The 57,671-nt window shown below is 72.3% G+C and carries 41 protein-coding genes and 4 pseudogenes (1 of these 45 only partly in view); 25 read left to right on the top strand and 20 right to left on the bottom strand.

Annotated features, from left to right (window positions below; translation table 11 throughout):
- A protein-coding gene (locus AB0G84_RS00485; RefSeq protein WP_361313372.1) for a deoxyribose-phosphate aldolase crosses the window boundary here: on the bottom strand, window positions 1-172 show its beginning. It extends 716 nt beyond the left edge of the window; 172 of the gene's 888 nt are visible here — the first part of the coding sequence; it begins with the start codon at window positions 170-172; its stop codon lies beyond the left edge, outside the window.
- A 108-nt stretch (window positions 173-280) separates the two neighbouring features.
- Window positions 281-1,273, bottom strand: coding sequence for a 5-dehydro-2-deoxygluconokinase (gene iolC / locus AB0G84_RS00480; protein ID WP_361313369.1), 993 nt, complete (start codon window positions 1,271-1,273; stop codon window positions 281-283).
- Window positions 1,274-1,686: 413 nt separating this feature from the next.
- Between iolC and AB0G84_RS00475 the strand changes: the two genes are divergently transcribed.
- From AB0G84_RS00475 to AB0G84_RS00460, 4 genes are all read left to right on the top strand, one after another.
- Window positions 1,687-2,607 (top strand): sugar phosphate isomerase/epimerase, encoded by a 921-nt coding sequence (locus AB0G84_RS00475; RefSeq protein ID WP_361313367.1) that lies wholly within the window; start codon window positions 1,687-1,689, stop codon window positions 2,605-2,607.
- A gap of 118 nt (window positions 2,608-2,725) precedes the next feature.
- Window positions 2,726-3,766: a Gfo/Idh/MocA family oxidoreductase gene (locus tag AB0G84_RS00470; protein WP_361313364.1), complete on the top strand. Its 1,041-nt coding sequence runs from the start codon at window positions 2,726-2,728 to the stop codon at window positions 3,764-3,766.
- A 319-nt stretch (window positions 3,767-4,085) separates the two neighbouring features.
- On the top strand, window positions 4,086-4,280 hold the full coding sequence (locus AB0G84_RS00465; protein ID WP_361313362.1) for a MerR family transcriptional regulator: 195 nt from the start codon (window positions 4,086-4,088) through the stop codon (window positions 4,278-4,280).
- A gap of 158 nt (window positions 4,281-4,438) precedes the next feature.
- On the top strand, window positions 4,439-5,368 hold the full coding sequence (locus AB0G84_RS00460; protein ID WP_361313360.1) for a 2-dehydropantoate 2-reductase: 930 nt from the start codon (window positions 4,439-4,441) through the stop codon (window positions 5,366-5,368).
- A gap of 49 nt (window positions 5,369-5,417) precedes the next feature.
- Here the strand turns inward: AB0G84_RS00460 and AB0G84_RS00455 are convergent, their stop codons facing one another.
- On the bottom strand, window positions 5,418-6,503 hold the full coding sequence (locus tag AB0G84_RS00455) for a LacI family DNA-binding transcriptional regulator (RefSeq protein WP_361313358.1): 1,086 nt from the start codon (window positions 6,501-6,503) through the stop codon (window positions 5,418-5,420).
- Between the two features lie 516 nt (window positions 6,504-7,019).
- On the opposite strand from AB0G84_RS00455, the gene AB0G84_RS00450 reads away from it, so the two are divergent.
- The 3 genes and pseudogenes from AB0G84_RS00450 to AB0G84_RS00440 all read left to right on the top strand — a co-directional run.
- On the top strand, window positions 7,020-8,051 hold the full coding sequence (locus AB0G84_RS00450; protein ID WP_361313355.1) for a Gfo/Idh/MocA family oxidoreductase: 1,032 nt from the start codon (window positions 7,020-7,022) through the stop codon (window positions 8,049-8,051).
- Window positions 8,048-8,425 (top strand): annotated as a pseudogene (locus AB0G84_RS00445) (sulfite exporter TauE/SafE family protein); the annotation flags it as partial. The gene AB0G84_RS00450 and the pseudogene AB0G84_RS00445, both read left to right, overlap by 4 nt.
- Before the next feature lie 621 nt (window positions 8,426-9,046).
- Window positions 9,047-9,382: pseudogene (locus AB0G84_RS00440) on the top strand (TSUP family transporter); the annotation flags it as partial.
- A gap of 21 nt (window positions 9,383-9,403) precedes the next feature.
- Here the strand turns inward: AB0G84_RS00440 and AB0G84_RS00435 are convergent.
- Window positions 9,404-10,096, bottom strand: coding sequence for a DedA family protein (locus AB0G84_RS00435; protein ID WP_361313352.1), 693 nt, complete (start codon window positions 10,094-10,096; stop codon window positions 9,404-9,406).
- Between the two features lie 352 nt (window positions 10,097-10,448).
- Between AB0G84_RS00435 and AB0G84_RS00430 the strand changes: the two genes are divergently transcribed.
- Window positions 10,449-10,736 carry a heavy-metal-associated domain-containing protein gene (locus AB0G84_RS00430; RefSeq protein ID WP_361313350.1) on the top strand — a complete coding sequence of 96 codons (288 nt, stop codon included), beginning with the start codon at window positions 10,449-10,451 and terminating at the stop codon, window positions 10,734-10,736.
- 757 nt (window positions 10,737-11,493) lie between these two features.
- Here the strand turns inward: AB0G84_RS00430 and AB0G84_RS00425 are convergent.
- From AB0G84_RS00425 to AB0G84_RS00405, 5 genes are all read right to left on the bottom strand, one after another.
- Window positions 11,494-12,783: a citrate synthase gene (locus AB0G84_RS00425; RefSeq protein WP_361313348.1), complete on the bottom strand. Its 1,290-nt coding sequence runs from the start codon at window positions 12,781-12,783 to the stop codon at window positions 11,494-11,496.
- 177 nt (window positions 12,784-12,960) lie between these two features.
- Window positions 12,961-15,300 (bottom strand): AAA family ATPase, encoded by a 2,340-nt coding sequence (locus tag AB0G84_RS00420; RefSeq protein ID WP_361313346.1) that lies wholly within the window; start codon window positions 15,298-15,300, stop codon window positions 12,961-12,963.
- Between the two features lie 293 nt (window positions 15,301-15,593).
- Window positions 15,594-16,505, bottom strand: a complete 912-nt coding sequence (locus AB0G84_RS00415; protein ID WP_361313343.1) for a sugar phosphate isomerase/epimerase family protein — start codon at window positions 16,503-16,505, stop codon at window positions 15,594-15,596.
- Window positions 16,502-17,644: a dihydrodipicolinate synthase family protein gene (locus AB0G84_RS00410; protein ID WP_361313340.1), complete on the bottom strand. Its 1,143-nt coding sequence runs from the start codon at window positions 17,642-17,644 to the stop codon at window positions 16,502-16,504. The genes AB0G84_RS00415 and AB0G84_RS00410 overlap by 4 nt, the downstream gene beginning before the upstream one ends.
- On the bottom strand, window positions 17,641-18,792 hold the full coding sequence (locus tag AB0G84_RS00405) for a Gfo/Idh/MocA family oxidoreductase (RefSeq protein WP_361313337.1): 1,152 nt from the start codon (window positions 18,790-18,792) through the stop codon (window positions 17,641-17,643). The genes AB0G84_RS00410 and AB0G84_RS00405 overlap by 4 nt, the downstream gene beginning before the upstream one ends.
- Window positions 18,793-19,163: 371 nt before the next feature.
- On the opposite strand from AB0G84_RS00405, the gene AB0G84_RS00400 reads away from it, so the two are divergent.
- The 3 genes from AB0G84_RS00400 (at window position 19,164) to AB0G84_RS00390 (ending at window position 24,106) form a co-directional block, all read left to right on the top strand.
- Window positions 19,164-20,330 (top strand): helix-turn-helix domain-containing GNAT family N-acetyltransferase, encoded by a 1,167-nt coding sequence (locus AB0G84_RS00400; RefSeq protein ID WP_361313334.1) that lies wholly within the window; start codon window positions 19,164-19,166, stop codon window positions 20,328-20,330.
- Window positions 20,331-20,705: 375 nt separating this feature from the next.
- Entirely contained in the window at window positions 20,706-21,584 is an 879-nt protein-coding gene (locus AB0G84_RS00395) for a sugar phosphate isomerase/epimerase (RefSeq protein ID WP_361315019.1), read from the top strand.
- 683 nt (window positions 21,585-22,267) lie between these two features.
- Window positions 22,268-24,106 carry a glycoside hydrolase family 3 protein gene (locus AB0G84_RS00390; protein WP_361313331.1) on the top strand — a complete coding sequence of 613 codons (1,839 nt, stop codon included), beginning with the start codon at window positions 22,268-22,270 and terminating at the stop codon, window positions 24,104-24,106.
- A gap of 164 nt (window positions 24,107-24,270) precedes the next feature.
- Here the strand turns inward: AB0G84_RS00390 and AB0G84_RS00385 are convergent, their stop codons facing one another.
- The 3 genes from AB0G84_RS00385 to AB0G84_RS00375 form a co-directional block, all read right to left on the bottom strand.
- On the bottom strand, window positions 24,271-25,692 hold the full coding sequence (locus tag AB0G84_RS00385; protein WP_361313329.1) for a S28 family serine protease: 1,422 nt from the start codon (window positions 25,690-25,692) through the stop codon (window positions 24,271-24,273).
- Window positions 25,693-25,842: 150 nt separating this feature from the next.
- Window positions 25,843-29,826, bottom strand: coding sequence for an ABC transporter ATP-binding protein (locus tag AB0G84_RS00380; protein ID WP_361313327.1), 3,984 nt, complete (start codon window positions 29,824-29,826; stop codon window positions 25,843-25,845).
- 249 nt (window positions 29,827-30,075) lie between these two features.
- Window positions 30,076-32,769: a discoidin domain-containing protein gene (locus tag AB0G84_RS00375; RefSeq protein ID WP_361315016.1), complete on the bottom strand. Its 2,694-nt coding sequence runs from the start codon at window positions 32,767-32,769 to the stop codon at window positions 30,076-30,078.
- Between the two features lie 314 nt (window positions 32,770-33,083).
- On the opposite strand from AB0G84_RS00375, the gene AB0G84_RS00370 reads away from it, so the two are divergent.
- Genes AB0G84_RS00370 through AB0G84_RS00360 form a run of 3 tightly spaced genes read left to right on the top strand, consistent with a single transcriptional unit; the run spans window position 33,084 to window position 36,617 of the window.
- Window positions 33,084-33,863, top strand: coding sequence for an ATP-binding cassette domain-containing protein (locus AB0G84_RS00370; protein WP_361313324.1), 780 nt, complete (start codon window positions 33,084-33,086; stop codon window positions 33,861-33,863).
- On the top strand, window positions 33,835-35,955 hold the full coding sequence (locus AB0G84_RS00365; RefSeq protein ID WP_361313322.1) for a YhgE/Pip domain-containing protein: 2,121 nt from the start codon (window positions 33,835-33,837) through the stop codon (window positions 35,953-35,955). The genes AB0G84_RS00370 and AB0G84_RS00365 overlap by 29 nt, the downstream gene beginning before the upstream one ends.
- Window positions 35,952-36,617, top strand: coding sequence for a TetR/AcrR family transcriptional regulator (locus AB0G84_RS00360; protein ID WP_361313320.1), 666 nt, complete (start codon window positions 35,952-35,954; stop codon window positions 36,615-36,617). Before AB0G84_RS00365 ends, AB0G84_RS00360 begins: the two co-directional genes overlap by 4 nt.
- Before the next feature lie 60 nt (window positions 36,618-36,677).
- Here AB0G84_RS00360 and AB0G84_RS00355 read toward each other — a convergent pair.
- Window positions 36,678-36,926, bottom strand: a pseudogene (locus AB0G84_RS00355) (thiamine pyrophosphate-dependent enzyme); the annotation flags it as partial.
- Window positions 36,927-37,101: 175 nt separating this feature from the next.
- On the bottom strand, window positions 37,102-38,088 hold the full coding sequence (gene speB, locus AB0G84_RS00350; RefSeq protein ID WP_361313318.1) for an agmatinase: 987 nt from the start codon (window positions 38,086-38,088) through the stop codon (window positions 37,102-37,104).
- 325 nt (window positions 38,089-38,413) lie between these two features.
- Here speB and AB0G84_RS00345 point away from each other — a divergent pair, with 325 nt between their 5' ends.
- Window positions 38,414-39,211: a phosphatase gene (locus tag AB0G84_RS00345; protein WP_361313316.1), complete on the top strand. Its 798-nt coding sequence runs from the start codon at window positions 38,414-38,416 to the stop codon at window positions 39,209-39,211.
- A gap of 531 nt (window positions 39,212-39,742) precedes the next feature.
- On the opposite strand, the pseudogene AB0G84_RS00340 reads toward AB0G84_RS00345, so the two are convergent.
- Window positions 39,743-39,931, bottom strand: a pseudogene (locus AB0G84_RS00340) (helix-turn-helix transcriptional regulator); the annotation flags it as partial.
- Between the two features lie 108 nt (window positions 39,932-40,039).
- Here AB0G84_RS00340 and AB0G84_RS00335 point away from each other — a divergent pair.
- Window positions 40,040-40,588, top strand: coding sequence for a flavoprotein (locus tag AB0G84_RS00335; protein ID WP_361313313.1), 549 nt, complete (start codon window positions 40,040-40,042; stop codon window positions 40,586-40,588).
- A 114-nt stretch (window positions 40,589-40,702) separates the two neighbouring features.
- Here AB0G84_RS00335 and AB0G84_RS00330 read toward each other — a convergent pair whose 3' ends face one another.
- From AB0G84_RS00330 to AB0G84_RS00320, 3 genes are all read right to left on the bottom strand, one after another.
- The gene (locus AB0G84_RS00330; protein ID WP_361313310.1) at window positions 40,703-41,665 is read right to left on the bottom strand and encodes an acyl-CoA thioesterase II; all 963 of its coding nucleotides are present in this window, start codon (window positions 41,663-41,665) and stop codon (window positions 40,703-40,705) included.
- 10 nt (window positions 41,666-41,675) lie between these two features.
- Window positions 41,676-42,833 carry an acyl-CoA dehydrogenase family protein gene (locus AB0G84_RS00325; protein ID WP_361313307.1) on the bottom strand — a complete coding sequence of 386 codons (1,158 nt, stop codon included), beginning with the start codon at window positions 42,831-42,833 and terminating at the stop codon, window positions 41,676-41,678.
- A 275-nt stretch (window positions 42,834-43,108) separates the two neighbouring features.
- Entirely contained in the window at window positions 43,109-43,750 is a 642-nt protein-coding gene (locus AB0G84_RS00320; protein WP_361313304.1) for a TetR/AcrR family transcriptional regulator, read from the bottom strand.
- A gap of 134 nt (window positions 43,751-43,884) precedes the next feature.
- On the opposite strand from AB0G84_RS00320, the gene AB0G84_RS00315 reads away from it, so the two are divergent.
- Genes AB0G84_RS00315 through AB0G84_RS00300 form a run of 4 tightly spaced genes read left to right on the top strand, consistent with a single transcriptional unit; the run spans window position 43,885 to window position 49,656 of the window.
- Window positions 43,885-45,528 carry a carboxyl transferase domain-containing protein gene (locus AB0G84_RS00315; RefSeq protein WP_361313301.1) on the top strand — a complete coding sequence of 548 codons (1,644 nt, stop codon included), beginning with the start codon at window positions 43,885-43,887 and terminating at the stop codon, window positions 45,526-45,528.
- A 17-nt stretch (window positions 45,529-45,545) separates the two neighbouring features.
- Window positions 45,546-47,555, top strand: a complete 2,010-nt coding sequence (locus AB0G84_RS00310; RefSeq protein ID WP_361313298.1) for a biotin carboxylase N-terminal domain-containing protein — start codon at window positions 45,546-45,548, stop codon at window positions 47,553-47,555.
- Complete coding sequence (locus tag AB0G84_RS00305) at window positions 47,552-48,496, top strand: hydroxymethylglutaryl-CoA lyase (RefSeq protein ID WP_361313295.1); 945 nt, start codon at window positions 47,552-47,554, stop codon at window positions 48,494-48,496. Before AB0G84_RS00310 ends, AB0G84_RS00305 begins: the two co-directional genes overlap by 4 nt.
- Before the next feature lie 5 nt (window positions 48,497-48,501).
- Window positions 48,502-49,656, top strand: a complete 1,155-nt coding sequence (locus AB0G84_RS00300; RefSeq protein ID WP_361313292.1) for an acyl-CoA dehydrogenase family protein — start codon at window positions 48,502-48,504, stop codon at window positions 49,654-49,656.
- 73 nt (window positions 49,657-49,729) lie between these two features.
- Here AB0G84_RS00300 and AB0G84_RS00295 read toward each other — a convergent pair whose 3' ends face one another.
- Window positions 49,730-51,328, bottom strand: coding sequence for a beta-N-acetylhexosaminidase (locus AB0G84_RS00295; RefSeq protein WP_361313290.1), 1,599 nt, complete (start codon window positions 51,326-51,328; stop codon window positions 49,730-49,732).
- 186 nt (window positions 51,329-51,514) lie between these two features.
- Between AB0G84_RS00295 and AB0G84_RS00290 the strand changes: the two genes are divergently transcribed.
- Window positions 51,515-51,805 carry a hypothetical protein gene (locus AB0G84_RS00290; protein ID WP_361313287.1) on the top strand — a complete coding sequence of 97 codons (291 nt, stop codon included), beginning with the start codon at window positions 51,515-51,517 and terminating at the stop codon, window positions 51,803-51,805.
- A gap of 83 nt (window positions 51,806-51,888) precedes the next feature.
- Window positions 51,889-53,709 (top strand): glutamine--fructose-6-phosphate transaminase (isomerizing), encoded by a 1,821-nt coding sequence (gene glmS, locus AB0G84_RS00285; protein WP_361313285.1) that lies wholly within the window; start codon window positions 51,889-51,891, stop codon window positions 53,707-53,709.
- 493 nt (window positions 53,710-54,202) lie between these two features.
- On the opposite strand, the gene AB0G84_RS00280 is transcribed toward glmS, so the two are convergent.
- Window positions 54,203-54,724 carry a universal stress protein gene (locus AB0G84_RS00280; protein WP_361313282.1) on the bottom strand — a complete coding sequence of 174 codons (522 nt, stop codon included), beginning with the start codon at window positions 54,722-54,724 and terminating at the stop codon, window positions 54,203-54,205.
- Window positions 54,725-55,089: 365 nt separating this feature from the next.
- On the opposite strand from AB0G84_RS00280, the gene AB0G84_RS00275 reads away from it, so the two are divergent.
- The 3 genes from AB0G84_RS00275 (at window position 55,090) to orn (ending at window position 57,642) form a co-directional block, all read left to right on the top strand.
- Window positions 55,090-55,395: a hypothetical protein gene (locus AB0G84_RS00275; protein ID WP_361313279.1), complete on the top strand. Its 306-nt coding sequence runs from the start codon at window positions 55,090-55,092 to the stop codon at window positions 55,393-55,395.
- Between the two features lie 349 nt (window positions 55,396-55,744).
- On the top strand, window positions 55,745-57,010 hold the full coding sequence (locus tag AB0G84_RS00270) for a helix-turn-helix domain-containing protein (RefSeq protein ID WP_361313276.1): 1,266 nt from the start codon (window positions 55,745-55,747) through the stop codon (window positions 57,008-57,010).
- Between the two features lie 5 nt (window positions 57,011-57,015).
- On the top strand, window positions 57,016-57,642 hold the full coding sequence (orn, locus tag AB0G84_RS00265) for an oligoribonuclease (protein WP_361313274.1): 627 nt from the start codon (window positions 57,016-57,018) through the stop codon (window positions 57,640-57,642).
- Window positions 57,643-57,671 lie beyond the last annotated feature (29 nt).

Genomic DNA, 57,671 nt, shown 5'->3' with positions numbered 1-57,671 from the left:
GCCGCCGGTCACCGACGGCGAGCGCACCGCGCGCCGGGTGGTCGGCGGCGACGATCATCAGCCGTCCGCTGTCGCCTATGAGCGGGCGTCGGGTACGCCGCGCGGCGGCCTCGGCGACGGCTCCGGGGTGCCGGGCCCGCAGCGTCGCGAGGTCACTGATCCGAGGAGTCACGGCTCAACTCACCTTCTTGAGTGCACAGGTGGGGGCGGGAACGGGGCCGTCCAGGGGCCCGCGGGAGCCGTCGGCTCCGCCGGGGAGAACCCTCAGGTGTGTCATCCGCTACCGCCCCGCCAGGAACGCCTCGACCTCGTCGGCCGTGGGCATCGCCGAGGAGCAGGCGAGACGGGAGGCGACGAGGGCGCCGGCGGCGTTGGCGTACCGCATCATCGGCTCCAGGTCCCAGCCGGCGAGCAGCCCCTGGCACAGCGCCCCGCCGAACGCATCGCCGGCCCCCAGCCCGTTGACCACCTCGACCGGCGTGGGCGGCACCTCCGCGATGCGCCCGTCCCGGTGCACGGCCAGCACCCCCTTGGGCCCCTGCTTGATGACGGCCAGCTCCACGCCCCGCTCCAGCAGCGCCTGCGCACAGGCCTTGGGGTCCCGCAGCCCGGTCGCCACCTCGGCCTCGTCCAGGTTGCCGACGGCCACCGTGGCGTGGCGCAGGGCGGCCTCGTAGTACGGGCGGGCGGTGGCCATCGCCGCGGCGCCGGTCGCCCCGCCGTCCTTGGAGGCGCCGCCCTCCCCGCCCCAGAACATCGGCCGCCAGTCGAGGTCGAAGACGGTGGCCCCGGCCTTCGCCCGGGCCTCCAGGGCGGCGAGGGTGGCGCTGCGGCTCGGCTCCGCACACAGCCCGGTACCGGTGATCCAGAAGATCCGGGCTGCCGCGATCGCCTCCCGGTCCAGCTCCTCGGGGTGGATGACCAGGTCGGGAGCCTTCGGGCGACGGTAGAAGTAGAGCGGGAAGTCGTCCGGCGGGAAGATCTCGCAGAAGGTGACCGGCGTCGGGAGCCCCTCGACCGGGGTCACCCAGCGGTCGTCCACCCCGAAGTCCCGCAGCGCCTGGTGGAGGTAGTCACCGAACGGATCGCGCCCGGTGCGGCTGATCACCGCGCTACGGCGCCCCAGCCGGGCGGCGGCGACCGCGACATTGGCCGCCGAGCCCCCCAGGAACTTCCCGAAGGTCTCCACCTGCGCCAACGACACTCCGGTCTGCAGCGGGTAGATGTCCACCCCGAGGCGGCCCATCGTGATCAGGTCGTACGGCTCGGTCATAGACGCCCCTTCGGGTCGGCCAGGCACAGCGGCTTCGACGGGTCGACAGCCTCAGCGGATGCGGCGGGTGCGGCGGACACGGCGGTTCCGGCGGACACAGCGGGTTCGACGGCCCCGGCTCCGAGGAAAGGTCTAGCGGTGAGCATCAGACCCTGTCAATAGTTTGTCCTTACATTCTGACGTCAAGCGCAAGGAAGTGGCCACCGACCACGGACATCCGTCATAAATCGTCCCTTGTCCACCACCCGTCACCTACCCACAAGCCCCCACTGACCCCACCCCGCCCCTCAAAGTCCTTAAGTCCTTATGTCAGGACGAAGTCTTGACACTCCCCGGGACGACCGAGAGGCTGTGCCCCACAACCCACCCCGCGTCTCCCGGTCACCGCCGACCGGCGAGAGGAGAGCCGCAGCATGTCCGTTCCCCATGCCGCCCCGCCCGTCCTGGACCGCATCCGGGTCGGTTCCGCCCCCGACTCATGGGGAGTGTGGTTCCCCAACGACGAGCAGCAGGTCCCCTGGCAGCGCTTCCTCGACGAGGTCGGCCGCGCCGGCTACGAGTGGATCGAACTCGGCCCGTACGGCTACCTCCCCACCGACCCGGCCGTCCTGCGCGACGAGGTCGCCCGCCGCAACCTGAAGGTCTCGGCCGGCACGATCTTCACCTCGATGCACCACGGCCCGTCCGTCTGGGACAAGACCTGGGCGCACGTCTCCGAGGTCGCCACCCTCACCCAGGCGATGGGCGCCCGGCACCTCGTCGTCATCCCGTCCTTCTGGCGGGACGACAAGACCGCCGAGGAGCTCGAACCGCGCGAACTGACCGTCGAGCAGTGGAAGCACCTGACCACCGGCATGGAGCGGCTGGGCAAGCGGGTGCAGGACGAGTTCGGGCTGCAGATCGTCGTGCACCCGCACGCCGACACCCACATCGACACCGAGGAGCACGTCGAGCGGCTCCTCGACGTCACCGACCCCGGCCTGGTCAACCTCTGCCTGGACACCGGCCATTACGCCTACTGCGGCGGCGACAGCGTCAAGCTGATCCGCACCTACGGCGAGCGGATCGGCTACCTCCACCTCAAGCAGGTCGACCCGGAGATCCTCCGCGACGTCATCGCCAAGGGCACCCCCTTCGGCCCGGCCGTCCAGCAGGGCGTGATGTGCGAACCGCCGCTCGGTGTACCCGCGCTACCGCCCGTCCTGGAGGCCGCCCAGGAGCTGGACGTCGATCTCTTCGCCATCGTCGAGCAGGACATGTACCCCTGCCCGCCCGACCAGCCCTACCCCATCGCCGAGCGCACCCGGCGCTTCCTGCGCTCCTGCGGGGCCTGATCCACCCGGCACGGGCCCCGGTGCGCCGGCCCCGAGGCCGGGCGCGGGTTCGCACTCGGCAGTACGCCACTCAGCAGCACCTACGTCACTCAGCAGCACACGAAAACGTGAGGACGACATGACTCCTTCCCACGGGACGCTCGGGACGGCCGGGACGCTCGGTGTGGCGGTCATCGGGACCGGCCGGATGGGCGCGGACCACGTGCGCCGGATCAACGAGGTGATCAGCGGCGCCCGGGTCGCGGCGGTGGCCGACATCGACGCGGCCCGGGTCAAGCACCTGGCCGACGGCATCGAGGGGTGCACCCCCTACACGGACCCGGCCGCCGCCATGGACGACCCCGCGGTGGACGCCGTACTGATCGCCTCTCCGGGCCCCGCGCACGAGGCGGCCCTGCTGGGCGCCTTCGCGCGCGACCTGCCCGTGCTGTGCGAGAAGCCGCTCACCCCGGACGCCGCTTCCGCGCTGCGCGTCCTGGAGGCCGAGCAGGCGCTGGGCCACCGCCGCGTCCAGGTGGGTTTCATGCGCCGCTACGACGCGGACTACCGCACCCTCAAGTCCTACCTGGACCGGGGCGCCTACGGCCGTCCACTGATGCTGCACAACCGGCACCGCAACGCCGACACCCCGCCCGGCTTCACCAACGCGATGATGATCAACGACTCGGTGGTGCACGAGATCGACACCACGCGCTGGCTGCTGGACGAGGAGATCACGGCCGTGCGGGTGCTGCGCCCGGCGCCCACGGGGAACGCGCCCGAGGGCCTCAGCGACCCGCAGCTGGTGCTCTTCGAGACCACCGGCGGTCAGATCGTCGACACCGAGATCTTCGTCAACTGCGGCTTCGGCTACCAGGTCGGCTGCGAGGCGGTCTGCGAGGGCGGCACCGCCCGGATCGGCGACGACCACGGGGTGTTCGTCAACAGCGGTGGCCGGTGGGGCGGTTCGATCGTCCCCGGCTTCGTGGAGCGCTTCGAGGAGGCCTACGACCGGCAGGTGCAGCTCTGGGTGAACGCCACCCGGCGCGGCGAGGTCGAGGGCCCCAGCTGCTGGGACGGTTACGCGGCGGCCGCGGTCTGCGAGGCCGGGGTACGGGCCCAGGCCACCGGCGAGCGGGTCCCGGTGGAGCTGATCGAGCGGCCGGCGCTGTACCGGTAGCGGAAGCGGTCGGTGCGGTGCGGTCCCGGTAGCGGACGCGGCCGGTGCGGCGCGGTCCCGGTTCCGTCCGCTACCCCGTACCGCCGGTGCGCATCCCCGCCCGCTCCTGCCGCCCCGTTCCACCCCTGTCACAGCCGTCCGTCCCGCGTCACAGCTGTCACCGTTACGCGGGTCTTCCGTCACAGCCGATCAACAGCCCCTCCCCGGCGGTCACTCCGTGTCGTTGTCCAGGCACAGGGTGAGTGATCACAGGCCGTACGCGGCACCCGTCCGGCTCCCCCGGACCGACCCTGCGTACGGCGCTCAGGAGGTGGCAGAGATGACCGACCGCAGGCTCTGGTCGTACAAGGAGATCGCCGCGCACATCCAGGTGCAGCCGGACACCGTGCGTTCGTACCGCAAGCACGGGCTGCTTCCGGATCCGGACCTGGTGGAAGGCGGTAAACCGTACTGGTACGCCGACACGGTCAGAGCGTGGGTGGCCCAGCGGCCCGGCCAGCGCGGCCGACGCTGACGCCGCCCCGCCCGCAACCGTCACTCGGGCCCCGGTGCCCGCGCCTCCACCGGGCGCGGGCACCGGGGCCCGACGGCGTCCGGCACGGTGTGCGGCGGCGTGCGGCGCCGCGCCCGCTCCACCCGCTCCATCCGCCCGGGCCGCTCTACGATCGTGGTATGCCCCAGGAATACCGGGCCGCAGCGCCCGCCCGGCTGGCGGTGATCGGTGCCGGTGCGATCGGCGGCTACACCGCCGCCCTCGCCCACTGGGCCGGGCTGGACGTCACCCTGTGCGTACGCACTCCGCTGGCCGGCCTGACCATCGAGAGCGACGGCACGGACCGGGCCGCGGCGGTACGGATCGCGACCGACCCGGCGCAGGTGACACCGGTCGACTGGGTGCTGCTGACCACTAAGGCACAGGACACCGCGGGTGCGCAGGGGTGGCTGCGCCGGCTGTGCGCCCCGGGGACCACCGTGGTGGTGCTCCAGAACGGCATCGGCCAGGAGGAGCGGGTGGCGCCGCTGGTTCCCCCGGGCACGGCCGTCCTCCCCACCGTCGTCTACATCTCGGCCGAGCGCACCGCACCGGGCCGGGTCCGGCACCACGTGGCCAGCGAACTGCACGTCCCCGAAGGGCCGTTGGCCGACCGGTTCGCCGCACTGCTGGCCGGCAGCGGTCTGCAGGTGCACCCCGTCCCGGACTTCCGCACCGCCGTGTGGCGCAAGCTGTTCACCAACCTCGCGGCCAACCCCCTCACCGCCCTCCTCCAGCAGCGGATGGAGGTGTTCGCCGACCCCGAGGTGGCGGCGCTGAGCCGCGATCTGCTGCGGGAGGCGGCCGAGGTCGCACGCGCCGAGGGGGCGCACATCGGCGCGGAGGACATCACCCGGACGCTGGAGCTATACGCCAAGGCGCCCCCGGGCGGCGGCTCCTCGATGCTTTACGACCGCCTCGCCGGACGGCCGATGGAGCACGAGTTCCTCACGGGTGCGGTGGTCAGGGCGGGCGAACGGCACGGCATCGCCACACCGTTGAACCGGATGCTGCTGACGCTGCTGAGGGCGGTGGACCGCGAACTGCGGGGCGGCGGCGGGCCGGTGTAGCGCGCGGCGGCGCGCCGTACGGGGCAGTCAGGCAGGTAGGCCGGGCAGGTCACACGGGGCGGGCCGGCCGGGGCGGGGCCGTGGAGCCTCTGATCTCCAGCTCCGGGGCGACGAGTTGCCGGTCGGCCGGGGCGGTGGGCCGGTCCATCCGGTCGAGCAGACAGCGCGCCGCCCGGCGGCCGACCTCATGGCTGGCGTTGTTGACCGAGTTCAGCCAGAGGTGGCGGATACGGGCGAGGTAGGTGTTGTCGTAGCCGACGAGGGAGAGGTCGGCGGGCACGTCGAGCCCCAGTTCCTGCGCGGCGGAGAGCACGCCGATGGCGGAGATGTCGTTGAACGCGAAGACGGCGGTGGGGCGTTCGGCGCCGCGCGCGGGGTTGAGCAGGCGCACGGCGGCCCGGTAGCCGCCCTCCTCGGTGCCGTCGCCGTTCGCGACGACGGCAGTGTCCTCCCAGCCGTGGTCGCGTACCGCGGCCTCGAAGCCGCGTCGGCGCAGCGCGCCGACCACGCCCTGCCCGGCGATATGGGCGAGCCTGCGGTGGCCCAGGGTGATGAGGTGCTCGGTGGCGAGCCGGGCGCCCCGCTCGTCGTCGTTGGCGACGATGTCGACGTGCGGCAGCCGGGGTTCGTGGTTGCCCGCGATGACGGTGGGCAGCCGCTCGGCGACCTCGGCCAGCCCGTCGGGGTCGGGCAGCGTGCCGACAACGACGATGCCGTCCACCCGCAGCTCCTGGAAGGTCCGGGCGAAGTCCTGGCCGGCCCGCCGGTCGAGCCGGCCGTCGGCCATCAGCATCCGCAGGCCGTGCGCCTGGAGCGGGGAGTTGAGGCCGTCCAGGACCTCGACGAACCAGGGGTTGCGCATATCGTTCAGCAGCACGCCGACGGTGTGCGTACGGCGCGCGACCAGGCTGCGGGCGGCGGCGTTCGGCCGGTACCCCAGCGCGTCGATGGCGTCCAGCACGGCCCGTCGCTTGGCCTCACTGACCCGCGGCGAGCCCTGCAGCACGAGCGACACCAGTGACTTGGAGACGCCGGCGCGCTCGGCGACGCCCCGGATGGTCGGAGGCCGCTCCTGGGACCGCTCATGGGACCGCTCATGGGACCGCTCTTGTGGCCGCTCGTTGGACCGTTCCATGAACGGAAATCCTTCCACCGGCTCAAGACCGACGTCAACGCATCGATCGCCCCCACACCGCCCGCACACCGCGCCCGCTAGGGAACTCGCTAGGGAGCCTCGCCATGGACCCGCTACGGGGCCTCGCCGTGGACCCGCTACAACCTCGCCGCGGCCCCACTACAGGCAAGCTGTTGGCATCCACCCCGCACGCGAGCCCCCTCGCCCCAGAGGGGTTGACATCCAGACATCTGGACATGCAGGGTGCGGGAACGAAGAATTGGACCGTTCCAATCTCTGCTCGCTCCACTCCCCGCCCGCCCTCCGGCGGCCGACCGCAGGCCCGGCCACCGCCCCGGCCAGCGCCCCGGCGTCCCCCGCTCCCCCCGGCCCCGCCCCACCCCTCTCCCCGGCCCCCAAACTTCCAGCGCCGCGCCGGGGTACGGCAGCCCCTCCCCCTTCCTGCCCCTTTCGCCTCTCCTGCCTCTCCTGCCTCTCTCGCCTCGCTTGCCTCCCCCTCCCGTGGAAGGACCCAGCATGAAGATCGGCCTCATCGGCACCGGGCGCATCGGCGCGTTCCACGCCCGGACCCTGCAGCGCATCCCCAGCGTCAGCGATCTCGTGGTGGCGGACGCCGACACCGTGCGGGCCGTGGCGCTGGCGGACACCCTTGGCGTACGGGCCGCCGCGGGCATCCCGGAGATGTACGCCGAGGGCCTAGACGGGGTGGTGATCACCGCCGCGACCAGCGCACACGCCGCGCTCATCCACCAGGCGCTGGATGCCGGGGTGCCGGTCTTCTGCGAGAAGCCGGTCGCACTGGACGTAGCGGGCACCCTCGGCGTCGTGGAACGGACGCGGGCCGGCTCCGTCCCGGTACAGATCGGCTTCCAGCGCCGCTTCGACGCCGGGTACCGCGCCGCCCGGGAGGCGCTGCGCTCCGGCGAGCTGGGCTGGCTGCACACACTGCGGGCCTGCACCAGTGACCGGACCCCTCCCCCCGCCGCGTTCATCCCCACCTCCGGCGGGCTGTTCCGGGACTGCTCGATCCATGACTTCGACATCCTGCGCTGGCTCACCGGCCGCGAGGTGGTGTCGGTCTACGCCCAGGGGGCGAACCGCGGTGCGCCCTTCTTCGCCGACGGCGACGACGTCGACACCTGTGCGGCGCTGCTGCGCTTCGACGACGACACCCTGGCGACCGTCACCGCGACCCGCTACAACGGCGCGGGCCATGACGTCCGACTGGAGGTCTGCGGCTCCGAGGGCGCCCGCTTCGTGGGGTTGGACGACCGTGCGCCGCTGCCCTCCGCGGAGCCGAAGCTGTCCTGGCGGCAGGCCGCGGACCCGTACGACTCCTTCATGGAGCGCTTCCATGACGCGTACGTCACCGAACTGGGCCGCTTCACCGAGGTCGCCGCGGGCCGTACGCCGAGCCCGTGCACGCCGGCGGACGCGCTGGAGGCGCTCTACGTCGCCGAGGCCTGCGAGCGCTCGCGGCGGACCGGCGCGCCGGTCACCCTGGCCGAGGTACGGGACACGGCCGGTCCGACGACCTCCGGCGGATGACCGACCTCGACGCCGGATCGCTGGGCGTCCTGCTGGTCGCCGCGCTGCTGGTGGGGGTCTCGAAGACCGCCATCAGCGGTGTCGGCGCGCTGAGCGTCGCCCTCTTCGCCGCCGTACTGCCCGCCAAAGAATCCACCGGCACCCTGCTGCCCCTACTCCTGGCCGGGGACGTGCTGGCCGTCCGGGCCTACCGGAAGCACGCCGACCGGTCCGCACTGATGCGGCTGATGCCGTCGGTCGCGGCCGGTGTCCTGTTGGGCGTGGGGTTCGTGGCCGTGGCCGATGACGCGGTCATCCGCCGCACGATCGGCGGCCTGCTGCTGACGATCGTGCTGCACCACCTATGGCGCCACCGGGGCTCGGTGCGACGCCGTCCTCATGGGCCCGTACGGCCCCCAGCTGGGACCCGTGGCGTACGGCATCGACGTGGCACTCGCGGCGTACGACATCGAGGCGGGACTCACGGCGTACGGCATCGACTCGGGACGCGCGGCGTACGGCACCGCCGGCGGCCAGCCGGCGCGGTGGACGCAGCCACTGTGGCGGCCACAGCCGCGAGCGCAAGGCCCCTCGCCCCCGGCCCCGAGGGGGCACCGGGCACACCGGTCGCCCACGACTCCCCGGCCACCGGCCCAGGCCCCGATCACGCTCCGAGCCCGTCACCCACCGACGATGTCCCCGTCGCCAACGCTCCCCCGGCCACCGGCACTTCCCCCACGGGCACCGCAATCGCATCCGGCACGGGCACTGCCACCGGCACAGGCACCGGACCGGAATCGGACACCGGACCGGACACGGGCGCTGGGCCACACACGGACCGTGGCCCTGACACCAGCCCCGGCCTGGGCACGAACGCCGACCCGGACGCGAGCGCCGGCCCGGACACGAACGCCGACCCGGACACGGACGACGCGCGGGACACGGACGACGCGCGAGACAGGGACGGCGCGCCGGACACGGGTGTGGCGGCCGGGCGCCTTCGGCCTGCGCACACAGTGTCCTTCGGACTGGTCGCCGGTTTCGCCACCATGGTCGCCAACGCGGGCGGCCCCGCGATGTCGCTCTACCTCCTCTCGTCGGGCTTCACCATGCTCGGGTTCCTGGGGACGGGTGCGTGGTTCTTCCTCCTCATCAATCTCTTCAAGCTGCCGTTCAGCATCGGGCTGGGGCTGATCACTCCCGATGCGCTCGCCCTGGATGCGGTGCTGCTGCTCGCCGTGCCCGTCGGCGCGCTCGTCGGGCGGGCTCTGGTGCACCGCATCCATCAGGTTCTCTTCAACCAGCTGGTGCTCCTCTTCACCGCACTGTCCAGCCTCAACCTCCTCCGCTGACACGGGAAACCTACCCACCCATCACTCTGCGTAATCACGCGCGGAGGAATGACCGACGCCGGTGCCCGCAGCCCGGTCGCCGCAGCTCTCGCCGTCCCGCTCGCCGTCCCGCTCACCGCCCCCCGCCGGCCGCTCCGGCCGCTCCGACCGCTCCGACCGCTCCCGCAGCGCACGCCGCCGGGCCACCCACTGGATCACCACCCCGACTGCGGCGACCGCACAGGAGACCCCCAGGCCGACACCGGCGGCATAGAGCCGGTCATGGGCCGCCGCACTGCCGAGGTAGCCGAGGCCGACGGAGTAGGTGGCCCAGGTCAGCTCGGCGATACCGGCGCCGAGCGCGTACTTGCGGAGCGGGTAGCGCAGCACCCCGGAGGCCAGCGCCCCGGCGATGCGGCCGCTGGGCAGGAACCGCACGGCGATCACGAACGGGACGCCGTAACGCTGGATGTGCTGCGAGGTCCAGTCCAACAGCGCCCGGCGGCGGGGATTGCGTCGCATCCAGCGCCGCACGGGCGCACCGAACCGCCGCGCGGCCAGATACATCAGCAGGTCCCCGAACAGGGCGCTGCCGGCGACGAGCAGCAGGACCTGCGGGAGGAAGAGCTGCCCCTGGGAGGCGAGCACCCCGACGGAGACCAGCAGCGCGGAGTTGGGGACCAGCGGCGGCAGCGTCGTGAGCACCAGCAGGCCGTAGAGGGCGAGTACGTCCATCCGGCCGCCTCCTCGGATCCGCCCCCGAGTCCGTACCCCCAAGGCTGACGCGGGCGGGAGGACGTGGCAACGCGATCCAGGGGCGGAGGGTTGGCACATACCCCCTAGGGGTATAAAGTGGCACCGATTCAAGGGCGCCGGAAGTCACATGAGCCGCACACGCCCATCGAGCACTCAGGCACTCAGGCACTCAGGCACTCAGGCACCAACACCCAACGCCTGATACCCAACCCCGGCACCCGACGTCCGACGCCCGACACTCGTACACCTGGCGCCCGCGCGCCGGGCATCCGAGGCATCATCGGCACCACGCACAGATCTCACGCACCACAGGCACCAAGGAGAATCCCCCATGACCAAGAACAGCTCCTGCTGCACCCCGGAAGGCTCCTGCGGCTCCGGCGACACCGACGTCCAGGTCGGCGAGGTGACCACCACGTACCGGGTGACCGGGATGACCTGTGGGCACTGCGAGGGTGCGGTGGTGTCCGAGGTCGGCGAGATTCCCGGTGTCAGCTCGGTGCAGGCGGTCGCGACCACCGGCCTGGTGACCGTCACCTCCAAGGCGCCCCTGGACGAGGAAGCCCTGCGCGCCGCCATCGACGAGGCCGGCTACGAACTGGTGGGCCAGGCGGTCTGACCACCCAGCGCCGCGCCGCCCAAGGCGGCGGACTTTCACACATCACTTACAACTGACACAACACCCCCACCTTGGGGCGCAACACCCATACCCCTGGTACGCGATCTCCAGATGGCGCCCCTTGACCGCATTCGCCCTCATATGGCAAGAGACGCAGATCACACTCATGGGAACGTAACCATTGAGGGGGGTCGCGAGTCTAACCGTGCAGTGCAAGCGCTTCGACGGCGCTTGCACAGCACAGGCCGTGCAGATCTTGGGGGATCGTGCGCGGCAACGCGTGGCCGGGGCGACGTGCCCGGGGAGCTTTGAGCGGCCCTCCCGATGTGCGCGTCCCGGCAGAGCGCGGTGCGACCCTGAGCGCCCGGACGGATCCCGTGGGGGGAATCCAACCGGGAAAAGGAAGTGCCCCGCTCTCTGGACCCGTGGGGGGATCCGGAGGCGGGGCGCTTTCGTGTGCGCGCAGCGGCGGTCCGCCCGCGCACCACCGGTCGACGACCCGTGCGCCCACCGAGGGCCGACCACGTCGTACGACCCGAGCGACCCGCCACGTCGTACGACCCGAGCGGCGGCCACGCATGCACCCGGCCGGGGGCCACGCACACACCGGCCGCACGAGCCGGCGCGCCCGTAAGCCGTCCGGCGCGCCCGTAAAGCCATAAGGCCGCCGGCCCAGGAGGGGCGGCGGCCCAGTCCGGCGGCCCACCACCCCAGGGGCGGCACAGCGGCCGGTGGTGGCCCTTTCGGGGCCGATTGGTCAGCGCTGCTCGACCGGCACGAAGTCGCGCTCGATGACGCCGGTGTAGATCTGCCGCGGGCGGCCGATGCGGGAACCGGGCTCCTTGATCATCTCGTGCCACTGGGCGATCCAACCGGGCAGCCGGCCGAGCGCGAAGAGCACGGTGAACATCTCGGTCGGGAAGCCCATGGCCCGGTAGATCAGGCCGGTGTAGAAGTCGACGTTGGGGTAGAGCTTACGCGAGACGAAGTAGTCGTCGGAGAGCGCGTGCTCCTCCAGCTTGAGGGCGATGTCCAGCAGCTCGTCGGACTTGCCGAGCGCGGAGAGGACATCGTGCGCCGCCGCCTTGATGATCTTCGCCCGGGGGTCGAAGTTCTTGTAGACGCGGTGCCCGAAGCCCATCAGCTTCACGCCGTCTTCCTTGTTCTTCACCTTGCGGATGAAGGCGTCGACGTCGCCGCCCTCGCGCTGGATGCGCTCCAGCATCTCCAGCACCGACTGGTTGGCGCCGCCGTGCAGGGGGCCCCACAGGGCGTTGATGCCGGCCGAGATCGAGGCGAAGAGGTTCGCCTGCGAGGAGCCCACCAGGCGGACGGTGGAGGTCGAGCAGTTCTGCTCGTGGTCGGCGTGCAGGATCAGCAGCTTGTCCAGGGCGCTGACCACGACCGGGTCGAGTTCGTAGTCGGCGGCGGGCACCGAGAAGGTCATCCGCAGGAAGTTCTCGACGTACCCGAGGTCGTTGCTCGGGTAGACGACCGGGTGGCCGACCGACTTCTTGAAGGCGTACGCGGCGATCGTCGGGAGCTTGGCCAGCAGCCGGATCGTGGAGATGTGGCGCTGCTTCTCGTCGAACGGGTTGTGGCTGTCCTGGTAGAACGTCGACAGCGCGCTGACCACCGACGACAGCATGGCCATCGGGTGGGCGTCCCGGGGGAAGCCGTCGTAGAAGCGCTTGACGTCCTCGTGGAGCAGGGTGTGGTAGGTGATGTCCTGCTTGAAGTTCGCCAGCTCATCGACGGTGGGCAGCTCGCCGTTGATGAGGAGGTACGCGGTCTCGACGAACGTGCTGCGCTCTGCGAGCTGCTCGATCGGGTACCCGCGGTAACGAAGAATTCCCTGCTCACCGTCGAGATAGGTGATCGCGGATTTGTACGCCGCGGTGTTGCCGTAACCGGAGTCCAGGGTCACCAGACCGGTCTGGGCGCGCAGCTTCGAGATGTCGAAGCCCTTGTCGCCGACCGTGCTGTCGACGATCGGGTAGCTGTATTCGCCGTCCCCGTAACGCAGTACTACAGAGTTGTCGCTCACGTCATCCCTCACCGACGTTGTGCCTCTTCTTCGAGGTGCCCTGACTGCCTATACCTTCCCCCATTTGGACCTTGGATGTGCACTCGGGGTCGGCCATAGGGCCTCATCGCGGCACTCAGTGCCGCGTCAGCGCCCCATCCTGCTCCCCTTCGCCCCGTTTGGGAAAGAGGAGTGACATCACATCGCTCCGGCGAGCCGGTGAGCCAGCGCCGTACACCGCCGACCGGCGGATACCGTGCGTACGGCCTGCCCGAGGGCCTTACGGGAGCCGACCAGCACCACCAGGCGCTTTGCCCGGGTCACGGCCGTATACAACAAATTGCGCTGGAGCATCATCCAGGCACTTGTGGTGACCGGAATCACCACCGCTGGATACTCACTACCCTGCGAGCGATGGATCGTCACGGCATAGGCGTGTGCGAGTTCGTCGAGTTCGTCGAAGTCGTAGGGGACCTCCTCGTCCTCGTCGGTGAGCACCGTCAGCCGCTGCTCGACCGTGTCCAGGGACGTGACCACCCCGACCGTCCCGTTGAAGACGCCATTGCGGCCCTTTTCGTAGTTGTTCCTGACCTGGGTGACCTTGTCCCCCACGCGGAAGACCCGGCCGCCGAAGCGCCGCTCGGGCAGGTCGGGGCGGGCGGGGGTGACGGCCTGCTGGAGGAGGCCGTTCAGCGCGCCGGCACCGGCCGGGCCGCGGTGCATCGGGGTCAGCACCTGGACGTCCCGGCGCGGGTCGAGGCCGAACTTCGCCGGGATGCGGCGGGCCGCCACATCGACGGCCAGCCGCCCGGCCTCCTCATTGTCCTCCTCCGCGAAGAGGAAGAAGTCCGCGAGCCCGCTCGTCAGGGGCGGCACGCCGGAATTGATCCGGTGCGCGTTGGTGACCACGCCCGACTGCTGGGCCTGCCGGAAGATCCTGGTCAGCCGCACCGCGGGCACCGTCCCACCCGCCACCCGGCCGCCGTTCTTCCCCGACGCTCCGCCGGACTCCGTACGGTCCGAAGCCCTCCCGGACTCCGTACGGTCCGACGCTCCCCCTGGCTCCGCTCCGGGGGACTCCGCTCGCGCGGCCCCGCTCCCGGCCAGCAGGTCCCGCAGCACCTCGCCGGCCCCGACGGACGGCAGCTGGTCGACGTCGCCAACCAGGAGCAGGTGGGCGCCCGGCGGCACCGCCTTGACGAGCTTGTTGGCCAGCAGGAGGTCCAGCATGGATGCCTCGTCGACCACGACCAGATCGGCGTCGAGCGGCCGGTCGGCGTCGTAGGCGGCGTCCCCGCCGGGCTTGAGCTCCAGCAGACGGTGAACGGTGGAGGCCTCCGCACCGGTCAGCTCCGAGAGCCGCTTGGCCGCCCGGCCGGTGGGCGCCGCCAGGACGACCTTGGCCTTCTTGGCGCGCGCCAGCTCGACCACGGACCGGACCGTGAAGGACTTGCCGCAGCCCGGTCCGCCGGTGAGCACCGCGACCTTCTCCGTCAGCGCCAGCCGCACCGCCGCCTGCTGCTCGGGCGCCAGCTCGGCGCCCGTGCGGCGCGCCAGCCACGTCAGCGCCTTGTCCCAGTCGACGTCCCGGAACGCCGGCATCCGGTCCTCGTCCGTCCGCAGCAGCCGGGTCAGCCGCCCGGCGAGGGAGATCTCGGCGCGGTGGAAGGGCACCAGATAGACGGCGGTGACGGGGGTGCCGTCCTCGCCCGCCGGGACCTTCTCGCGCACCACCCCCTCCGGATCGGCGGCCAGCTCCCCCAGGCAGTCGATGACCAGGCCGGTGTCCACCTGGAGCAACTTCACCGCGTCGGCGATCAGTTGCTCCTCGGGCAGGAAGCAGTGGCCCTGGTCGGTGGACTGCGACAGCGCGTACTGCAGCCCGGCCTTGACCCGGTCCGGGCTGTCGTGCGGGATGCCGACGGACTGGGCGATCCGGTCGGCGGTCAGGAAGCCGATGCCCCAGACGTCGGCGGCCAGGCGGTAGGGCTGGTTGCGGACGACGGAGATCGAGGCGTCCCCGTACTTCTTGTAGATCCGTACGGCGATGGACGTGGACACGCCGACGCCCTGGAGGAAGACCATGACCTCCTTGATGGCCTTCTGCTCCTCCCAGGCCGCGCCGATCAGCTTTGTCCTCTTGGGGCCCAGGCCCGGCACCTCGACCAGGCGCCCGGGCTCCTGCTCGATGACGTCGAGGGTGTCGGTGCCGAAGTGCTCGACGATGCGGTCGGCGATCCGCGGGCCGATGCCCTTGATCAGGCCGGACCCCAGGTAGCGACGGATGCCCTGGATCGTGGCCGGCAGCACCGTCGTGTAATTGTCCACCTGGAACTGTTTGCCGAATTGCGGATGGGAGCCCCAGCGCCCCTCCATCCGCAGCGACTCCCCCGGCTGCGCGCCCAGCAGCGCGCCCACGACGGTCAGCAGGTCGCCCGAGCCCCGGCCCGTGTCGACCCGTGCGACGGTGTAGCCGTTGTCCTCGTTGGCGTAGGTGATCCGCTCCAGGACCCCTTCCATCACGGCTGTGTTGACCATGCCACGACGGTACCGCCGGGGTACGACAGTGCGCCGGGGAGACGGCTCCCGGGCGGCGGGCGGCAGGTCGCCGGAGAGCCGGCCGGGCCCGGCGCGGATCGCCGTCGGAGGCACCATCGAGGGGCCCGTCCGATGCTCGGGCCCCTCGATTCCCCCTCCGCGCCGGTCCCGGATCCCCCCCCGGGTCCCTCCCCCTTGCGGGACCAGCGTCAGCTATGACCTCCGGGGGCGGCCAACGGTTGCACCTCGACGCAGAGTTCTTCCCCCGTCACCGGAAGTGCGATGGTCACTTCTCACCCGAGGTGGGTGCGGAAGCGGTCCACGACCTCGGCCAGCACCTCACCGCCGTCCCGCGCCCACAAGGCGGGGTTGAAGATCTCCACCTCGATCGGCCCCCGGTAGCCGGCCGCCTCGACCCGGGCGCGGAACCACCGCAGGTCCACCGATCCGTCGCCCAGTTGCCCGCGGCCCAGGAGGGCACCCTCGGGCAGCGGGGTGACCCAGTCGGCCAGCTGGAAGGCGGCGATCCGCGGACCGCCGCGGCCCCGGGGGCCGCCGCCGGCCCGGTCGATCTGGGGGCCGGCGGTGTCGTCCCACCACAGGTGGTAGGTGTCGATGACCACGCCCACTTGGTCGGCGGGGAACCGCTCGGCGAGGTCCAGTGCCTGCGCCAGGGTGGAGACCACACAGCGGTCCGCCGCGTACATCGGGTGCAGCGGTTCGACGGCGAGCCGGACGCCCCGCTCCGCGGCGTACGGCGCCAGTTCGGCGAGCGCGTCGGCGATCCGCTCCCGGGCGCCGACCAGGTCCCGGCTGCCGGCCGGCAGTCCGCCGGAGACCAGGACGAGGGTGTCCGTCCCCAGGGTGGCGGCCTCGTCGAGGGCCGCCCGGTTGTCGTCCAGCGCCGCCGCGCGCTCACCGGGGTCCAGGGCGGTGACGAACCCTCCGCGGCACAGACTGGTGACCCGCAGCCCGGCGTCCCGCATCAGCCGGGCGGCGGCGGCCACCCCGTACTGCCGGACCGGTGCGCGCCACAGGCCCACACCCCGTACGCCCGCCCGTGCGCAGCCGTCGGCCAGTTCGGGCAGCGTCCACTGGCGGACGGTCTCCTGGTTGAGGCTCAGACGGGCGAGGAGGGCATCGGAGTCCGGCGGTGGGGGCGGCAGCGGGGACGGTGCTGCGGACCGTGGGGTGCGGGGGCTCATACGGGGGTGTCCCTCCTCGTGGGGTCCGCACCATGCAGCGCGATCAGGGTGCGCATCCGGGCCGCGGCCCGCTCGGGGTCGGGGAACAGGCCCAGCCCGTCGGCGAGTTCATGGACGCGGCGCAGATGGGGCAGCGAACGCGCCGACTGCAGACCGCCGACCATGGTGAAGTGCGTCTGGTGGCCGGCCAGCCAGGCCAGCAGGACGATGCCGGTCTTGTAGTAGCGGGTGGGCGCCCGGAACAGGTGGCGGGACAGCGCCACCGTCGGGTCCAGGGCGGCTCGGAAAGCGGTGGCCCCCTCGGGGCCGGGGGTGTCCAGGTGGCGCACGGCCGCGGCGGCCAAAGGGGCGAGCGGGTCGAAGATGCCCAACAGGGCGTGGCTGAAGCCGTGGTCGTCGCCGGCGATCAGTTCGGGGTAGTGGAAGTCGTCACCCGTGTAACAGCGCACGGTCCCCGGCAGCCGCCGGCGCAGCCGTACTTCGCGGCCGGCGTCCAAGAGGGAGACCTTGACGCCGTCCACCTTGCCGGGATGCGCGTGGACGATCCGGAGGAAGGTCTCGGTGGCGGTGTCGGGGTCCGCGCTGCCCCAGTAGCCGTCCAGCGCCGGGTCGAACATCGGGCCGAGCCAGTGCAGGATCACCGGGCCGGAGGCCTGCCGGAGGAGGTGGCCGTAGAGCTCCAGGTAGTCCTCCGGGCCGGTGGCGGCCGCGGCGAGCTGCCGGGAGGCCATCAGGACGGGCCGGGCCCCGGCGCCCTCGATGAGCCCGAGCTGCTCCTCGTAGGCGGCCCGGATGTCCGCCAAGGTGCCCCCGTGGGGCGGCAGTTGGTCGGTGCCCGCCCCACAGGCGAGCAGGCCGCCGACCGCCCGGGCCTCGGCGGCGGAGCGCCGGATCAGCTCGGCGGCGGTGCCCCAGTCCAGGCCCATACCGCGCTGGGCGGTGTCCATCGCCTCGGCCACGCCCAGGCCGTGCGACCACAGGTGGTGCCGGAAGGCGAGGGTGGCGTCCCAGTCGAGGGCGGGCGGGCCATCCGGGGTGGTGTCGGCGAGCGGATCGGCGACCACATGGGCGGCGGCGAAGACGGTACGGGCGCGCAGTCGTGGCCCCCCGGGGGCGGGCGGGTGCGCCGGCGCGGTCACCGGGGCAGCTCCGGCACAGCCAGCCGGCGGCCCTGCGCCGAGGAGCGCACGCCCAGTTCGGCGAGCTGGACGCCGCGGGCGCCGGCCGCCAGGTCCCAGCGCCAGGGCTCGTCGCACACGACGTGCCGCAGGAACAGTTCCCACTGCGCCTTGAACCCGTTGTCGAAGTCGGTGTTGTCGGGCACCTGTTGCCACTGGTCGCGGAAGGAGCCGGCCACCGGGAGGTCCGGGTTCCAGACCGGCCTGGGGGTGGCGGAGCGGTGCTGGATGCGGCAGTGGCGCAGCCCGGCGACGGCCGAGCCCTCGGTGCCGTCCACCTGGAACTCGACGAGTTCGTCGCGGTGGACCCGCACCGCCCAGGAGGAGTTGATCTGCGCGATGATGCCGCCGTCCAGGCCGAAGACGGCGTAGGCGGCGTCGTCGGCGGTGGCCTCGTAGGGGGCGCCCGCCTCGTCCCAACGGCGCGGGATGTGGGTAGACAGCTGCGCCTGGACGGTTCTGACCGGCCCGAACAGCTCGTGCAGGACGTACTCCCAGTGCGGGAACATATCGGCCGCAATGCCCCCGCCATCCTCGGCGCGGTAGTTCCACGAGGGGCGCTGCGCGGGCTGCCAGTCGCCCTCGAAGACCCAGTAGCCGAACTCGCCCCGTACGGACAGGAGGCGGCCGAAGAAGCCGCCCTCGACGAGGCGGCGGAGCTTGCGCAGACCGGGCAGGAACAGCTTGTCCTGGACGACGCCGTTCTTGACGCCCGCTTCCTCGGCGAGCCGGGCCAGCTCCAGCGCGGTGGCGAGGTCGCCGGCGGTGGGCTTCTCCACATAGAGGTGCTTTCCGGCGGCGATCGCCTTCCTGACGGCTGCGGCGCGGGCGGTGGTGGCCTGTGCGTCGAAGTAGATGTCGAGGGTGTCGTCGGCGAGGACCGCGTCGAGGTCGCAGCTCCAGCTCTCCAGGCCGTGGCGTTCGGCGAGCGCGCGCAGCCTGTCCGGGCTGCGGCCGACGAGCACCGGCTCCGGCCAGATGACGGTGCCGTCGGCCAGGGCGAGGCCGCCCTGTTCGCGCAGGGCGAGGAGGGAGCGGACCAGGTGCTGACGGTGTCCCATGCGTCCGGTCACGCCGTTCATGGCGATGCGTACGGTCCTGCGTGTCATGGCCCGGCCTCTCTCGCCCGCGGCGGGGCGGGGTGCGATGGCAGGTGCGATGGCGGGGTGCTGGCGGGGAGCTGGCGGGGTGCTGGCGGGGTGCTGGCGGTTGGCGCGCCTGGGTGGGTGCGGTGAGGTGAGGTGCAAGGGGCCTATATGGGCCGCAGGCGCTCTCCGCGGGGACGCTAGCTTGCGCGACGAGGCGCCAACAAGGGGGCAATCAGGGGGAGTAGGGGATGACGGTGCCCCCGGCGGAGCGGCCGACGCCGCGGGCGCGCCGGGGGCGTGCGCCGCACTGCGCGACCTCGGGCGGAAAAGGGGGTGCGTGGGCGGCCACGGCGACGTATCCTTGACTCAGTCAAGGGTGAGGGGGGTCGACGATGACCACGGGGACCGGATCCGGAGCAAGAGTCGGAGCAACGGCTGGCGCCCTGGGCGGCGCGGCGTCCGGCAGCGCCTCCGGCAGCACGTCCGACGCCACCACCGACGCCCGGGCCGACGTCCGTGAGCTACGCAGATTCAACCGCTTCTATACGAACCTGATCGGCGCGCTCGACTACGGCCGGCATCTCTACACGCCCTACACGCTCACCGAGGCCCGGGTGCTCTACGAGCTCGCCCACCACGAGCGGGTGGACGCCGCGGACCTGCGGCTCTCACTGTCGCTGGACGCCGGCTACCTCAGCCGGCTGCTCGGCAAGTTCGAGCGGAGCGAGCTGATCAGCCGCGGCAAGTCCGACGAGGACCCGCGCCGCCAGCGCATCACCCTGACCGAGGGCGGCCGGGAGGCGGCCGGCCTGCTGGAGGAGCGCTCACAGGACGCGGCGGGGACGCTGCTCCAGCACCTCCCGGCGGCCGACCGGGCCCGCCTGGTGGACGCGATGCGGACCCTCCGCACCCTGCTCGAGAAGGGGGCGGAGGGCGCCCCGGAGGGCACGGGGGAGGACTCCCCGCAGGGAGCTCCGGGATCTGCGGGATCTGCGGGATCTGCAGGATCTCTGAGATCTGCTGGACCTGCTGGATCTGCGGGATCTGCTGGACGCTTCCCGGGGGACTCCCCTGCCTCCGGGGTCACCCTGCGCACCACACGGCCCGGGGACCTCGGCTGGATGGTCGAGCGCAATGCCACCCTCTACGCCGCCGAGTACAGCTTCGATCTGCGCTACGAGGCACTGGTGGCACGGATCGTCGCGGAGTACGCCGAGTCCTTCGACCCGCGGTGGGACCACACCTGGATAGCCGAGCTGGGCGGCGAACGGGTGGGCGCGGTGATGTGCGTACGGGACGGCAGACCGGGGGTCGCTCGGCTGCGGCTGTTGCTGGTGGAGCCGGGGGCGCGGGGGCACGGCGTGGGGCGCCACCTCGTCGACGCCTGTGTGGAGTTCGCCCGGGACGCGGGCTATCGGGAGCTGGTGCTGTGGACCAACTCCGTACTCGACGCGGCCCGCCGCATCTATCAGCAGGCCGGGTTCGAGCTGGTCGGCGAGTCGCCGCACCACAGCTTCGGCCAGGACCTGAGGGGCCAGGACTGGCGGTTGGCGCTCTGAGGAGGGAGCCGGGCACCGGCGCGCGAAGGACCCGCCGCCGTTGGCTTCGCTCCCTTCACACCGTCACCCTGACGCTCGGTCGCCCCGGCCGCCATCACGCCGGCACCCCGTTGCCCCGGTGCCTCGTTGCCCCGGCGTTCTTCACCCGTCGCCCGCCGCGGGCCGCCCGCCGCAGGTCGCCCGCCGCCCGTCTCTCTTCGCTCCTCACCCCCTCGTGCCCCGTGATGGTGGACGGCGTCGCGCGGGGAAGGGGTACGCGTACACGGGCAACAGGCGCCGGTGTGTGACGGAGAGGAGCGGACCATGGACGGCAGCTCGCACGGCCCGGCGCGGACCGGTGACGCGGACGGCGGTACCGGCGGCGGCACCCCGGCGATGCGCTACGCGTTCTCCACCCTCGGGGTTCCGGGGATGCCGGTCGCCGAGGTACTGGCGTTGGCCGTGGAGTCCGGGTACCAGGGGGTGGAGCTGCGTGCCCATCCGGAGGAGCCGGTGCACACCGGGATCGGGCTGCGGGAACGAGCCGCGGTGCGCGAGCAGTTCGCCGCTACGGGGGTGGACGTCCTGGCCGTGGCCGGGTACGCGCAGGTGGCCGCGGCCCGGGACGCGGCGGGTGAGGAGCAGCTGGCGCACGAGCTGGCCGAGCTGGTGCTGCTCGCCGCGGACCTGGGGGCGCCATACGTCCGGGTGTTCCCCGGGGGCGGTGACCGCCCGGCGGTCGACGCCGATGCGGATGCCGCCCGGCGGCTCGCCGCGGTGGCGCCGCTGGCGGCCGAGCGGGGCGTCCGGGTCCTGCTGGAGACCCATGACTCGCACCGCACGGGCGCCGCCGCGGCCCGCGTCCTGGGGCCGGTGGGGCACCGGAACGTCGGCGCGCTCTGGGACGTGCTGCACAGCTGGCTCGGCGGCGAGCGGCCGGCCGACACGCATGCCGCGCTCGCCCCCCATCTGGGTTATGTCCAGGTCAAGGACGTCGCCTCGGCACAGGACACCGCTCCGGTGCCGCTCGGGGCCGGGGTACTGCCGCTGGGAGCCGCCCTGGCCACGCTCGGCGAGCGCCCCGGTGCGCCCCATGGCCCCGTGCCGGCCCCCGAGGGCACCTACGACCAGGGCGCCGGCGGCTGGCTGTGCTGGGAGTACGAGAAGCGCTGGCACCCCGACGCGCCCGATCTGCCCGCCCTGCTGGCACCGGCCCGCGCACACCTCCAGGGCCTGCTCGCCGCCGCTGCCGATGCCGACCGGCCCGGGGAGTGACCAGCCTGGGGAGTGACCAACCCGGTCGGTGACGAGCCCCGTGAGTGCCCGCCCGGTGGGCGACCAGCCTGGGGAGTGCCAGCCCGAGGAGTGACCAACCCGGTCGGCGACCAGCCCCGTGAGTGCCCACCCGGTGGACGACCAGCCTGGGGAGTACCAGCCCGAGGAGTGACCAACCCAGTCGGCGACCAACCCCGTGAGTGCCCCGCCCGGCGGGCGACCAGTCCCGCGGGTGACCGGGAGTGACCGGCCGTCATGCCCGAGCGCGGCAGGCGGCAGCCGCGCACTCCGGCCCCCTGCCCCGGCCCCAGCGCGGCGCCCGCCCACTCCACATCGCCCCTTGCCCCTTGCCCCTTGCCCCTCCGTTGCCCTTGCCCCAGCCCCGGGACCCGACCTCCGCACCCGACCCCATCTCCCGCCCTGCCCCATCCCAGGCCTCAGCCCCGGCCCCGCCCCCGGCGCCGCACCCAGCCCCGTCCCCAGCCCCGCACTCGGCGCCGCCCCCAGCTCTGCTCCGGCCCCAAGCCCCCCTCACACACCCCCGCCCGTCCCGCAATTGCTGGGCGCCACCTCGGATGGAGTGATTGACCGACAATTGTTTTCCGGCTATCCGTGTCTCCTTGGAAGTTTCCTTCAAGAAGTTTCCTGCCATGAGTCGGGGAAGCCCTCCGGAAGGAGCGCAGATGCACTCCAGACGTACCGTTCTGACCTCCGCGGCCGCCGCAGCCGCCGCCGTCGCCTCGGGGGCCGCGGCGGGCGCCCCGGCCCAGGCCGCGACGCCCGCCCTCGGATCCCAGCCCGCTCCCGATTCCGCCACCCGCACACGACTGCGCCGCCTGATCGCCCGGATGAGTCCGGAGGAGAAGGTCGGCCAGCTGTTCGTGATGCGGGTCTACGGCCACTCCGCCACCGCCCCGGACCCGGCCGACGCCGCGGCGAACCAGAAGGAGATCGGGGTCGCCAACGCCGCCGAGCTGGTCGCCAAGTACCAGGTGGGCGGCATCATCTACTTCGGGTGGGCGAACAACACCCGTAACCCACACCAGATCGCCGAGCTGTCCAACGGCATCCAGAAGGCCGCCGCCGCGCTGCGCGTGCCCGTTCCGGTGCTGATCTCCACCGACCAGGAACACGGGATAGTGGCCCGGGTCGGCGCGCCCGCGACGCTCTTCCCCGGGGCGATGGCCCTGGGCGCGGGCGGTTCCCGGGACGACGCCCGGACGGCGGGGAGGATCGCCGGGCAGGAGCTGTATGCGATGGGCGTCCGGCAGGACTACGCGCCGGACGCCGATGTGAACGTCAACCCCGCCAATCCGGTGATCGGCGTGCGCTCCTTCGGGGCCGATCCGCAGGCCGTGGCCCGTATGGTCGGCGGCCAGGTGAAGGGCTATCAGGACGGCGGGGTGGCGGCCTGCGCCAAGCACTTCCCCGGGCACGGGGACACCGACACCGACAGCCATGTGGGGCTGCCGTACATCCGGCACAGCGCCGAGGAGTGGGAGCGGCTGGACGCGCCGCCGTTCCGGGCGGCGATCGCCGCGGGCATCGATTCGATCATGACGGCGCACATCGTCGTGCCCGCCTTCGACCCCAGCGAGGACCCGGCGACCCTCTCCCGCCCGATCCTCACCGGCATCCTGCGCGAACGCCTCGGCTACGACGGGGTGGTGGTGACGGACTCGCTGGGCATGGAGGGCGTCCGGCAGAAGTACGGCGACGCCCGGGTGCCGGTGCTGGCGCTCAAGGCCGGCGTCGACCAGCTGCTGAACCCTCCGGACCTGTCGGTCGCGCACGCCGCGGTCCTGGGGGCCCTGCGGAACGGGGAGCTGTCGGAGCGGGACATCGACGCCAAGCTGCTGCGCATCCTGCTGCTCAAGGAGCGGCGGGGGCTGTTCAAGGACCCGTACACCTCGAGGGAGGCGGTCGACCGGGTGGTCGGCACCCGGGGCCATCTGACCACCGCGGACCGGATCGCGGACCGTACGACCACCCTGCTGCGCAATGACACGGGCGTCCTGCCGCTGTCCCGGAGGCGGGAGCGCAGGGTGCTGGTGGTGGGGCCGGACCCGGCCGCGCCGTCGGGCACCGGGGGGCCGCCGACCGGGGTGCTGGCCAAGGCGTTCACGGAGCTGGGCTTCACGGCCACCGCGCTGTCGACGGGGATGTCCCCGGACCGGCAGCAGATCGACCAGGCGGTGGCGGCGCTCGGCGAGCGGGACGCGGTGGTGGTGGCCACCTACAACGTCACCGCGTCGTCGGCGCAGCGGACGCTGGTGCGGGCGCTGCTGGACACCGGGAAGCCGGTGGTGCAGCTGGCGGTCCGCAACCCGTACGACATCGCCCAGCTGGACGGGGTCCGGGCGGCCCTGGCGAGCTACTCGTGGACGGATGTGGAGCTGCGGGCGGCGGCCCGGGTGATCGCCGGGCGTCGGGACCCGGCGGGCCGGCTGCCGGTCGCCATAATGCGGGCCGACTCCCCGGAAACGCCCCTCTACCGGATCGGGCACGGCCTGTCGTACTGACCGCGGTCCGTCGCACTGACCACGGCCTGTCGTACTGACCACGGTCCGTCGCACTGACCACGGCCTGTCGTACTGACCACGGGCTGTCGTACGGACCTGCCCCGCCCGCGTTCGAGGCCGGGACGGTGCCGGTGGGCACCGTCCCGGCCGTCCGGCGTGCCGCGCTACGGGCGCAGCATCGGCATCCGCCGGACCTCCTGCCGGTCGAGGTCCTTGTCGTACGGGGCCAGCGGGGTGGCCTGGGAGCCCTCGGGGGCGGGGACGCCGGCCCAGTCGAGGAGCTCGGCGGTGGCCTTGGTGCGGTCGGCTTCCTTCAGCTTGGCGATGTTGGAGCCGTGATTGCCGCCGGGGACGGTGAAGACGTAGGAGTCCCGGGCGCCGCTGCCGAGTTCGAAGTGCTCCGAACTCCACGGGTCGTACTGGCCGTTGACGAACATCATCCGCTCGGCGTGGTGCCGCACCCAGTGGTCGACGTCGGGCATCGCGCGCCGGTCGAAGCGCATCGGGATGTCCTTGGGCACGAAGCTGCGGGAGTTGTTGATACCGGGGTACTTCAGCAGGCCGGCGAGGTTCGGGTAGCGGTAGCCGGGCTCGCCGAGCTGGGTGCCCGCCTGGTAGTAGTACGGCGTGTACGTCTCCATGCCCTGGTCGGTGTAGCTGTCGAAGCCGCCGACCTTGTCCATCCAGGCCCACAGCCCGTCGGTGGAGACGTCCGGCTTGGGGACCTCGGCACAGGCGGTCTCGGCCGGCTGGTACTGCCAGAAGCCGAAGACCAGGTCGGTGACCATGACCTCGTAGGCCCGGTCGGCGCTGCCGACCCGGGTGAAGGTCTGCTTCTCCTTGTCGGCCCAGGCCTGGAAGCGCTTGACCATCTCACCGCGGCGCAGCAGGGCCTCGCGCTCGATGGCGGCGAGGTCGGCGCGGCACTGCCGGGTGCCGACGGTCCGGAAGAACCGGTCGTACGCGGAGTCCTCGTCGTTGCGTACGTCATTGGGCGCGACGTAGGCGACGGTGCCGTTCATGTCGTGCGGGAAGAAGCGGCGGTAGTAGGTGGCGGTCATGCCGCCCTTGCTGCCGCCGGTGGCGATCCAGTTCTTGTCGTAGATGCGGTGCAGGGCCGCGAATATCCGGTGCTGGTCGGTGGCGGCCTGCCGGATGTTCAGTTTCTTCCAGTCCGTGGGCGCGGGCCGCGAGGGGGTGAAGTAGCGGTATTCGAGTGAGACTTGATTACCGTCAATGATCTTGGTTGGCTCGCTGCGGGACGGTGTGGTGCTGACGCTGTAGCCCGAGGTGTAGAAGACCGTGGGACGGTCCACGGACTTGTGCAGCACGGTCAGCCGCTGCTGGAAGGTCCCCCGGTCGGGGTGCCGGTGGTCAACCGGCTGGGTGTAGTTCAAAACGAAGTAGCGGTAGCCGTCTACCGGCTTCTCCTCGATGAGGCTCATGCCGGGGATCGCCAGGATCCGGTCCTTGATGTCCTCGTTCTTCGGCTCGGCGGCGGTGGCCGCTCCCGCCGGTATGCTGCCGGCTCCCGCCGTGCCTATGAGCACGGCGAGTGACAGCAGCCATCTGGTGGCCTTGCGCATGCACCCTCCCCTTGGGATAGCAAAGGTCGGGCTGAACTTATCGGCGGGACCGGGGGGCCACCAGCCCTCGGGGGCCGTCCGACTGATCACCCGTCGGACGGCCCCCGGTGCGCGAGGGGCCGGGCGGGCCGTCTCCCGCCCGGCGCCGCCTCAGGCGACCAGTTCCTCCTCGTCGCCGCTGAAGGTGCGCCACAGCTCCGCGTAGCGGCCGTCGCGGGCCAGCAGCTGGGCGTGGCTGCCGTCCTCGGCGACCCGGCCGTGGTCGAGGACCACGACCCGGTCGGCGCGGGCGGCGGTGGTCAGCCGGTGCGCGACGATCAGGGTGGTGCGCCCGCCGGGCGCCGGGCGGTCCGCGAGGCGGCCGGCCAGCCGGTCGGTGGCCCGGTTGACGACGGCCTCGGTGGCCAGGTCGAGGGAGGCGGTGGCCTCGTCGAGCAACAGCACGTCGGGGTCGACGAGTTCGGCCCGGGCCAGGGCGAGGAGCTGGCGCTGGCCTGCGGAGAGGTTGCGGCCGCGCTCGGCGACCTCGTGGAGGTAGCCGCCGTCGAGGGTGGCGATCATGGCGTGTGCGCCGACGGCCCGGGCGGCGGCCTCGACCTCGGCGTCGGTGGCGTCGGGACGGCCGTAGGCGATGGCGTCGCGGACCGTGCCGGCGAAGAGGTAGGACTCCTGGGGCACCACGCCCAAGCGGTGGCGGTAGCCGGTCAGGTCCAGTTCGCGGACGTCGGTGCCGTCGATGCGGACCGCGCCCCGCGACGGGTCGTAGAACCGGGCGACCAGCTTGACCAGGGTGGACTTACCGGCGCCGGTCTCGCCGACGAAGGCCACGGTCTGGCCGGCCGGGATGGTCAGGTCGATGCCGGCCAGCGCCGGCTCCGTGCTCGGTCCGTAGTGGAAGTGGACGTCGTCGAAGGTGATCTCGCCGCGCAGCGCGGACACCTCACGGGGCCGTTCGGCGGCCGGGGTGGTGGTCGGCTCGCGCAGCAGTTCCTGGATGCGGCCGAGCGAGACCGACGCCTGCTGGTAGCCATCGAAGACCTGGGAGAGCTGCTGGACGGGGGCGAAGAACAGGTCGATGTAGAGCAGGTAGGCGACCAGTGCGCCGGCGGTGAGGGTGTTGCTGCTGACCCGGTCGGCGCCGACGATCAGCACCAGTGCGGCGGCCACGGAGGACAGCAGCTGGACGAACGGGAAGTAGACGGATATCAGGAACTGGCCGCGGACCCGGGCCTGGCGGTAGGAGTCGCTGCGGGCGGCGAACCGCTGCGCGCCCCGCTTCTCGCGCCGGAAGGCCTGGACGATGCGGAGGCCGGCGACGCTCTCCTGGAGGTCGCCGTTGACCACGCTGATCCGCTCGCGGGCCAGCTCGTAGGCCTTGACGCTCTGCTTGCGGAAGAAGTACGTGCCGATGACCAGCGGCGGGAGGGTGGCGAAGACGACCAGGGCCAGCTGGAGGTCGATGGCGAGCAGGGCGACGAGTATGCCGAAGAACGTCAGCATCGAGACCAGGGCGGTGACCAGACCGGTCTGCAGGAAGGTGGACAGGGCGTCCACATCGGTGGTCATCCGGGTCATGATCTTGCCGGTCAGTTCGCGCTCGTAGTAGTCCAGGCCGAGGCGCTGGAGCTGCGCGAAGATCTTGAGGCGGAGCGAGTAGAGGACCCGCTCGCCGGTGCGGCCGGTCATGCGGTTGCCGCCGACCTGCGCGGCCCACTGGGCGAGGACCACGACCAGGGCGAGCACCGACGCGGTCCACACCCCGGCGAGCGCGCCGAGCCGGACGCCCTCGTCGATGCCCTGCCGGATCAGGACCGGCAGCAGCAGCCCGGCCAGGGCGTCGACGGCGACCAGCGCCAGGGCGACGGCCAGCGGTCCCCCGAAGCCGTGCAGCAGCCGGCGCAGACCGTACGAGCGCTCGGGGCGCACCGCCCGGTCCTCGTCGATGCCGGGGGCGTCGGTGGCCGGCGGCAGCGCGGCGACCTGGGCGAGGAGTGCGGGCGTGGCTAGCATACCGGCCATCGCGGCGACCGGGCCGGTGCCGGCGGCCGTACGGGGCGCGACCCCGGCGCCGCCGGCCTCGGCGTCCTGCTCACGGCGGACCCAGAGTTCGGGGGTGATGCCGCCGGGCGCGGTGGTGCGGCCGGACCCGCCACCCGGGTCACCGTCGAGCCCGTCGATGCCGTCGATCCCGTGGGGCTCCGCCGTGGCAGCGGTCCCGTCGAGCTCCGCCAACGGGTCGGCCCCGTCGAGCTCTTCGAGGGGATCGATGCCGTCGAGCTCTTCGATGCCGTCCGGGCCGGCCAGCGCACCCGCCGGGTCGCGTTCGACGCCGCCCAGCTCCTCGGGGTCGGTCAGCAGCCTGCGGTAGAGGGGGCAGCGCTCCGCCAGCTCGTCCTGGGTGCCGATGTCGACCAGCCGCCCCTCGTCGAGGACGGCGACCCGGTCAGCGAGCGCGAGGGTGGAGGCGCGGTGGGCGATCAGGAGGGTGGTCCGGCCGGCCATCACCCCGCGCAGGGCCTCGTGGATCTCGTGCTCAACCCGGGCGTCGACCGCCGAGGTCGCGTCGTCCAGCACCAGCAGCCGGGGGTCGGTGAGGATGGCGCGGGCCAGCGCGATGCGCTGCCGCTGGCCGCCGGAGAGGGTCAGCCCCTGCTCGCCGACCGCGGTGTCGTAGCCGTCCGGCAGCTCGGCGATGAAGCCGTCGGCCTGGGCGGCGCGGGCGGCGGCGTGGACCTGCGCGTCGGTGGCCTCCGGGTGGCCGTAGGCGATGTTGTCGCGGACGGAGTCGGAGAACAGGAAGCTGCTCTCGGGGACCAGGCCGATGGCGGCGCGCAGCGAGGACAGGGTCAGGTCGCGTACGTCCTGGCCGCCGACCAGGACGCGGCCGGCGGTGACGTCGTAGAAGCGGGGCAGCAGCAGGGACACGGTGGACTTGCCGCTGCCGGACGTGCCGACCACGGCGACCGTCTCGCCGGCCTCGATGCGCAGCGAGAAGTCGCGCAGGACCGGGCGGCGGGGGCGGAGCTCCGACGCGTCGGCTTCTCCAGCGGCTCCGGGCGCGGGGTCGTGGTGCACCGGCGCATAGCCGAACGTCACCCCGTCGAAGACGACGGTGGCCGGGGCGTCGGCGGGCAGGTCCCGGGCGTCCGGCCGCTCCGTCAGGGTCGGCTCGGTGTCGATCAGCTCGTAGACCCGCTCGACACCGGCGCGGGCCTGCTGCCCGACGGTGAGCATCATCGCCAGCATCCGGACCGGGCCGACCAGCTGCGCCAGGTAGGTGGAGAAGGCGACGAAGGTGCCGAGGGTGACCTGTCCCTGGGCGGCCATCCAGCCGCCGAGGGCGAGCATCGCCACCTGGCCGAGGGCGGGTACGGCCTGGAGTGCGGGGGTGTAGCGGGCGTTGAGCCGGACCGTGCGCAGCCGCCCGGCGAAGAGCCGGCGGCCGGCCTCGCGCAGCTTGTCGGTCTCCTGCCGCTCCTGCCCGAAGCCCTTGACGACCCGGACGCCGGAGACCGCGCCGTCCACTACCCCGGCGACCGCGGCCGCCTGGCCCTGGGCGTACCAGGTGGCCGGGAACAGCCGCATCCGGCTGCGCCGGGCGATGAACCACAGGGCCGGGGCGACGGCCAGTGCGACGACGGTGAGCAGCGGAGAGAGCACCGCCATCACGACCAGCGAGATCACGAACAGCAGCAGGCTGCCGATCATCATCGGGATCATGAACAGCAGGCTCTGGATCAGCTGGAGGTCGCTGGTGGCGCGGCCGACGACCTGGCCGGTGCTCAGCTCGTCCTGCCGCCGCCCGTCGAGCCGGGATATCGCGTCGAACATTCGGGTGCGCAGGTCGTGCTGGACGTCCAGGGCGAGCCGGCCGCCGTAGAAGCGGCGCAGATAGGTCAGGACGTAGACCACGACCGCGGCGAGGACCAGCAGGCTCGCCCAGGGGGCCAGCGGCCGGGCGTGGCGCACGATGACATCGTCGATGATCAGCTTCGGTACCAGCGGGACCAGCGCCATCACGGCCATCCCGCCGAGCGACGAGCCGAGCGCCAGCAGCACGTCCCTGCGGTACTGCCAGCAGTCGCGGATTAGCCTCCGCGCCCAGCCCGCGTCCTCCGTGTCCGTCCCCGCCACCCCATGCCTCCCGCACTCGACGTCTACCGCATGGCAGCAACGCCGCGGGGAGCGGATTTCATCCCGCTGCAACGAACCGATCGCAATCCGCAGGCCACGGTGTGCGGCCGACGGCCCGTGCCGGCCGGACCGCTGGGGTCCGGCCGGCACGGGGGCCAGCCGATACGGGGTCCGGCCGAGACGGGTGCCCCTTCCGGTGCCCGGCTTCCGGTATCCGGCACCCGGCTTCCGGCTTCCGGCTTCCGGCGGTCAGTCCGCCCGCTGCACCGTCAGCTCGGTGATCCCCGGATGCGGCCGGGGCTTGCCGCCCGCCGCCGGGGTCCGGTCGCCCTCCACCACGACCCGGACGTACCGGGCCGGGCTCTTGCCGGCGTACCCGGTCCCGGTCCAGTGCTTGCCGTCCAGCGAGACCTGGACGCGGTAGGAGGCCGGGCGGGTGGCGGTCCAGTGCGGGGTGATCTGCCCGACGCGGGTGGTGCGGCCGAGGTCGACGGTGAGGGTGCCGTCCGCGGAGTTCGGGACCCAGGCGGTGGTGGTGTTGCCGTCCACCGCGCCGGCCGCGTAGTTGCCGGGCTCCTCGGAGGTCGCGGTGGCAGGGGTGCAGCGGGCCGCGTTCGAGGTGGCCGCCAGGTCGGGGCGGCGGGTCTTCAGCACGGCCGGAACGCCCCGGCTGACGACCTTCTCGCCCTCCGGCGAGTCGATCCGCATCGGCGCACCGGCGGTCAGCCGCACCGTGGTCTGGTGCGCGCCGAGGGCGATGTCGTACGTCCGGCCCTGCCAGTGCAGCCCGCGCAGGGTGACGCCGTCGGACAGCTGGGGCGGCAGCGTCGGGTCCAGGCGCACCCGGTCCTCGCGCAGCCGCAGGCCGGTCAGCCCGTGGGTGAAGGTCTGCAGGAAGCCGCCCTTACCGGTGAGGAAGTCCTGGGCCGGCTTGCCGGCGTGCGGGTCCTCGGCGCCGGCCTTGGTGCCGCGCGCCTCGGAGAACTCCGCGAACGGGCCGCGCACGAACGGCTTGATGGACCGCAGCAGGTAGGTGTACGTGGCACAGCCGGGCTCGCCGATCCCGGCGGCGTCGACGGAGTGCACCGAGTCGGTCATGGCCGGGCCGTCCGGGTCGGTGTGCGCGGCGTAGAAGTCCAGCGTGTGCGAGGCCTGCGTCTGGGACATCGGCCATTCCAGCGGGTACATCAGCAGCACGGTGTCGGCCTGCTTGATGGTGGTGTCCCGGTAGCCGGCGTACTGCTCGAAGATCTTCTTCTTGGCGTCGTAGGGGATCCGCAGCTTGTCGGCGACGGTCGTCCAGGAGGCCGGGGCGTGCTCGCCGAGGACGGCCGCGGCGCGGACGGCGTGCCGCAGCGCGGTGGCGGCGCCGGCGTTGGTGAAGACCCCGTCGGTGACGCCGTTGCTGTACTCGTCCGGGCCGGCGACGTTCTTGACGGAGTAGCTGCCGTCGGCGTTGCGGGTGGCCCGGGAGGCCCAGAATTCGGCGATGCCCTGGAGGACCGGCCAGCCGCGGGAGCGCAGCCAGGCGGTGTCCTTGGTGGCGAGGTAGTACTGCCAGGCGGCCAGCGAGACATCGCCCATCAGGTGGTTCTGGGTCTTGCAGTGCGGCGGGTCCCAGCTGTGGCACTCGCTCCACAGGTCGCCCCTGCTGCCGCTGGTCCAGGAGTAGAACAGCCCGTCGTAGCCGAGCTTGCGGGCGTTGGCGCGGGCCGCGGCGCGGGTCCGGTAGCGGTAGTCGACGATCGACCGGGCGAGGTCGGGGTGGGTGGCGAGCAGGCCCGGGTACATCCAGGTCTCGGCGTCCCAGAAGATCTCACCGGCGTAGTTGTCGCTGGTCAGGCCGGTGGGACCGATGCTGTTGGCGCTGCCGGCGCGGGCGGCGGACAGCAGCCCGTACTGCGCCGAGCGCACCCAGGACTGCAGCGCGGGCTGCCCCTTGACCTCGATGTCGCTGCGCCACAGCCGCTGCCAGGCGGCGGTGTGCCGGGCGAACAGCGCGGCCCAGCCGAGGTCCGCGGCGCGTCGGGAGGCGGTGTCGGCGGCGGTGCGCGGGGAGCGGGAGGTGAGCGCGGTGTCCACCCCGACGTACTTGGTCAGCTCGTACGAGCGGCCGCTGCGCACCGGGAAGCCCACCCGCTGGTGGTTGCTCAGCCCGTCGGCGCGCAGGGCCCGTCCGGGCCGGTCGGCGCGGACTCCCGGGCCGGTGCGCAGGGTGGAGGCCACCGCGCCCTCGGTCCCGGTGCCGTCCGTGCGGAAGCCGACGTCCATGGTGCGGCCGCCGCCGGCGCCGGACCCACCGCCCGCGGACGGTCCGATCCGGCGGGCGCCGCGCCCGTCGAGGGTGTCGGTGACGGTGGCCGTGCCGCTCCAGTGGGGCGTCATCCGCAGCCGGACCGCGCCGACGTGCGGGTCGGTGCGGTCGGTGAGCACGTCGTAGACCAGGTCGGTGCGCCGGCCGTCGGCGGCCGTCCAGGTCAGCGAGGTGCGGACGAAACCGCAGCGCAGCGAGAGGCTCTGGCGGTAGTGGGAGATCCGGCCGGCTGCGGTGGCCGAGGAGAAGGTGTCGGGCCGGGCGCCGCCGGCGGTGACGTCGAGCGTGGTCCAGGTCGGGATCGCGGCGATGGCCTGGCGGCCCTGGACGTTCTTGGGGCCCTTGGCGTACAGCCCCGACACGAAGGAGCCGTCGTACTCAGGGGTCTTCAGCGGCCAGCCAGTGGTGCCGCCCGGGGCGGCGTACCCGGTGCCGTTGGGGGGTACCCGCTGGCCGAGGTATCCGTTGCCGACGTAGGCGTGGTGGCTGTCCTTGGGGTCGATACGGGTGGCGGTGGCGGTCCAGCCGTCGCCACGGGCACAGGGGGCGTGCGGGGCGGCCCCGGCGGGCGCCGGCGCCGTGGCGGACGCCGATAGCGGGGCGAGCGTCACCAGCAGGGCGCCGGCCATCAGGGGCGCGGCCAGCGTGCGGGGGCGGCGCGCCGCGGGCCCGGGCGGGGTCCCCGTCGTGGGCCGGTGGGCCCGGCCGTCGGGGTGGTGTGCCGAGAGTTCCATGGTTCTCCGTCGTACGTGCACGGCCCGTGCCGCGGCGTCGCGACACGGACTCACCTTGGACATCATCAGGCCCCCGCCGTGACGGCACCTTAGGGCGGATCCCCCATCCGGGTCACGGGTGCGTCGGCACCACATCGCCCCGATTGGCCAAAAGGGCGTCACATGCGGCACACTTTTAGACTGACCAGTCAGATCAAAAAGGGGGTTGTGTGAACATCACCCGTCAGGGGACGGCGGTCAGCGCCAGGGGAATCGGGGTGCGGGGCCCGCGGGGGTGGGCCTTCCGGGGCATCGACGTCACCGCGGACCCGGGCTCGCTGATAGCCGTTCAGGGCCCTTCGGGCTCCGGGCGCACCTGCCTGCTGCTCGCGCTCACCGGCCGGATGCGGACCGCCGAAGGCACCGCGACCGTCGCCGGGTTCCCGCTGCCCAAGCGGATGGGGGCGGTGCGCAGCCGTACCGCGCTCGCCCATGTACCGGGCGTCGCCGACCTCGAACCGGCCCTCACGGTCGGTGAACACCTCACGGAACAGGCCCTGTTGGGGCGCCACCTGAAGGGGCTGCCCTGGGGCAAGCGCCACCGGGAGGCCGCCCGGGCCCGGATCGACGCCGCGCTGGCGGCCGCCGGACTCGACCCCGAGACCCTCCCCAAGGGGCTGCGGACGACCGTCCGCGACCTGGAACGGCTGGAGGCGCTGCGGCTGTCCATCGCGCTCGCGGTGATGCAGAACCCGCAGGTGCTGGCCGTCGACGACGTCGATCTCAAGCTCTCCCCGGCTGAACGCGGCCTGGCCTGGGAGCTGTTGCGCGGACTGGCCCGGGCGGGCCTGACCGTCCTCGCCGTCGGCAGTGACGCACCGGCCGATGCGCTGGTCGTCCGTACCGGCCCGGCCGACACCCGGGCCACCGCCCCGGTCCCCGCCCAGGACGTGAACCCCACTCCCAAGGAGGAAGCGGCGCATGCGTTCGCCGAAACTGGCCGCGCTTGAGCTCAGGCGCTTCAGCAGGGGGAAGCTGCCCCGGCTGGGGCTGGTCGCCCTGATGCTGATCCCCTTGCTGTACGGGGCCCTGTACCTCTGCTCGTTCTGGGACCCCTACTCGCGCCTGGACAAGATCCCGGTGGCGCTGGTGAACGAGGATCAGGGCACCACCGTCGGCGGCAAGAAGCTCACCGCAGGCGACGACCTGACGCAGAGCGTCAAGGACAGCAAGACCTTCGATTGGGAGGAGGTCAGCTCCGCGGACGCCGCCAAGGGCGTCGAGAACGGCACGTACTACCTCTCCCTGACGGTGCCGCGGAACTTCAGCGAGCGGATCGCCTCCAGCTCCGGTGACGACCCGCAGACCGGCGCCCTGAAGGTCCGGACGAACGACGCCAACAACTACGTCGTCGGCTCGATCTCCAAGACGGTCTTCTCCGAGATCCGCGCCAAGACGTCGGCGACCTCGGCCCGGGGCATGCTCGACAAGATCTTCGTGTCCTTCTCCGACCTGCACGACAAGACCGCCGAGGCAGCCAGCGGGGCCGGCAAGCTCAACGACGGCCTGGGCACCGCCAAGGACAAGACCGGGCAGCTGGCGGACGGGCTGGGCAAGCTCGACGAGAAGACCGGGGAGCTCAGCAACGGCGCGGGCGCGGTGAGCAAGGGCGCCACGGAGGCCGCCGGCAAGGCCCGGCAGCTCAGCCAGGGCGCCGGCCAGGTCGCCAACGGCACCCAGCAGCTCGCCGACAAGGTCCAGGGCATCGCCCGCAAGGACCTGCCCTTCCTCCGGGCGCACGGCAAGGAGCTCGGTGAGAAGGCCCAGGTCGTGGCCGACCTCACCCAGCGGCTCGACGAGGACCTCGACAAGCTGCCGGACGCCTCCGCCAAGGCGGCCACCGAGGCCCGCAAGAACGCCGACAACGCCGCGGCGCTGTACCAGGAGCGCTGTGGCGGCCTGGTCTCCGCCGACCCCGACTGCACCAAGCTGAAGGCCCTCGCGGACGGCACCGCGCTGGCCGCCGACGCGGCGGAGAAGGTCCACGACACCATCTCCCACACCGACTTCGGGCAGCTGCACAGCAAGCTGCGGGAGCTGCACCGGGGCGCCGAGATGGTCGCCCAGCAGGCGCCGGGCATCGCGGACCGGGCGGACACCGCGATCAGCCAGATCAACGCCCTCAACTCCGGTGCCCACCGGGTCTCGGAGGGGGCCGGCAAGTTCGCCGAGGGCATCGGCACGCTCGCCGACGGCGCCGGCAAGGTGGCCGACGGCAACCGCAAGGTGCACGGCGCGGTGGGCACCGCGGCGGACGGCGCCCAGAAGCTCACCGGTGGCCTGTTCAAGCTCAAGGACGGCTCCAACCAGCTGGCCGACGGGCTGCACAGCGGCGTCGCCAAGATCCCGGACTACGACAAGAAGGACCGGGACGCCCGTACCGAGGTGATGGCCGACCCGGTCGACCTGGCCGCCAAGTCGCTGCACAAGGCGCCCAACTACGGCACCGGCCTGGCGCCGTACTTCATCCCGCTCTCCCTCTGGGTCGGCGCGATGATCGCGTTCATGCTGCTCCAGCCCCTGGGCAAGCGGGCGCTGGCCGCGGGCGCCCCGGGCTGGCGGATCGCGCTCGGGTCCTGGCTGCCGGCCTTCGCCGTCGGCGTGGTGCAGGTGCTGGCCCTGATGGCCGTCCTGCACTGGGGCCTCGGCCTGGAGATGGACCGCGCCGGCGGCACCGTCGGCTACCTGGTGCTGGCCACGGCCTGCTTCACCGCCATCATCCAGCTGCTGGGCGCGTTCTTCGGTCCGGCCGGCCGGGTGCTGACCCTGGTCGTGCTGATGCTCCAGCTGACCTCGGCGGGCGGCACCTACCCGGTGCAGACCAGCCCCGGGTTCTTCTCCGCCATCCACCCGTTCCTGCCGATGAGTTACGTCGTCGACGGTCTGCGCAAGCTGATCACCGGCGGCGACCTCACGGTCGTCTGGCAGGGCTGCGGGGTGCTGGCCGCCTTCACCGTCGGCGCGCTGGCCCTCACCGCCCTCACGGCGCGCGGCCGGCAGGTCGTCCGGATGAAGGACCTGCACCCGGAGCTCAGTCTGTGAGCGTCCTTCCGGGCCTCGGGGGCGGTGCCGCTGCCGGCACCGCCCCCGGGGCCGCCCCCGGCACCCGCCGGGCCGCGACCCGACGGCGGCTCTTCGACGCCGCCGTCGCCCTCATCGCCGAACAGGGCTTCTCCGCCACCACCGTGGACGAGATCGCCGACCGCGCCGGCGTCGCCAAGGGCACCGTCTACTACAACTTCGCGAGCAAGAACGTCCTCTACGAGGAGCTGCTGCGGGACGGCCTCGACCAGCTCGCCGAATCGCTGCGGCAGGCCGCCGACACCACCGTCGCCCGCGGCGGCACCCGTATCGACGCCCTGGACGCGATGATCCGTGCGGGCCTGGACTTCATCGCCCGCTCCCCCGCGCTCACCCAGCTCTACGTCGCCGAGCTCTGGCGCACCAACCGCACCTGGCGCGCGACCCTTACGTCGGTCCGCGGCCGGGCGCTGAACGTCGTCGAGTCCGTCCTGCACGACGCCGTACGGTCCGGTGAGCTCTCCGACGGACTCGACGTCCCGCTCACCGCCTCCGCCCTGCTGGGCATGGTCCTGGTGGCCGCCCTGGACTGGCTGTCCTTCCAGCCGGACCGGTCGGTGGAGGAGGTGCACGCGTCGCTGTCGCGGCTGGTGCAGGGGCGGGTGGCAGCCGGCGCCGGCTGACCTCCACCGGCCCTCGGCGGCCCCAGTTCGCCAGAGCGGACTCAGTCCGTCAGAGCGGCCTCAGTCCGTCAGATGCGTCGGCGCGAACATCCGCAGCCGGGCCGGGAGGACCACCACCGACGGGCCCGGCGCGGCGAGCGCGGCCGCCAGGTCCGTGCGCAGCCGGTCCGGGGCGGTGCGCACCGCGGGGACGCCGAACGACTCGGCCAGGGCCACGAAGTCCGGCCGGGCCAGCTCGGTCGCGGTGGCTCGGCCGAAGGCGTCGGTCATGTACGCGCGCAGGATGCCGTAGCCGCCGTCGTCCGCGATCTGCTGGCCCGGCGACATCCCGGCGCGCATGCCGCCGGCCCGCCACGTCGCTTCCGTGGCGGGCCGGCGTCGTCGGGGCGCTGCGCCGGGTGTGCTGCGTCGGGGGCGCTGCGCCGGCGCGCGTCGACGCTGTGCCGCAGTAACTGGCCCTGCCGCGTTACCGGTCCTGCCGTGCTTACCGGTCCTGCCGCCCGGCCGCGATCTGCCGCGACATGATCGTGGTCAGCTCGTACGCCGTGTGGGAGGCGGCCACGCAGGTGATCTCGGCGTGGTCGTACGCCGGGGCGACCTCGACGACGTCGGCCGAGACCAGGTTGCAGGAGGCCAACCCGCGGATGATCTCCAGGAGTTCGCGCGAGGTCAGGCCGCCGGCCTCGGGGGTGCCGGTGCCGGGGGCGTGCGCCGGGTCCAGCACGTCGATGTCGATGGAGATGTAGAGCGGACGGTCGCCGATGCGCTGGCGCAGCTGGTCGGCGACCTCGTCCACCCCGCGGCGCATCACGTCCGCCGAGGTGACGATGCCGAAGCCCATCTTCTCGTCGTCGTCGAGGTCCTTCTTGCCGTAGAGCGGGCCACGGGTGCCGACGTGCGAAAGCGCGGAGGTGTCGAGGATGCCTTCCTCGACGGCGCGACGGAACGGCGTGCCGTGGGTGTACTCGGCACCGAAGTAGGTGTCCCAGGTGTCCAGATGGGCGTCGAAGTGGAGCAGGGCGACCGGGCCGTGCTTCTTGGCGACCGAGCGGAGCAGCGGCAGCGCGATGGTGTGGTCGCCGCCGAGGGTCATCATCCGGGCGCCGGTGGCGAGCAGGTCGTCGGCCGCGGCCTCGACGGTCTCCACGGCCTCGTTGATGTTGAACGGGTTCGCGGCGATGTCACCGGCGTCGGCGACCTGGGCGAGCGCGAAGGGGGAGGCGTCCTGCGCCGGGTTGTAGGGGCGCAGCAGGCGGGAGGCCTCACGGATGGCGTTGCCGCCGAACCGGGCACCGGGGCGGTAGGAGACGCCGGTGTCGAAGGGCACGCCGACGACGGCGACGTCGGCCCGGCCGCCGACCTCGTCGAGGCGGGGCAGGCGGGCGAAGGTCGCGGGCCCGGCGTAACGGGGGATGCGGGAGGAGTCGGTGGGGCCCACGGGGCCGTCGGCGGCGCTGGCTGCGGTGGTCATATGCCGAGCGTAGGGAGGAACGGCCGGCCCGGCCCATGGACAGATCCGACCGTGATCGCCGGAGTATTCGACATTTTGGCCAGCCTCAGGCCCGGCACCAGGGCCTGGCCTGCACGTCCGGGGGCGCCGGACCCGACGTCCGGTCCGGCGGCTGGAGCCGCTGCCGGAGCGGCGTCCGGACCCGGCATCCGGGCTGCGGTGCCACAGTCCCGCCGTCCGCACACACCTGTCCGGGCTGCGGTGTCACGGTCCCGCCATCCGCACGCCCCTGTCCGGGCTGCGGAACTCCCCCGCCCCGGAACATCCCTCCGGGCACAATGGCGCTATGCCGATAGCCTCCGAAGCCGCCGTGCCCACGCGGGCCGACCTCATCGACCATCTTGTCCGCACCCGGATCGCCGGTGAGGTCGCCACCCCCCGCGAGAACAACCTCTCCCACTACCGCAGACTCGCCAACGGCGAGCGCCACTACTGGTTCGGCCTGGAGTTCGGCGACCGGTGGACGGACGAGCAGGACGTACTGGCGGTGATGGCCGAGCGCTGCGGGGTGAACGACGACCCGCACCACCGGCAGGGGCAGGACACCATCGATCCGGAGCTGACCGTGGGCGCGCTGGACCGGGCGGCGGCGGTGCTGCGCAAGGCGGCGGCCGACCGGCAGCGGGTGCTGTTCGCGACCGGCCACCCGGGCGGGCTGCTCGATGTGCACCGCGCGACCGCCGCGGCGCTGCGGGCCAAGGGCTGCGAGATCATGACCGTGCCCGGCGTGCTGGCCGTGGAGGACGGGCTGGTCGTCCAGTTCGCCGACGTGGCGGTGCTGGAGCGCGGGGCGACGCTGTGGCACACCCACTCCCCCGCGCCGATGGCCGCGATCCTGGACCAGCTGGAGCGGGACGGCGCCCCGCTGCCCGATCTGGTGATGGCCGACCACGGCTGGGCCGGCTGCGCGGGCCAGCGCGGCATCGAGACGGTGGGCTTCGCGGACTGCAACGACCCGGCACTGTTCCTGGCCGAGGCCGAGGGCACCCTCCAGGTCACCGTCCCCCTCGACGACCACGTCCTCAGCCCCCGCTACTACGACCCGCTGACCGCCTACCTGCTGGACGCGGCGGGGCTGGCCTGAGGGCCCTCCGGGGAGTCCGTCACCAGGAGGTTCTCCCTCCCGGGACGCCTTCGCCGCGGGCCGCCCGTACGCCACGGAGGGCAGCGCACGGGCCGGGGCCTCGTACGTCACACGGCCCAGGAGCTGGCCGGGTCGTCCAGCCACGCCCGCTGCCCCTCCGGCGTGACGGTGAGACCGAAGTGCCACCATGCCCAGGTCGAAGAACCCCAGCTTCGCCGTCACGTCGTACGCGGTGCGGTAGGTGCTCGCCAGCAACCGCCAGCTTCTGTCCACGGGATTCAGGTGGGCCGTCGTCGTGGCTTCATGGATCAGACCGGGGAGTTCGGCCGCTACCTGTTTGATGTTCGTGGCACGCACCATGGCACACAGCCGATCGGCGTGCTCCGCCAACTCCTCTACCGTGCGCGGAGATACGTCCGGGTCGGGGCCGAGGTCGTAGATGTTGAGCGCCTCACGAATGGGGTTGATCAGGCCGTCCAACTGGTCCTGGCGGAGTTCTTCGAGGTACGGCTGCCCGGTCAGTTCGGTCGCCGGGACCGAGAGGGCACGGGCCAACGCACCCAGCACCGAAGGGCTCGCGGGCAGAACTCCTTGTTCCACTTTGGTCAACGTGCTGTACGAGACGTGTGAGAGGTCGGCCAACCCGCGTTGAGTCAGGCGTCGGACCTTACGCAGGTGCGCGATGCGTGCGCCCGTGTGGTCATTGTGCAGTGAAGGCATACTGCTCTCCGTCCCTGGCAACCCTTCGGAACGGTACCGGCCCGGACCGGTGAACGCCCCTCCCGATACCCACCGTTCACGGCAGTCCGGCTGTGGTGGGATGGCGTGATGAAGCGTCCCGTGCTCTATCTGTTCGGTTCCGCCGCCCCGCCCGTCCAGCAGTTCCCCGACGTGGCACGCGGTGCCCTGGCAGCCGGATTCGAGGTGTGCGTCGGTCTGACGCCCACGGCGGCCCGGTGGCTCGACGGCGAGGTGCCGCTGTTGGAGGAGCTGACCGGGCACCCGGTCCGCTCCGCGTACAAGCAACCGGCCGACCCCGATGTCTGGCCTCCGGCGGACGTCCTCGTCTTCGCGCCGGTCACCTTCCATTCGCTCAACGCCTGGGCGCTCGGGCTGACGTACCACTTCGTGGTCGGGGTGGCGGCCGAGGGCATCGGCAAGGGCATCCCCACGGTGGCGATGCCCTGCGTGAACACCGCATACGTGCAGCACCCGCAGTTCGACCGGTCCGTGGCGACGCTGCGGGGCGCCGGTGTGTCCGTGCTGTACGGGCCCGGCGGCTTCGAACCGAACGAGCCGGGGAAGGGACGCCCGGCGGGCTATCCGTGGGACCTGGCGATGGCCGAGGCGACGCGGGTCGCCCGCACCACGCCGTAGGGGCCGCCGGAAACCGGTCGCGGTGGCCGTCGGGGAACGGGCGGGACATCAGGGAGGGCGGCCCTTCCTCCCCCGGGCGCCCCGGGGAGGACCCGGTTCCCACCCGTCAGCGGCTCAGGTCCGCTGCTCCGCTCCGGTCCCGCCCTGCGGTGCCCGCGGCACCCGTACCACGCCCTCCTGGATCACCGAGACCGCCAGCTGTCCGTCGGCGGTGAAGATCCGGCCCTTGCCCAGGCCCCGGCCGCCCTGGGCGGTGGGGGACTCCTGGTCGTAGAGCAGCCACTCGTCGGCGCGCAGCGGTCGGTGGAACCACATCGCGTGGTCCAGGCTCGCGCCGACGACATCGCCGACCGCCCAGCCGCCCCGGCCGTGCGCCAGCAGGATCGAGTCCAGCAGCGTCATGTCCGAGACGTAGGTGACCAGGCAGATGTCGAGCAGTGGGCGGGGGATCCCACGGTCCTCGTCGAGCTTGCCCTGGGTGCGGAACCAGACCTGGGACCGGGGCTCGCGCGGCTCGCCGACCGTGACGTAGGGCGGCTCGTCGACGTACCGCAGGTCGATCGCGGCCCGGGCCTCCAGCAGCCGGTCGGCGACGTCCGGGGCGAGGTACCGCCCGGCGTGCCGGGGCAGCATCTCGGCGGCGGTGGGCAGCTGGTGCGGGTCCGGTGCCGGCGGCATCGGCTCCTGGTGCTCCAGCCCCTCCTCGTACACCTGGAAGGAGGCGGAGAGGTGGAAGATCGGCTGGCCGTGCTGGACGGCGACGACCCGGCGGGTGGTGAAGGACCGGCCGTCGCGGATCCGGTCGACGGTGTAGACGATGGGCGCGCCCGGGTCCCCGGCACGCAGGAAGTACGCGTGCAGGGAGTGCGGAATGGGGTCTCCCCTGTTCGAGCGGAGCCGAGAACTGGGGGAACGGTCGGCGGGGACCGTGCGCCCGGCCGCGACCAGGGCCTGGGCGGCGACCTGGCCGCCGAAGACCCGGGGCACGACCGAGGCGCGGCTCTCACCGCGGAAGATGTCCTGCTCGATCCGCTCCAGGGCGAGCAGATCGAGCAGGGACCTCAGTGCGTCGTTCACGGGACCGCTCTTAGAGGCCCATCGCCTTGGCGATGATGGACTTCATGACCTCGCTGGTGCCGCCGTAGATGCGGTTGACGCGGTTGTCGGCGTACAGGCGGGCGATGGGGTACTCGTTCATGAAGCCGTAGCCGCCGTGCAGCTGGAGGCAGCGGTCGATGACGCGGTGCGCGACCTCGGTGTTGAACAGCTTGGCGCTGGCGGCCTCGGCGGCGCTCAGCTCGCCGGCGTCCAGGGCCTCCAGCGCGCGGTCGGCGACGGCCTCGGCCGCGTCCACCTCGGCCTGGCAGGCGGCCAGCTCGAACTTGGTGTTCTGGAAGGAGGCGACGGTCTTGCCGAAGACGGTGCGGTCCTGGACGTAGCTCTGGGCGAACCGGACGGCGGCCTTGGCCTGCGCGTAGGCGCCGTAGGCGATGCCCCAGCGCTCGGAGGGCAGGTTGGCGCCGAGGTAGTGGAAGCCCTTGTTCTCCTCGCCGAGGAGGTCCTCGACCGGCACCTTGACGTCGACGAACGCCAGCTCGGCGGTGTCGGAGGTGCGCAGGCCGAGCTTGTCGAGCTTGCGGCCGATGGAGTAGCCCGCGGACGTGGTGTCCACGGCGAACAGGGAGATGCCGAAGCGGCGGTCGTCCTCGCGCGGGGCGGAGGTGCGGGCGCACACGATCACGCGGTCGGCGTGCACACCGCCAGTGATGAAGGTCTTGGAGCCGTTGAGGACGTAGTGGGTGCCGTCCTCGGAGAGCTTGGCGGTGGTCTTCATGCCCGCGAGGTCGGAGCCGGTGCCCGGCTCGGTCATCGCCAGGGCCCACATCTCCTCGGCGGAGACGAACTTCGGGAGGTAGCGCTTCTTCTGCTCGTCGCTGGCGAGCATCTTGATGTACGGCAGGGCGAGCAGCACATGGACGCCGGAGCCGCCGAAGGTGACGCCAGCGCGGGCGGTCTCCTCGTACTGGACGGCCTCGAACTTGTGGGTCTCCAGGCCGGCGCCGCCGAACTCCTCGGGGACGTTGATGCCGAAGACGCCCAGCTCGGCGAGCTTGTAGTAGAACTCGCGGGGCACCTGGCCGGCGGCGAACCACTCCTCGTGGACCGGGACCACCTCGGCCTCGATGAAGGCGCGTATGGTCGCGCGGAACGCCTCGTGGTCCTCGTTGAACACCGTACGGCGCATCTGCGTCGCCTCCTCCAGGTCGCCGGTCCAAGCGCATGGCTAAGCGCTTGCTCAGCGAAAGCTACCGGCCGGTCACCAAGACTGTCCAGGGGTCAACGACGTCGGGTGCGACCTCGACCGTGTCGCGTGCATCACCCCAGGGCGGCCCGGGGAACGACTCCCGGAGCGGCTCCCGAAGCGAACCTCGCGGCGCCCCCGGGAGTGACCGTTCAGGGCGCCCCCTCAGGGCACCCCGTGACGACGGCGCGCGGACGGCACCGCGCCCCCGTACGGCACTACGCGCCCGGCACCCCCACCGCCACCACTTCCCCCGCAAACGGCTCCCCCGCCACCGCCGCGAAGGCCCCCAGCGCCAGGGCGTGCAGCAGCTCGGCCATCTCCGTACGGCCCGGGAGGGAGCCGGGGCGACCCAGGTGCGGGGTGGAGTTCAGCAGGCCGAAGACGGCGTGCACCGCGGCGCGGGCCCGGGACTCGGCGGCGCCCGGGTGCAGCTCCCGGACGACCTCCACCCACAGCTCCACGTACTGCCGCTGGAGCTGGCGGACCCGCTTGCGGTCGGCCTCCCGCAGCCGGTCCAGCTCACGGTCGTGCAGGGTGATCAGCGGCCGGTCGTCCAGTGCGAAGTCGATATGCCCGTCGATCAGGGCGTTCAGCACCGCCTCGGGGCTCTCACCACCCTCGGCGACCCGCATCCGGCCGCCCTCCAGGAGGCGCTCGCTGATGCCGACCAGCAGCTCGGCGAGCATCGCGTCCTTGCCGGCGAAGTGCCGGTAGAGGCCGGGACCCGAGATGCCCACGGCCGCCCCTATCTCGTCCACGCCGACGCCGTGGAAGCCGCGCTCGGCGAAGAGCCGGGCGGCCTCCTTGAGGATCTGCTCGCGGCGGCTGGTCGGGGCGGAGGCCTGCGCATTGCTCATGCCGTCGATTGTAGACAGCCGGGTTAGTGCTCGTTAACCTAAGGACAGAGAGGTTAACGCCCATTAACCCGGATGGCCCGACAGTCGCCGATCGCGGCACCGGGGCAGCCGATCGAGCAAGGGGGCTCGTAGAGATGGAGCAGGCACCGGTGCTGGGAAGCGACGGGGGTCCCCTCGGGCGAAGTCCCCGGGACGACCCGGCGTCCGACTCCTTCAAGGCCAACGAGGCCGCGCACCGCGAACTCGCCGCCGAACTGCGCGAGAAGCTCGCCGCGGCCCGGCTGGGCGGCGGCGAGAAGGCCAGGGCCCGGCACACCGCCCGCGGCAAGCTGCTGCCCCGCGACCGGGTGGACGCCCTGCTGGATCCCGGCTCGCCCTTCCTGGAGCTGGCCCCGCTGGCCGCCGACGGGATGTACGGCGGCGCCGCACCGGCCGCCGGGGTGATCGCCGGCATCGGCCGGGTCTCCGGCCGCGAGGCGGTGATCGTCGCCAATGACGCCACCGTCAAGGGCGGCACGTACTACCCGATGACGGTCAAGAAGCACCTGCGGGCGCAGGAGGTGGCGCTGGAGAACCGGCTGCCGTGCCTGTATCTGGTCGACTCCGGCGGCGCCTTCCTGCCGATGCAGGACGAGGTCTTCCCCGACCGTGAGCACTTCGGCCGGATCTTCTACAACCAGGCCCGGCTGTCCGGCGCCGGCATCCCGCAGATCGCCGCCGTACTGGGCTCCTGCACCGCCGGCGGCGCCTACGTCCCCGCGATGAGCGACGAGGCGGTGATCGTCCGGAACCAGGGCACGATCTTCCTGGGCGGACCGCCGCTGGTGAAGGCCGCCACCGGCGAGGTCGTCACCGCCGAGGAGCTGGGCGGCGGCGAGGTGCACGCCAAGACCTCCGGTGTCACCGACCACCTCGCCGAGGACGACGCCCACGCCCTGCGCCTCGTGCGGAACATCGTCGGCACCCTGGGCGACCGCGGCCCGCTGCCCTGGACGGTGCGGCCGGTCGAGGAGCCCGCGGTGGACCCGGCCGGGCTGTACGGCGCGGTGCCGGTGGACTCCCGCACCCCCTACGACGTCCGCGAGGTGATCGCGCGGATCGTGGACGGCTCGCGGTTCGCCGAGTTCAAGGCGGAGTACGGCACGACGCTGGTCACCGGCTTCGCGCACATCCACGGCCACCCGGTCGGCGTGGTCGCCAACAACGGCATCCTGTTCTCCGAATCCGCCCAGAAGGGCGCGCACTTCATCGAGCTGTGCGACCAGCGCGGCATCCCGCTGCTGTTCCTGCAGAACATCTCCGGCTTCATGGTGGGCCGCTCGTACGAGGCCGGCGGGATCGCCAAGCACGGCGCCAAGATGGTCACCGCGGTGGCCTGCACCCGCGTGCCCAAGCTGACCGTCGTCATCGGCGGCTCCTACGGGGCGGGCAACTACTCGATGTGCGGCCGGGCCTACTCGCCGCGCTTCCTGTGGATGTGGCCCAACGCCAAGATCTCGGTGATGGGCGGCGAACAGGCCGCCTCCGTCCTCGCCACCGTCAAGCGCGACCAGATCGAGGCCCGCGGCGAGGAGTGGAGCGCCGAGGAGGAGGACGCCTTCAAGGCGCCGGTCCGCGCGCAGTACGAGACCCAGGGCAACGCCTACTACGCCACCGCCCGACTGTGGGACGACGGCGTGATCGACCCGCTCCAGACCCGGCAGGTGCTGGGCCTGGCGCTGACCGCCTGCGCCAACGCCCCGCTGGGCGAGCCGCAATTCGGCGTCTTCCGGATGTGAGAGGGATGTCTTCGTCAATGTTCGACACCGTCCTGGTCGCCAACCGCGGCGAGATCGCGGTCCGCGTCATCCGTACGCTGCGCGCCCTCGGCATCCGCTCGGTCGCCGTGTACAGCGACGCGGACGCCGACTCCCGGCACGTCCGGGAGGCCGACACCGCCGTACGGATCGGGCCGGCGCCGGCCGCCGAGAGCTACCTGTCCGTGGAGCGGCTGCTGGCGGCGGCCGCCCGCACCGGCGCCCAGGCGGTCCACCCCGGCTACGGCTTCCTCGCCGAGAACGCCGCCTTCGCCCGGGCCTGCACGGACGCCGGGCTGGTCTTCATCGGCCCGTCCGCCGACGCCATCGAGCTGATGGGCGACAAGATCCGGGCCAAGGAGACGGTCCGCACGGCCGGCGTCCCGGTGGTTCCCGGCTCCTCGGGCAGCGGCCTGGACGACGGCCAACTGGCCTCCGCCGCCCGGGAGATCGGCATGCCCGTCCTGCTGAAGCCGTCCGCGGGCGGCGGAGGCAAGGGCATGCGGCTGGTCCGCGAGGAGGCGCTGCTGGCCGACGAGATCGCCGCCGCCCGCCGGGAGGCCCGGTCCTCCTTCGGCGACGACACCCTGCTCGTCGAGCGCTGGATCGACCGGCCCCGGCACATCGAGATCCAGGTGCTGGCCGACGGCCACGGCCACGTCATCCACCTCGGCGAGCGCGAGTGCTCCCTCCAGCGCCGGCACCAGAAGATCATCGAGGAGGCCCCCTCGGTCCTGCTGGACGACGCCACCCGCGCCGCGATGGGCGAGGCGGCCGTGCAGGCGGCCCGCTCCTGCGGCTACCGCGGCGCCGGCACCGTGGAGTTCATCGTGCCCGGCAAGGACCCGGCCTCGTACTACTTCATGGAGATGAACACCCGCCTCCAGGTGGAGCACCCGGTCACCGAACTGGTCACGGGGCTGGACTTGGTGGAGTGGCAGCTGCGGATCGCGGCCGGCGAGCACCTCCCGTACGCCCAGGAGGACGTCGAGCTCAACGGGCACGCCGTCGAGGCGCGGCTGTGCGCCGAGGACCCGGCCCGCGACTTCCTGCCGACCGGCGGCACGGTGCTGGCGCTGCACGAGGTGCAGGACGCGGAGCTCGCGGGCGTGCGCACCGACTCCGGCCTGTCGCAGGGCCTGGACGTCGGCACCCGCTACGACCCGATGCTCGCCAAGGTCATCGCGCACGGCCCGGACCGCGCCAGCGCCCTGCGCCGGCTGCGGGCCGCGCTGGCCCAGACCGTCACCCTGGGGGTGACCACCAACGCCGGCTTCCTGCGGCGGCTGCTGGCCCACCCCGACGTGGTCTCCGGCGAGCTGGACACCGGACTGGTGGAGCGGGAGGCGGCCGGGCTGGTCGACGGCGGGGTGCCGGACGAGGTCTACGCCGCGGCCGCGGCGGTGCGGCAGGCCGCGCTGGAGCCGGCGCCGGACGCCGGCGGCTGGCAGGATCCGTTCGCAGTGCCCAGCGGCTTCCGGCTGGGCGGGGAGCCCGCCCCGGTCCGGCACTGGCTGCGGGTGCCGGGCCACGACCCGGTGCCGTACGACGTGTCGCCCGGCGCCGGGGCCGCCGCGGACGCCCGGGTCACCGAGGACCGCGTCCGGGTCACCGTCGACGGAGTGCAGCACACCTTCCACCGCAGCGGCGACTGGCTCGGCCGGGACGGCGACTCCTGGCAGGTGACCGCGTACGACCCGGTGGCCGCGGCGCTGAGCGGGGCCGGCGGGGCGCAGGGGGCGGACACCCTGGCCGCCCCGATGCCGGGCACCGTCACCGTCGTCAAGGTCGCCGTCGGCGACGAGGTCGACGCCGGGCAGGGGCTGCTGGTGGTGGAGGCCATGAAGATGGAGCACGTCATCTCCGCGCCGCACGCCGGGACCGTCACCGAACTCGACGTCACGGTCGGCACCACCGTCGCCATGGACCAGGTCCTGGCGGTGATCACCCCGCACGCCACCGAGGAGGAGCCCGGGGCGGCGGCCGGCGCGAAGGAGGGCGCAGCATGACCACCCCAGCCGGACTGCCGATGGAGGTCCTCGCCGAGGGGCTGCCCACCCGGGTGCGGATCCACGAGGTCGGCGCCCGCGACGGCCTGCAGAACGAGCAGACCGTCGTCCCGACGGAGGTCAAGGCCGAGTTCGTCCACCGGCTGGCCGAGGCGGGCCTACCGCTCGTCGAGGCGACCAGCTTCGTCCACCCCAAGTGGGTGCCCCAACTCGCCGACGCGGAGGCGCTGTTCCCGCTGCTGGACGACCTCGATCCGCACCGGCTCCCGGTGCTGGTGCCCAATGAGCGCGGCCTGGACCGCGCGCTCGCCCTGGGCGCCCGCCGGATCGCGGTCTTCGGCAGCGCGACCGAGTCCTTCGCCAAGGCCAACCTCAACCGCACGGTCGACGAGGCGCTGGCGATGTTCGCGCCGGTCGTCGCGCGCGCCAAGGGCGCCCGGGTGCACGTCCGCGGCTACCTCTCGATGTGCTTCGGCGACCCCTGGGAGGGCCCGGTGCCGGTCGCACAGACGGTACGGGTCTGCCGGGCGCTGCTGGACCTGGGCTGCGACGAGCTGAGCCTGGGCGACACCATCGGCGTGGCCACCCCGGGCCACGTCCAGCACCTGCTCGCCGCCCTCAACGAGGCGGGCGTGCCCACCTCCGCGCTGGGCGTGCACTTCCACGACACCTACGGCCAGGCCCTGGCCAACACCTTCGCCGCGCTGCAGCACGGCGTGACCACCGTCGACGCCTCGGCGGGCGGCCTCGGCGGCTGCCCGTACGCCAAGAGCGCCACCGGCAACCTCGCCACCGAGGACCTCGTGTGGATGCTGCACGGACTCGGCATCGAAACCGGGGTCGACCTGGACCTGCTGACCGCCACCAGCCGGTGGATGGCCGACGTCCTGGGCCGCCCCAGCCCCTCGCGCACCCTCCGAGCCCTCTCCCCCAAGGAGTGACCCCCATGTCCCTGGACCACCGCCTCCCCGACGAGCTGGAGGAACTCCGGCGCACGGTCGAGGCGTTCGCGCACGACGTCGTCGCCCCGAAGATCGGCGAGTACTACGAGCAGCACGCGTTCCCGTACGAGATCGTGCAGGAGATGGGCCGGATGGGCCTCTTCGGCCTGCCGTTCCCCGAGGAGTACGGCGGGATGGGCGGCGACTACCTCGCGCTCGGCATCGCCCTGGAGGAGCTGGCCCGGGTCGACTCCTCGGTGGCCATCACCCTGGAGGCGGGCGTCTCGCTCGGCGCCATGCCGGTCTACCACTTCGGCACCGAGGAGCAGAAGCGGACCTGGCTGCCCAAGCTGTGCAGCGGTGAGATGTTGGGCGCCTTCGGCCTGACCGAGCCGGACGGCGGCTCGGACGCCGGCGCCACCCGCACCACCGCGGTACGGGACGGCGACAGCTGGGTGATCAACGGCAGCAAGTGCTTCATCACCAACTCCGGTACGGACATCACCGGTCTGGTCACGGTCACCGCCGTCACCGGCCGCAAGGACGACGGCAGCCCGCTGATCTCCTCGATCATCGTGCCGTCCGGCACCCCCGGCTTCACCGTCGGCGCCCCGTACTCCAAGGTCGGCTGGAACGCCTCGGACACCCGCGAGCTGTCCTTCTCCGACGTCCGGGTCCCGATCGGCAACCTCTTGGGCGAGGAGGGCCGCGGCTACGCCCAGTTCCTGCGGATCCTCGACGAGGGCCGGATCGCCATCGCGGCGCTGGCCACCGGCCTGGCCCAGGGCTGTGTGGACGAGTCGGTGCGCTACGCCAAGGAGCGGCAGGCCTTCGGCCGCCCGATCGGCAGCAACCAGGCGATCCAGTTCAAGCTCGCCGACATGGAGATGCGCGCCCACACCTCCCGACTGGCCTGGCGACACGCCGCCTCCAAGCTGGTGCACGGCGAGCCCTGCAAGAAGGAGGCGGCGCTCGCCAAGCTCTACTCCTCGGAGATCGCGGTGGACAACGCCCGCGAGGCCACCCAGATCCACGGCGGCTACGGCTTCATGAACGAGTACCCGGTCGCCCGGATGTGGCGGGACGCCAAGATCCTGGAGATCGGCGAGGGCACCAGCGAGGTCCAGCGGATGCTGATCGCGCGGGAGCTGGGCTTCTGACGTCCGGCGGCCCCGGCCGGACCCCTCGGGGGCCGGCCGGGGCCGCTTCAGCGGGCGGGCGCCCGAAAGCCGCTCAGCGTGCCGGCCAGGGCACTTCCGGGGAGCGGTAGTAGTCGATGCCCATCGCGTCCCAGCGGGGGCCCTGGGCGGCCAGCCGCACCTTGTACCCGTCCCAGTCGTGGCGGTCCGCCGGGGACCAGCCCAGCTCCGCGATGCCCGGCAGCCGCGGGAAGGCCATGTACTCGATGTGCCGGGTGGTCGAGAGGGTCTCCGACCACAGCGGCGCCTCCACGCCCAGCACGGCGTCCTCGGGGGCACCGGACAGGTAGCGGCCCGGGTCCCAGTCGTAGGAGCGCCGCACGCCGACGTAGCCGGCCCAGTTCAGCCCCAGCGGGGTGTCCTTGTCGTACTTCATGTCGAGGTAGGCGCGGTCGGCAGGCGAGAGGATCAGCCGGGTGCCGTTCCGGGCGGCGTCGGTGACCTGCTTCCGCTCGGCGTCGCCGGTCTTGTCGTACCCCCAGTACTGGGCGACCGCGCCCTTGACGGGGTGCGCCCCGGTCAGCTGGTGCCAGCCGACCACGGTCTTGCCGTACTTGGCGACCACCGGCTGCACCTTGTCCATGAAGGCGACGTAGTCCGCGTGGCTGGTGGAGTGCGCCTCGTCACCGCCGATGTGGAGGTACCGGCCCGGGGTGAGCGCGGCGATCTCCCGGATCACGTCGTCGATGAAGTCGTACGTCACCTTCTTCGGCACGCACAGCGAGCTGAAGCCGACGTTGGTGCCGGTGTAGAGGGGCGGCGCCTGGCCGTTGCAGTTGAGCTCGGCGTAGGAGGCCAGCGCGGCGTTGGTGTGGCCGGGCATGTCGATCTCGGGCACGACGGTCAGGTAGCGCGCGGCGGCGTAGCGGACGATCTCGCGGTAGTCGTCCTTGCTGTAGTAGCCGCCGGGGCCGCCGCCGACCTGGGTGGAGCCGCCGTAGGTCGCCAGCCGGGGCCAGGACTTCAGCGCGATCCGCCAGCCCTGGTCGTCCGAGAGGTGCAGGTGCAGCCGGTTGACCTTGTATAGGGCGAGCTGGTCGATGTAGCGCTTGACCTGCTCGACCGTGAAGAAGTGCCGGGAGACGTCGAGCATCGCGCCCCGGTAGGCGTAGCGCGGGGAGTCGGCGATGGTCCCGCCGGCGATCCGCCAGGGCCCGGGCCGCTCGGCGCGCTCCTCGACCGCGGTGGGCAGCAGCTGGCGCAGCGTCTGCACGCCGTGGAAGAGGCCGGCGGGGCGGGCGGCGCTGAGGGTGACCCCGCGGCTCCCGGAGGTCAGCCGGTAGCCCTCGGCGCCCAGGGACGCGGTGCCGGGCCCGCCGAGCCGCAGCACGATGCCGTCCCTGCCGTCCTTGGTGGTCACCGGCAGGGCGTAGCCGGTGGCGGGGCGCAGCAGGCCGGCCAGGTACCCGGCGACCCGGCGGGCCCCGTCCGAGCCGCCGGGCACCCGGATCCGGGTGCCCTCGTCGATCGTGTACGGGTCGCCGCCCGGGCGTACGGACGCCGGAGCGGGGACGACCCGGTCGAGCGGGGTGGTGGCGGCTGCGGCCTGGGCCCGCGGGGCCGGGAGGGCGGCGGTCCCCATCCCCGCCACGGCGACCAGCAGCAGCGAGAACAGCATTCCTCGTCGTCTCATCGGTCTCATCGACGGTCCCTTCGGCGAAGGTCGTACATGGCGTGGAGCGACGGAACGGTGACCATGCGTACCGTGAGCCTCTGATCCGGTCAAGGTTGCGGCCAGTTTCACACCGCCAAATCGGGTACCTGCCCGATTCCGGGCAGATTTCTTGCACATCCGCGCGCCGCCCCGCAGTATCGACGGGTGCTCGAACGCCGTCACCGCAGCGCAGAGGCGCCGCACGAAGACCTGCTGGACCACCTGGTGCGCAGCACACCGCTGCAGCGCGGTGAGGCCGCCCGGGTGGTGCTGGACGTGCTGGCGTACTTCGACGAGACGACGGAGGAGTTCGTCCGCCGGCGCCATCGCGAGCTGCAGTCCCAGGGACTGCGGAACGAGGAGATCTTCGAACGGATCCGCCACGAGATGCCGCACCGCGCCGTGGCTCCGCCCGATCTCTCCGCCCGCCAGCTGCGCCGCCTCGTCTACGGCTGACACCCGGCAGGGCTCCCCGGCTCCTACCGGCGGCGGCCCCGGGCACCACAACCGACACAACGTCTTTCTCGGAGGGTCACTGTATGTGCGGGATCGTCGGATACATCGGCAAACGTGATGTCGCTCCGCTGCTCCTGGAGGGCCTGCAGCGCCTGGAGTACCGCGGCTACGACTCGGCCGGCATCGCCATCCACGCCACCGGCAAGGCCGGCGGCGTGAAGACCGCCAAGGCCAAGGGCCGGGTCCGCGAGCTGGAGTCCCGCCTGCCGAAGCGCTTCGCCGGCACCACCGGCATCGCGCACACCCGCTGGGCCACCCACGGCGCGCCCACCGACGAGAACGCCCACCCGCACCTCGACGCCGAGGGCAAGGTCGCCGTCGTCCACAACGGCATCATCGACAACGCCGCCGAGCTGCGCGCCCGGCTGACCGCCGACGGCATCACCTTCGCCTCGGAGACCGACACCGAGGTCCTCGCCCACCTGATCGGCCGCTCCACCGCCGAGAAGCTGGAGGAGCGGGTCCGCGAGGCGCTGCGGCACATCGAGGGCACCTACGGCATCGCCGTGCTGCACGCCGACTTCCCCGACCGCATCGTGGTGGCCCGCAACGGCTCCCCGGTCGTCCTCGGCATCGGCGAGCACGAGATGTTCGTCTCCTCCGACGTCGCCGCGCTGGTCTCGCACACCCGCCAAGTCGTCACCCTCGACGACGGCGAGATGGCCACCCTCAAGGCCGACGACTACCGCACGTACACCACCGAGGGCTCGCGTACGACGGCGACGCCGGAGACCGTGGAGTACGCGGCCGAGTCGTACGACCTGGGCGGCCACGACACCTACATGCACAAGGAGATCTCCGAGCAGGCGGACGCGGTGGACCGCGCGCTGCGCGGCCGGATCGACGACCGGTTCTCCACCGTGCACCTCGGCGGCCTCAACCTCGACGCCCGCGAGGCGCGCGGGGTGCGCCGGGTGAAGATCCTGGGCTGCGGCACCTCGTACCACGCGGGCCAGATCGGCGCGCAGATGATCGAGGAGCTGGCCCGGATCCCCTCGGACGCCGAGCCGGCGTCGGAGTTCCGCTACCGCAACCCGGTCGTGGACCCCGACACCCTCTACGTGGCGGTCTCCCAGTCCGGTGAGACCTACGACGTGCTGGCGGCCGTCCAGGAGCTCAAGCGCAAGGGCGCCCGGGTGCTGGGCCTGGTCAACGTGGTCGGCTCGGCGATCGCCCGGGAGACCGACGGCGGCATCTACGTCCACGCCGGCCCCGAGGTCTGCGTGGTCTCCACCAAGTGCTTCACCAACATGGTGGTCTCCTTCGCGCTGCTCGCCCTGCACCTGGGCCGGATCCGTGACCTCTCGGTCGCGGACGGCAAGCGGATCATCGAGGGCCTGCGCAAGCTGCCCGCCCAGATCGACGAGATCCTCAAGGGCGAGGAGCAGATCAAGCAGCTGTCGGCGCAGTACGCGGACGCCAAGTCGATGATGTTCATCGGCCGGGTGCGCGGCTACCCGGTGGCGCGTGAGGCCTCGCTGAAGCTCAAGGAGGTCTCCTACATCCACGCCGAGGCCTACCCGGCCTCCGAGCTCAAGCACGGCCCGCTGGCGCTGATCGAGCCGGCGATGCCGACCGTGGCGATCGTCCCGGACGACGACCTGCTGGAGAAGAACCGCGCGGCGCTGGAGGAGATCAAGGCCCGTAGCGGCCGGATCCTGGCCGTCGCGCACCAGGAGCAGGAGAAGGCCGACCACACCATCGTGGTGCCGAAGAACGAGCCCGAGCTGGACCCGATCCTGATGGGCATCCCGCTCCAACTGCTCGCCTACCACACGGCGTTGGCCCTGGGCCGGGACATCGACAAGCCGCGGAACCTCGCCAAGTCGGTCACCGTCGAGTAGTCACCCCGCGGGACCGCTGGAGCGACGGGGCGTCGCGCGTGCCACCATACGCGCGACGCCGCCGCCTCCCCTGTGCCGGCATCGCCCCATACGCCGGCGGAAGGCCACCGCTCCAGGAACCGTCACTTCCCGGACGGCAGCGCGCCGTTGCCGTGCGCGCGGCCTCCGGGCCCGTGGTGCGCCGCACCCACGTGACCGTTTTCTACCCGTCACAAGCGCACAATCCACCTCTCCGCGGCAGGAAAGACGGGGAATTCGACTGCCCAGAATGTTCTGGCGGCCCCTCAAGTCCGCGCGCAAAGCGGTGAGATGACGCTGCGGTGAGTTGGCGCCGGGCCGGACACGCGGAGCGGCGGACCGGGCGGCTGCCGCACGGACGGCCCGACGACAGCTGGGGAGCCACCCTCCGCCTCAGGGGACACCATGACCGGGGCGCCCCGCTTCCGACTCAGGGGTCACCAAGGCGGGGAGCCGAACTTCCGACTGAGGTGACTCAGGGGATCACGATGACCGGGCGCTGCGCCCGGCGGGCCAGCCGCCCCGCGACCGAGCCGAAGATCCGGCCGACGATGCCGTGCGTGGAGCCCACCACGATCGCATCGGCCTCGTACTCCCGCCCGACCTCCTCCAGCTCGTGGCAGATGTCACCGCCGCGCTCGACCAGGACCCAAGGGACCTCGCTGAGGTGATCAGCGCAGGCCAGCTCCAGCCCCAGCACCTCGGTGCGGTGATCGGGCACATCGACGAAGACCGGGGGCTCACAGCCGGCCCAGACGGTCGTCGGCAGCCGGTTGGCCACATGGACGATGATCAATCCGGAGTCGTGACGCCGGGCGATACCGATTGCATACGCCAACGCCCGCTCACTGGACATCGAGCCGTCGAAGCCGACCACGACGCCGTGCCGGAACGCGGGATCGCAGGCGTGTCGGTTCTCTTCCACCGCTTCCAGGTCCGCCGTCGGATCGGCGACCTGCTTGCGGTCCGCGGGTTCGGGGATTTCGTGACCGGCCATGGTGTCTCGGCGAGGACGTCCTCTTGCGGAGGGGCGAACGGGGAACGGCGATTGACTTGATCCGGCAGTTGACTGAGCTGGCTCGATCGAGGTGCGGGAGCCATAGTTCAAAGAGGAACGATACGACTGGGAATCATCTTCCCAAGCCGATACCCCAAGAGTACGGCGCTACTCCCCCCGTGCCCAGAGCCCGCAGCGGGCGCCGGACACCCGCCCGGAACGGCCGGGGGTCTCGAACGTTCCCCGGAGCATGCCGGAGCGTGGCCCGGATGGCAATGCCCCGGCATGCCCCCGTACGTACCCCTCGCGGTGACCCATGATCTCCGGCGGCGTTGTAGTAGCAGCCCGTCCGAGGGGAGCGCGAGGTGCCGTTGCCGCCCGACAGATCACCCGACCCAGTGAGCGATGTGGTGCGCTGGGGCGCCTTCAGCTGCGCCCTGGTGCCGCTCGTATTGATCACCAGCGGCGCCCCCTGGCTCGGGGCGGCCGGCACCGCCGCCGGCCTGGCCGCGGTGACCTGCGCCTGTCGCGCCCTGTTGCGGCATTCCGAACGGACCGCCGCGCGGATCCGGGTCCGCGCCCTACGGCGCCCCCGGGACAGAAGCGGATATTCGGCACTGACGGCGCACGGGGGCGGGCACTACCGAGAAAGGCGTACGCCGGTCGACTGAGGCGTCCGCAAGTCTGCGCGCGACCGTTTTCAGCCAACTTCACGTCCGGGCCCTCACCTTGTCCGGGGGACCCCCCAACCCTGGTGTGAGCAGGGAGGAAAGGACCGCTGGGCATGGTTGTGCCCTACTGCGAACGGGCAGAGCGGAGACGCGTACTTTCCTTGGAGGCCTGACGAGTGGAACGCTTCGTGATCGAATGCTTCGCGCCAAGTTGCCATATCGACATACCAGCGGGTGGTGAACTTGGCACTCCATCCTCACGGGACACAGTAGATTCGATCTTGGTAGTAACGGCGGGGGAACTGTGCAGGACCGAGAGGGCGAGACGACCGAGGGGGGCTTAAGTGCCATGAGCCAGGACTCCGCTGCCGTACCAGATGCCGCACGCAAGCTCGCCGCCCGACGACGCCGCGAAATAGTCGCGGTGCTCCTCTTCAGTGGCGGCCCCATTTTCGAGAGCTCCATTCCGCTCTCGGTCTTCGGTATCGACCGACAGGACGCAGGCGTTCCGCGGTACCGGCTACTTGTGTGCGCGGGCGAAGATGCGCCTTTGCGAACGACCGGGGGGCTGGAACTGTCCGCCCCCTACGGGCTGGAGGCGATCTCCCGTGCCGGGACGGTCGTCGTACCGGCCTGGCGATCCATCACCCAGGCCCCGCCGCCCGCCGCGCTCGACGCGCTGCGCCGCGCGCATGAAGAAGGGGCCAGAATCGTCGGGCTGTGCACGGGGGCGTTCGTCCTCGCCGCGGCCGGACTGCTCGACGGCCGTCCGGCCACCACCCACTGGATGTACGCGCCGACGCTCGCCAAGCGCTACCCGTCCGTCCACGTGGACCCCCGCGAGCTCTTCGTCGACGACGGCGATGTGCTCACCTCCGCGGGGACGGCGGCCGGTATCGATCTCTGTCTGCACATCGTGCGGACCGACCACGGCGCGGACGCCGCGAACGCGCTGGCCCGCCGGCTCGTCGTACCGCCCCGGCGGACCGCGTCCGATCTGGGACACCAGCGCTACCTCGACCGGTCATTACCTGAGGAGATCGGCGCCGACCCGCTCGCCGAGGTCGTCGCCTGGGCGCTGGAGCACCTCCACGAGCAGTTCGACGTGGAGACCCTGGCCGCGCGTGCGTACATGAGCCGGCGCACCTTCGACCGGCGCTTCCGCTCCCTGACGGGAAGCGCTCCGCTGCAGTGGCTGATCACCCAGCGGGTGCTGCAGGCCCAGCGGCTGCTGGAGACCTCCGACTACTCGGTCGACGAGGTCGCCGGGCGCTGCGGGTTCCGCTCGCCGGTCGCGCTGCGTGGGCACTTCCGGCGGCAGCTGGGGGCCTCCCCCGCCGCCTACCGGGCGGCCTACCGGGCCCGCCGGCCGCAGAACGGGGCACCCGAGCCCGCGCTCAGGCCCGAGCGGGCGGAGCGGGAGCGGGCAGCGCTGGGGGCGGGCGGCACGGAGCGGTTCTCCGCCACCGCGCTGGCCGGGCACGGCCTGGCGGAAGCGGGCGAGGCGGGCAAACCGCAGTCGGACGCCTACGCCTCGCGACTGCCGGAGACCCCGGTCGGCCGGACAGCGGCACGTCCCGTGGTGCCCGGTCAGCGCGAGCGCCCCGTAGGGTGAGATGTATGAACGATCGCATGGTGTGGATCGACTGCGAGATGACGGGACTCTCGCTGGCGAATGACGCGCTCATCGAGGTGGCCGCACTGGTCACCGACTCGGAGCTGAATGTGCTGGGCGACGGGGTGGACGTGGTGATCCGCCCCCCGGCCGAGGCACTCGGCACCATGCCGGAGGTGGTGCGGCAGATGCACACCGCCTCCGGGCTGCTGGCGGAGCTGGACGGCGGTACGACGCTGGAGGCGGCGGAGGCGCAGGTGCTCGCTTACATCAAGCAGCACGTGCCCGAGCCGGGGAAGGCGCCGCTGTGCGGCAATTCCGTCGGCACCGATCGTGGCTTCCTGCTGCGCGACATGCCGACGCTGGAGAGCTACCTCCACTACCGGATCGTCGATGTCTCGTCCGTGAAGGAACTGGCCCGGCGCTGGTACCCGCGGGCTTACTTCAACAGTCCGGACAAGAACGGCAACCACCGGGCGCTGGCGGACATCCGTGAGTCAATCGCGGAGCTCCGCTACTACCGGGAGGCGGTCTTCGTACCGCAGCCCGGCCCGGACTCGGACACCGCGAAGGCGATCGCCGCCAAGCACGTCCTGCCGGCCGAGCCCCAGCCGGCCGAGCCGCAGTCGTAACACCCCCGGAGCTGTCTTCCGGGTCGCCG

Origin of the sequence: Streptomyces sp. NPDC020742 (assembly GCF_040641675.1) — a bacterium.
Taxonomy (GTDB): domain Bacteria; phylum Actinomycetota; class Actinomycetes; order Streptomycetales; family Streptomycetaceae; genus Streptomyces.
Note: the sequence above shows the minus strand (reverse complement) of the source record. Positions and strands in the feature narration are given on the sequence as shown.

Bases quoted from the DNA above. Each gene is read 5' to 3' on its own strand.
- iolC (WP_361313369.1), bottom strand. From the start codon at position 1,273: ATGACCGAGCCGTACGACCTGATCACGATGGGCCGCCTCGGGGTGGAC.
- AB0G84_RS00475 (WP_361313367.1), top strand. From the start codon at position 1,687: ATGTCCGTTCCCCATGCCGCCCCGCCCGTCCTGGACCGCATCCGGGTC.
- AB0G84_RS00470 (WP_361313364.1), top strand. From the start codon at position 2,726: ATGACTCCTTCCCACGGGACGCTCGGGACGGCCGGGACGCTCGGTGTG.
- AB0G84_RS00465 (WP_361313362.1), top strand. From the start codon at position 4,086: ATGACCGACCGCAGGCTCTGGTCGTACAAGGAGATCGCCGCGCACATC.
- AB0G84_RS00460 (WP_361313360.1), top strand. From the start codon at position 4,439: ATGCCCCAGGAATACCGGGCCGCAGCGCCCGCCCGGCTGGCGGTGATC.
- AB0G84_RS00455 (WP_361313358.1), bottom strand. From the start codon at position 6,503: ATGGAACGGTCCAACGAGCGGCCACAAGAGCGGTCCCATGAGCGGTCC.
- AB0G84_RS00450 (WP_361313355.1), top strand. From the start codon at position 7,020: ATGAAGATCGGCCTCATCGGCACCGGGCGCATCGGCGCGTTCCACGCC.
- AB0G84_RS00435 (WP_361313352.1), bottom strand. From the start codon at position 10,096: ATGGACGTACTCGCCCTCTACGGCCTGCTGGTGCTCACGACGCTGCCG.
- AB0G84_RS00430 (WP_361313350.1), top strand. From the start codon at position 10,449: ATGACCAAGAACAGCTCCTGCTGCACCCCGGAAGGCTCCTGCGGCTCC.
- AB0G84_RS00420 (WP_361313346.1), bottom strand. From the start codon at position 15,300: ATGGTCAACACAGCCGTGATGGAAGGGGTCCTGGAGCGGATCACCTAC.
- AB0G84_RS00415 (WP_361313343.1), bottom strand. From the start codon at position 16,505: ATGAGCCCCCGCACCCCACGGTCCGCAGCACCGTCCCCGCTGCCGCCC.
- AB0G84_RS00405 (WP_361313337.1), bottom strand. From the start codon at position 18,792: ATGACACGCAGGACCGTACGCATCGCCATGAACGGCGTGACCGGACGC.
- AB0G84_RS00400 (WP_361313334.1), top strand. From the start codon at position 19,164: ATGACCACGGGGACCGGATCCGGAGCAAGAGTCGGAGCAACGGCTGGC.
- AB0G84_RS00395 (WP_361315019.1), top strand. From the start codon at position 20,706: ATGCGCTACGCGTTCTCCACCCTCGGGGTTCCGGGGATGCCGGTCGCC.
- AB0G84_RS00390 (WP_361313331.1), top strand. From the start codon at position 22,268: ATGCACTCCAGACGTACCGTTCTGACCTCCGCGGCCGCCGCAGCCGCC.
- AB0G84_RS00385 (WP_361313329.1), bottom strand. From the start codon at position 25,692: ATGCGCAAGGCCACCAGATGGCTGCTGTCACTCGCCGTGCTCATAGGC.
- AB0G84_RS00375 (WP_361315016.1), bottom strand. From the start codon at position 32,769: ATGGCCGGCGCCCTGCTGGTGACGCTCGCCCCGCTATCGGCGTCCGCC.
- AB0G84_RS00365 (WP_361313322.1), top strand. From the start codon at position 33,835: ATGCGTTCGCCGAAACTGGCCGCGCTTGAGCTCAGGCGCTTCAGCAGG.
- speB (WP_361313318.1), bottom strand. From the start codon at position 38,088: ATGACCACCGCAGCCAGCGCCGCCGACGGCCCCGTGGGCCCCACCGAC.
- AB0G84_RS00345 (WP_361313316.1), top strand. From the start codon at position 38,414: ATGCCGATAGCCTCCGAAGCCGCCGTGCCCACGCGGGCCGACCTCATC.
- AB0G84_RS00335 (WP_361313313.1), top strand. From the start codon at position 40,040: ATGAAGCGTCCCGTGCTCTATCTGTTCGGTTCCGCCGCCCCGCCCGTC.
- AB0G84_RS00325 (WP_361313307.1), bottom strand. From the start codon at position 42,833: ATGCGCCGTACGGTGTTCAACGAGGACCACGAGGCGTTCCGCGCGACC.
- AB0G84_RS00320 (WP_361313304.1), bottom strand. From the start codon at position 43,750: ATGAGCAATGCGCAGGCCTCCGCCCCGACCAGCCGCCGCGAGCAGATC.
- AB0G84_RS00315 (WP_361313301.1), top strand. From the start codon at position 43,885: ATGGAGCAGGCACCGGTGCTGGGAAGCGACGGGGGTCCCCTCGGGCGA.
- AB0G84_RS00310 (WP_361313298.1), top strand. From the start codon at position 45,546: ATGTTCGACACCGTCCTGGTCGCCAACCGCGGCGAGATCGCGGTCCGC.
- AB0G84_RS00305 (WP_361313295.1), top strand. From the start codon at position 47,552: ATGACCACCCCAGCCGGACTGCCGATGGAGGTCCTCGCCGAGGGGCTG.
- AB0G84_RS00300 (WP_361313292.1), top strand. From the start codon at position 48,502: ATGTCCCTGGACCACCGCCTCCCCGACGAGCTGGAGGAACTCCGGCGC.
- AB0G84_RS00295 (WP_361313290.1), bottom strand. From the start codon at position 51,328: ATGAGACGACGAGGAATGCTGTTCTCGCTGCTGCTGGTCGCCGTGGCG.
- glmS (WP_361313285.1), top strand. From the start codon at position 51,889: ATGTGCGGGATCGTCGGATACATCGGCAAACGTGATGTCGCTCCGCTG.
- AB0G84_RS00280 (WP_361313282.1), bottom strand. From the start codon at position 54,724: ATGGCCGGTCACGAAATCCCCGAACCCGCGGACCGCAAGCAGGTCGCC.
- AB0G84_RS00270 (WP_361313276.1), top strand. From the start codon at position 55,745: ATGAGCCAGGACTCCGCTGCCGTACCAGATGCCGCACGCAAGCTCGCC.
- orn (WP_361313274.1), top strand. From the start codon at position 57,016: ATGAACGATCGCATGGTGTGGATCGACTGCGAGATGACGGGACTCTCG.